Origin of the sequence: Kordia jejudonensis, assembly GCF_001005315.1 — a bacterium.
Classification (GTDB): Bacteria; Bacteroidota; Bacteroidia; order Flavobacteriales; family Flavobacteriaceae; genus Kordia; species Kordia jejudonensis.
This window is the reverse complement of the sequence record NZ_LBMG01000033.1, coordinates 1-57,671: the sequence shown is the minus strand read 5'-3', so window position 1 is coordinate 57,671 and position 57,671 is coordinate 1. Positions and strand designations below refer to the sequence as shown.

56 protein-coding genes and 1 other RNA gene (1 of these 57 running past the window's edge) are annotated in these 57,671 nt (G+C 33.6%); 26 read left to right on the top strand and 31 right to left on the bottom strand.

Going from position 1 to position 57,671, the window contains the following annotated elements; genetic code table 11:
• On the top strand, positions 1 to 1,178 hold the 3' portion of the coding sequence (locus AA089_RS16060; RefSeq protein ID WP_046758004.1) for a TlpA family protein disulfide reductase. It extends 166 nt beyond the left edge of the window; 1,178 of the gene's 1,344 nt are visible here — the last part of the coding sequence; its start codon lies off the left edge, out of view; its stop codon occupies positions 1,176 to 1,178.
• Positions 1,179 to 1,242: 64 nt separating this feature from the next.
• Here the strand turns inward: AA089_RS16060 and AA089_RS16055 are convergent, their stop codons facing one another.
• On the bottom strand, positions 1,243 to 2,778 hold the full coding sequence (locus AA089_RS16055; RefSeq protein WP_046758003.1) for an NAD(P)H-hydrate dehydratase: 1,536 nt from the start codon (positions 2,776 to 2,778) through the stop codon (positions 1,243 to 1,245).
• Between the two features lie 373 nt (positions 2,779 to 3,151).
• Between AA089_RS16055 and thrA the strand changes: the two genes are divergently transcribed.
• From thrA to thrC, 3 genes are all read left to right on the top strand, one after another.
• The gene (gene thrA / locus AA089_RS16050) at positions 3,152 to 5,599 is read left to right on the top strand and encodes a bifunctional aspartate kinase/homoserine dehydrogenase I (protein WP_046758002.1); all 2,448 of its coding nucleotides are present in this window, start codon (positions 3,152 to 3,154) and stop codon (positions 5,597 to 5,599) included.
• A 132-nt stretch (positions 5,600 to 5,731) separates the two neighbouring features.
• Complete coding sequence (locus AA089_RS16045) at positions 5,732 to 6,652, top strand: homoserine kinase (protein ID WP_046758001.1); 921 nt, start codon at positions 5,732 to 5,734, stop codon at positions 6,650 to 6,652.
• 88 nt (positions 6,653 to 6,740) lie between these two features.
• Positions 6,741 to 8,024 (top strand): threonine synthase, encoded by a 1,284-nt coding sequence (gene thrC / locus AA089_RS16040; protein ID WP_046758000.1) that lies wholly within the window; start codon positions 6,741 to 6,743, stop codon positions 8,022 to 8,024.
• A 53-nt stretch (positions 8,025 to 8,077) separates the two neighbouring features.
• Here the strand turns inward: thrC and AA089_RS24880 are convergent, their stop codons facing one another.
• The gene (locus AA089_RS24880; RefSeq protein ID WP_053002490.1) at positions 8,078 to 8,263 is read right to left on the bottom strand and encodes a hypothetical protein; all 186 of its coding nucleotides are present in this window, start codon (positions 8,261 to 8,263) and stop codon (positions 8,078 to 8,080) included.
• The gene (locus AA089_RS16035; RefSeq protein ID WP_053002487.1) at positions 8,245 to 9,627 is read right to left on the bottom strand and encodes a phage tail sheath C-terminal domain-containing protein; all 1,383 of its coding nucleotides are present in this window, start codon (positions 9,625 to 9,627) and stop codon (positions 8,245 to 8,247) included. The genes AA089_RS24880 and AA089_RS16035 overlap by 19 nt, the downstream gene beginning before the upstream one ends.
• Positions 9,628 to 9,829: 202 nt before the next feature.
• Between AA089_RS16035 and gcvT the strand changes: the two genes are divergently transcribed.
• The 9 genes from gcvT (at position 9,830) to AA089_RS15990 (ending at position 19,191) form a co-directional block, all read left to right on the top strand.
• Positions 9,830 to 10,912, top strand: a complete 1,083-nt coding sequence (gene gcvT, locus AA089_RS16030) for a glycine cleavage system aminomethyltransferase GcvT (RefSeq protein ID WP_046757999.1) — start codon at positions 9,830 to 9,832, stop codon at positions 10,910 to 10,912.
• A gap of 5 nt (positions 10,913 to 10,917) precedes the next feature.
• Complete coding sequence (locus AA089_RS16025; RefSeq protein ID WP_046757998.1) at positions 10,918 to 11,739, top strand: sugar nucleotide-binding protein; 822 nt, start codon at positions 10,918 to 10,920, stop codon at positions 11,737 to 11,739.
• A gap of 130 nt (positions 11,740 to 11,869) precedes the next feature.
• The gene (locus AA089_RS16020; protein WP_046757997.1) at positions 11,870 to 13,654 is read left to right on the top strand and encodes a hypothetical protein; all 1,785 of its coding nucleotides are present in this window, start codon (positions 11,870 to 11,872) and stop codon (positions 13,652 to 13,654) included.
• Between the two features lie 3 nt (positions 13,655 to 13,657).
• Positions 13,658 to 14,278 (top strand): hypothetical protein, encoded by a 621-nt coding sequence (locus tag AA089_RS16015; RefSeq protein WP_046757996.1) that lies wholly within the window; start codon positions 13,658 to 13,660, stop codon positions 14,276 to 14,278.
• A gap of 26 nt (positions 14,279 to 14,304) precedes the next feature.
• A complete protein-coding gene (locus AA089_RS16010) occupies positions 14,305 to 14,889 on the top strand; it encodes a hypothetical protein (protein ID WP_046757995.1) in 585 nt (194 codons plus the stop codon).
• Positions 14,890 to 15,056: 167 nt separating this feature from the next.
• Positions 15,057 to 17,078 carry a S41 family peptidase gene (locus AA089_RS16005; RefSeq protein WP_046757994.1) on the top strand — a complete coding sequence of 674 codons (2,022 nt, stop codon included), beginning with the start codon at positions 15,057 to 15,059 and terminating at the stop codon, positions 17,076 to 17,078.
• Between the two features lie 7 nt (positions 17,079 to 17,085).
• Positions 17,086 to 18,129 (top strand): LIC11966 family surface protein, encoded by a 1,044-nt coding sequence (locus AA089_RS16000; protein ID WP_046757993.1) that lies wholly within the window; start codon positions 17,086 to 17,088, stop codon positions 18,127 to 18,129.
• 40 nt (positions 18,130 to 18,169) lie between these two features.
• Entirely contained in the window at positions 18,170 to 18,880 is a 711-nt protein-coding gene (locus AA089_RS15995; RefSeq protein WP_046757992.1) for a YebC/PmpR family DNA-binding transcriptional regulator, read from the top strand.
• A 125-nt stretch (positions 18,881 to 19,005) separates the two neighbouring features.
• Positions 19,006 to 19,191, top strand: a complete 186-nt coding sequence (locus AA089_RS15990; RefSeq protein ID WP_046757991.1) for a hypothetical protein — start codon at positions 19,006 to 19,008, stop codon at positions 19,189 to 19,191.
• A 693-nt stretch (positions 19,192 to 19,884) separates the two neighbouring features.
• Here AA089_RS15990 and rnpB read toward each other — a convergent pair.
• Positions 19,885 to 20,191: RNase P RNA component class A (gene rnpB / locus AA089_RS23815), an RNA gene on the bottom strand.
• Positions 20,192 to 20,289: 98 nt separating this feature from the next.
• Between rnpB and AA089_RS15985 the strand changes: the two genes are divergently transcribed.
• The 4 genes from AA089_RS15985 (at position 20,290) to AA089_RS15970 (ending at position 24,147) form a co-directional block, all read left to right on the top strand.
• Positions 20,290 to 20,688, top strand: a complete 399-nt coding sequence (locus tag AA089_RS15985; RefSeq protein ID WP_046757990.1) for a hypothetical protein — start codon at positions 20,290 to 20,292, stop codon at positions 20,686 to 20,688.
• Positions 20,689 to 20,898: 210 nt separating this feature from the next.
• Positions 20,899 to 22,641, top strand: a complete 1,743-nt coding sequence (locus AA089_RS15980) for a DNA polymerase III subunit gamma/tau (protein WP_046757989.1) — start codon at positions 20,899 to 20,901, stop codon at positions 22,639 to 22,641.
• An 11-nt stretch (positions 22,642 to 22,652) separates the two neighbouring features.
• Positions 22,653 to 23,234, top strand: a complete 582-nt coding sequence (gene miaE / locus AA089_RS15975) for a tRNA-(ms[2]io[6]A)-hydroxylase (RefSeq protein ID WP_046758023.1) — start codon at positions 22,653 to 22,655, stop codon at positions 23,232 to 23,234.
• Between the two features lie 205 nt (positions 23,235 to 23,439).
• Positions 23,440 to 24,147 (top strand): T9SS type A sorting domain-containing protein, encoded by a 708-nt coding sequence (locus tag AA089_RS15970; protein WP_046757988.1) that lies wholly within the window; start codon positions 23,440 to 23,442, stop codon positions 24,145 to 24,147.
• Positions 24,148 to 24,295: 148 nt separating this feature from the next.
• On the opposite strand, the gene AA089_RS15965 is transcribed toward AA089_RS15970, so the two are convergent.
• The 19 genes from AA089_RS15965 to AA089_RS15890 form a co-directional block, all read right to left on the bottom strand.
• Positions 24,296 to 24,895: a porin family protein gene (locus AA089_RS15965; protein WP_046757987.1), complete on the bottom strand. Its 600-nt coding sequence runs from the start codon at positions 24,893 to 24,895 to the stop codon at positions 24,296 to 24,298.
• A gap of 117 nt (positions 24,896 to 25,012) precedes the next feature.
• Positions 25,013 to 25,939 (bottom strand): Ppx/GppA phosphatase family protein, encoded by a 927-nt coding sequence (locus AA089_RS15960; protein ID WP_046757986.1) that lies wholly within the window; start codon positions 25,937 to 25,939, stop codon positions 25,013 to 25,015.
• 16 nt (positions 25,940 to 25,955) lie between these two features.
• Positions 25,956 to 28,064, bottom strand: coding sequence for a polyphosphate kinase 1 (gene ppk1, locus AA089_RS15955; protein WP_046757985.1), 2,109 nt, complete (start codon positions 28,062 to 28,064; stop codon positions 25,956 to 25,958).
• A gap of 2 nt (positions 28,065 to 28,066) precedes the next feature.
• Positions 28,067 to 28,552 (bottom strand): SixA phosphatase family protein, encoded by a 486-nt coding sequence (locus AA089_RS15950; RefSeq protein ID WP_046757984.1) that lies wholly within the window; start codon positions 28,550 to 28,552, stop codon positions 28,067 to 28,069.
• Positions 28,553 to 28,562: 10 nt separating this feature from the next.
• A complete protein-coding gene (gene pdxH, locus AA089_RS15945; RefSeq protein WP_046757983.1) occupies positions 28,563 to 29,210 on the bottom strand; it encodes a pyridoxamine 5'-phosphate oxidase in 648 nt (215 codons plus the stop codon).
• 185 nt (positions 29,211 to 29,395) lie between these two features.
• Entirely contained in the window at positions 29,396 to 29,548 is a 153-nt protein-coding gene (locus AA089_RS24875; protein ID WP_156169058.1) for a hypothetical protein, read from the bottom strand.
• A gap of 355 nt (positions 29,549 to 29,903) precedes the next feature.
• A complete protein-coding gene (locus AA089_RS15940) occupies positions 29,904 to 30,176 on the bottom strand; it encodes a hypothetical protein (protein ID WP_046757982.1) in 273 nt (90 codons plus the stop codon).
• Between the two features lie 254 nt (positions 30,177 to 30,430).
• A complete protein-coding gene (locus AA089_RS24870; protein WP_156169057.1) occupies positions 30,431 to 30,583 on the bottom strand; it encodes a hypothetical protein in 153 nt (50 codons plus the stop codon).
• Between the two features lie 148 nt (positions 30,584 to 30,731).
• Positions 30,732 to 30,890 carry a hypothetical protein gene (locus tag AA089_RS24865; protein ID WP_156169056.1) on the bottom strand — a complete coding sequence of 53 codons (159 nt, stop codon included), beginning with the start codon at positions 30,888 to 30,890 and terminating at the stop codon, positions 30,732 to 30,734.
• A gap of 119 nt (positions 30,891 to 31,009) precedes the next feature.
• The gene (locus tag AA089_RS15935; protein ID WP_046757981.1) at positions 31,010 to 32,728 is read right to left on the bottom strand and encodes a tetratricopeptide repeat protein; all 1,719 of its coding nucleotides are present in this window, start codon (positions 32,726 to 32,728) and stop codon (positions 31,010 to 31,012) included.
• Positions 32,729 to 32,746: 18 nt separating this feature from the next.
• A complete protein-coding gene (locus tag AA089_RS15930) occupies positions 32,747 to 33,655 on the bottom strand; it encodes a ribonuclease Z (protein ID WP_046757980.1) in 909 nt (302 codons plus the stop codon).
• A 153-nt stretch (positions 33,656 to 33,808) separates the two neighbouring features.
• On the bottom strand, positions 33,809 to 34,141 hold the full coding sequence (locus tag AA089_RS15925; protein WP_046757979.1) for a hypothetical protein: 333 nt from the start codon (positions 34,139 to 34,141) through the stop codon (positions 33,809 to 33,811).
• Between the two features lie 228 nt (positions 34,142 to 34,369).
• Complete coding sequence (locus tag AA089_RS15920) at positions 34,370 to 35,299, bottom strand: aspartate carbamoyltransferase catalytic subunit (protein WP_046757978.1); 930 nt, start codon at positions 35,297 to 35,299, stop codon at positions 34,370 to 34,372.
• 2 nt (positions 35,300 to 35,301) lie between these two features.
• Complete coding sequence (gene pyrR / locus AA089_RS15915) at positions 35,302 to 35,853, bottom strand: bifunctional pyr operon transcriptional regulator/uracil phosphoribosyltransferase PyrR (protein ID WP_046757977.1); 552 nt, start codon at positions 35,851 to 35,853, stop codon at positions 35,302 to 35,304.
• A gap of 76 nt (positions 35,854 to 35,929) precedes the next feature.
• Positions 35,930 to 37,006, bottom strand: a complete 1,077-nt coding sequence (gene gwsS, locus AA089_RS15910; RefSeq protein WP_046757976.1) for a grasp-with-spasm system SPASM domain peptide maturase — start codon at positions 37,004 to 37,006, stop codon at positions 35,930 to 35,932.
• A 160-nt stretch (positions 37,007 to 37,166) separates the two neighbouring features.
• Complete coding sequence (locus AA089_RS15905) at positions 37,167 to 38,057, bottom strand: ATP-grasp domain-containing protein (RefSeq protein WP_162200452.1); 891 nt, start codon at positions 38,055 to 38,057, stop codon at positions 37,167 to 37,169.
• 78 nt (positions 38,058 to 38,135) lie between these two features.
• The gene (locus AA089_RS15900; protein WP_156169055.1) at positions 38,136 to 38,699 is read right to left on the bottom strand and encodes a hypothetical protein; all 564 of its coding nucleotides are present in this window, start codon (positions 38,697 to 38,699) and stop codon (positions 38,136 to 38,138) included.
• Positions 38,700 to 38,792: 93 nt separating this feature from the next.
• Positions 38,793 to 39,029: a hypothetical protein gene (locus tag AA089_RS15895; protein WP_046757973.1), complete on the bottom strand. Its 237-nt coding sequence runs from the start codon at positions 39,027 to 39,029 to the stop codon at positions 38,793 to 38,795.
• Between the two features lie 19 nt (positions 39,030 to 39,048).
• The gene (locus tag AA089_RS15890) at positions 39,049 to 39,267 is read right to left on the bottom strand and encodes a hypothetical protein (protein ID WP_046757972.1); all 219 of its coding nucleotides are present in this window, start codon (positions 39,265 to 39,267) and stop codon (positions 39,049 to 39,051) included.
• A 231-nt stretch (positions 39,268 to 39,498) separates the two neighbouring features.
• On the opposite strand from AA089_RS15890, the gene AA089_RS15885 reads away from it, so the two are divergent.
• Entirely contained in the window at positions 39,499 to 39,765 is a 267-nt protein-coding gene (locus tag AA089_RS15885; RefSeq protein ID WP_046757971.1) for a helix-turn-helix domain-containing protein, read from the top strand.
• Positions 39,766 to 39,853: 88 nt separating this feature from the next.
• Here AA089_RS15885 and rpsA read toward each other — a convergent pair whose 3' ends face one another.
• Positions 39,854 to 41,632 carry a 30S ribosomal protein S1 gene (gene rpsA, locus AA089_RS15880; RefSeq protein ID WP_046757970.1) on the bottom strand — a complete coding sequence of 593 codons (1,779 nt, stop codon included), beginning with the start codon at positions 41,630 to 41,632 and terminating at the stop codon, positions 39,854 to 39,856.
• Positions 41,633 to 41,932: 300 nt separating this feature from the next.
• On the opposite strand from rpsA, the gene AA089_RS15875 reads away from it, so the two are divergent.
• On the top strand, positions 41,933 to 42,313 hold the full coding sequence (locus AA089_RS15875; RefSeq protein ID WP_046757969.1) for a LysM peptidoglycan-binding domain-containing protein: 381 nt from the start codon (positions 41,933 to 41,935) through the stop codon (positions 42,311 to 42,313).
• A gap of 52 nt (positions 42,314 to 42,365) precedes the next feature.
• Here AA089_RS15875 and AA089_RS15870 read toward each other — a convergent pair whose 3' ends face one another.
• The 3 genes from AA089_RS15870 to porQ form a co-directional block, all read right to left on the bottom strand.
• Positions 42,366 to 43,358, bottom strand: a complete 993-nt coding sequence (locus AA089_RS15870; RefSeq protein WP_046757968.1) for a hypothetical protein — start codon at positions 43,356 to 43,358, stop codon at positions 42,366 to 42,368.
• Between the two features lie 95 nt (positions 43,359 to 43,453).
• Positions 43,454 to 44,143: a (d)CMP kinase gene (cmk, locus tag AA089_RS15865; RefSeq protein WP_046757967.1), complete on the bottom strand. Its 690-nt coding sequence runs from the start codon at positions 44,141 to 44,143 to the stop codon at positions 43,454 to 43,456.
• A gap of 39 nt (positions 44,144 to 44,182) precedes the next feature.
• Positions 44,183 to 45,202, bottom strand: a complete 1,020-nt coding sequence (gene porQ, locus AA089_RS15860) for a type IX secretion system protein PorQ (RefSeq protein ID WP_046758022.1) — start codon at positions 45,200 to 45,202, stop codon at positions 44,183 to 44,185.
• 313 nt (positions 45,203 to 45,515) lie between these two features.
• Between porQ and AA089_RS15855 the strand changes: the two genes are divergently transcribed.
• Positions 45,516 to 45,791 (top strand): hypothetical protein, encoded by a 276-nt coding sequence (locus AA089_RS15855; protein WP_046757966.1) that lies wholly within the window; start codon positions 45,516 to 45,518, stop codon positions 45,789 to 45,791.
• 120 nt (positions 45,792 to 45,911) lie between these two features.
• Positions 45,912 to 47,123 carry a radical SAM protein gene (locus tag AA089_RS15850; protein ID WP_082113300.1) on the top strand — a complete coding sequence of 404 codons (1,212 nt, stop codon included), beginning with the start codon at positions 45,912 to 45,914 and terminating at the stop codon, positions 47,121 to 47,123.
• Positions 47,124 to 47,183: 60 nt separating this feature from the next.
• Here the strand turns inward: AA089_RS15850 and lon are convergent, their stop codons facing one another.
• On the bottom strand, positions 47,184 to 49,637 hold the full coding sequence (gene lon / locus AA089_RS15845; protein WP_046757964.1) for an endopeptidase La: 2,454 nt from the start codon (positions 49,635 to 49,637) through the stop codon (positions 47,184 to 47,186).
• 248 nt (positions 49,638 to 49,885) lie between these two features.
• Here lon and AA089_RS15840 point away from each other — a divergent pair, with 248 nt between their 5' ends.
• Genes AA089_RS15840 through AA089_RS15825 form a run of 4 tightly spaced genes read left to right on the top strand, consistent with a single transcriptional unit; the run spans position 49,886 to position 52,855 of the window.
• Positions 49,886 to 50,440 (top strand): RNA polymerase sigma factor, encoded by a 555-nt coding sequence (locus AA089_RS15840; RefSeq protein WP_046757963.1) that lies wholly within the window; start codon positions 49,886 to 49,888, stop codon positions 50,438 to 50,440.
• Positions 50,437 to 51,015 (top strand): hypothetical protein, encoded by a 579-nt coding sequence (locus tag AA089_RS15835; protein WP_046757962.1) that lies wholly within the window; start codon positions 50,437 to 50,439, stop codon positions 51,013 to 51,015. The genes AA089_RS15840 and AA089_RS15835 overlap by 4 nt, the downstream gene beginning before the upstream one ends.
• Positions 50,996 to 52,087, top strand: a complete 1,092-nt coding sequence (locus AA089_RS15830; RefSeq protein ID WP_046757961.1) for a DUF4097 family beta strand repeat-containing protein — start codon at positions 50,996 to 50,998, stop codon at positions 52,085 to 52,087. The genes AA089_RS15835 and AA089_RS15830 overlap by 20 nt, the downstream gene beginning before the upstream one ends.
• A 36-nt stretch (positions 52,088 to 52,123) precedes the next feature.
• On the top strand, positions 52,124 to 52,855 hold the full coding sequence (locus AA089_RS15825) for a head GIN domain-containing protein (RefSeq protein ID WP_046757960.1): 732 nt from the start codon (positions 52,124 to 52,126) through the stop codon (positions 52,853 to 52,855).
• An 82-nt stretch (positions 52,856 to 52,937) separates the two neighbouring features.
• On the opposite strand, the gene AA089_RS15820 is transcribed toward AA089_RS15825, so the two are convergent.
• The 3 genes from AA089_RS15820 to AA089_RS15810 form a co-directional block, all read right to left on the bottom strand.
• Complete coding sequence (locus tag AA089_RS15820) at positions 52,938 to 53,912, bottom strand: DUF6252 family protein (protein WP_046757959.1); 975 nt, start codon at positions 53,910 to 53,912, stop codon at positions 52,938 to 52,940.
• Between the two features lie 78 nt (positions 53,913 to 53,990).
• A complete protein-coding gene (locus tag AA089_RS15815) occupies positions 53,991 to 55,325 on the bottom strand; it encodes an MFS transporter (protein ID WP_046757958.1) in 1,335 nt (444 codons plus the stop codon).
• A 443-nt stretch (positions 55,326 to 55,768) separates the two neighbouring features.
• A complete protein-coding gene (locus AA089_RS15810; protein WP_046757957.1) occupies positions 55,769 to 56,590 on the bottom strand; it encodes a M48 family metallopeptidase in 822 nt (273 codons plus the stop codon).
• A 147-nt stretch (positions 56,591 to 56,737) separates the two neighbouring features.
• On the opposite strand from AA089_RS15810, the gene AA089_RS15805 reads away from it, so the two are divergent.
• Positions 56,738 to 57,607 carry an alpha/beta hydrolase gene (locus tag AA089_RS15805; RefSeq protein WP_046757956.1) on the top strand — a complete coding sequence of 290 codons (870 nt, stop codon included), beginning with the start codon at positions 56,738 to 56,740 and terminating at the stop codon, positions 57,605 to 57,607.
• The last annotated feature ends 64 nt before the right edge of the window (positions 57,608 to 57,671 follow it).

Here is a 57,671-nt window from a genome sequence, read left to right as displayed (position 1 = left end):
GTACGTTTGCCGATACACTTCGAATTGAAAATGCTGGGTATTACACGCTTATGCATGGAAGAGAACGCACGTCTTTGTACACAAAAGCTGGAGATGAACTGAAAGTAAGCTTAGATGCTTCAAAATTTGACGAATCGCTCAAATATGAAGGAAAAGGAGCTGAAAACAATAATTATATGGCTGCTAAGTTTTTAGCAAATGAAAAACTAAATTTTCAAGAAATATATAAACAAGAAGAAGCTGATTTCTTAAAAACTATTGGCGATGCAAAAACAAAATCAGAAGAACTCTTAAACAAAACTGAAGGTTTAGACGCTGACTTTGTTGCCAAGGAAAAAGCAAGTATCAATTATGAATACTTAGGCAATCTTGCAAGATATCCTAATTACCATCCGTACTTTGCACAAAAAGAAAATTTTGAACCTTCAAAAGACTTGCTAAAACCACTTGAAGGTATCGATTTTGATAATGAGGAAGATTTTAGATTATACGATTCATACCAAGAAATTGCGATGGGACATTACATGGAAACTATTTACAAAGATTCTCTAATTATAGATAATGTAACTGCGCTTAAAGATTTAAAATCGCAAAGCTTAAAAAACCAAATGGCACAACAATTAGAGTTTTTTATCTCTCCTTCTAATAAAAATGCAGAAAAATTATACAATGATTTATTAGCATTATCAAATAAAGATGAGTTTAAAGAAAGACTTGGAGAAAAATATAATAAAATTAAAAACCTTGTTGCTGGAAAACCATCTCCAAAATTTGATTATGAAAATCATAAAGGTGGAAAAACTACCTTAGCTGACTTATCAGGAAAGTATGTGTATATTGATGTGTGGGCAACTTGGTGTGGACCTTGTATTGCAGAAATTCCTTCTTTAAAAAAGGTAGAAGAACAATACCACGGTAAAAACATCCAGTTTGTTTCTATTTCAATTGACACTGAAAAAGCATACAAAACTTGGAAAGAAATGGTGGTAAATAAAGAATTAGGTGGCGTACAATTAATTGCAGACAACGCATGGAAGTCAAAGTTTGTTACTGATTATGCAATTGATGGTATTCCAAGATTTATTTTAATTGATCCAAATGGAAACATCGTAAATGCTGATGCTCCAAGACCTTCTGATCCAAAATTAGTTGCACTATTTGACGAATTGAAAATATAAATTTCAATACTAAATATAAAACATAAAAAAAGCGCTTTGAAAGTTTTCAAAGCGCTTTTTTTTATTAAGCTTTTTCTTGTGGTGGCTCTTCAGGTTTTTGGAATAAATCTAAATACGCATCGCCAATATGAGCTACAATAGCACTTGCAGTTAAGGCTTGATATCCCAATCCTGATAAAGCAATATCGCCTGCTTTTCCATGCAAATACACCCCAAAAATTGATGCTTTAACGGCATCATAACCTTGCGCCATCAATCCTGTAAGCATTCCTGTCAATACATCGCCACTTCCAGCTGTCGCCATTCCAGGATTTCCAGTGTTATTAATATACAAGTGATCTTGGTATATTGTTATGGTATTTGCACCTTTAATAATCAAAACAACGTCATATTTTTTGGCAAATGCCTTCGCTTTTTCCAACTTATCAAAATCATCAGACCACTCGCCTATCAAACGTTCTAACTCTTTTGGATGTGGCGTCAAAATTGACTTTGCTGGAACTGACTTCAACATCGTTTTATTTGTTGCCAAAATATTTAAAGCATCTGCATCTACAATTAACGGTTTTTTGTTAGTTTTCAAAAAAGCTTTCAACGCTTTTACGGTAGCTGTATCTGTTCCCATACCAACGCCAACGCCAATCACTGTTGGATCTATATCGTATGTTATTTTAGAAATATTCTTTTCGCCTGCATCGCAAATTACCATTGCTTCTGGCAAAGCTGTTTGCAAAATAGTATATCCACATTCAGGAATGTACGCCGTTATCAATCCTGTTCCTACACGCAAACTTGCCGAACTCGCCAAAGTAACCGCGCCCATTTTACCATAACTTCCGCCCATAATCATACTATGTCCGTACGTTCCTTTATGCGCATATTTTTCTCTAGGAATATAGAATGGTAGGACTTCAAACTTATCAACAAGTTGCACTTCTGTTTCTGTAGTTTGCAAATATTCTTGGTCCAATCCAACATCAATTGCTTCCCATTGTTGCATATACACACCTGTTTCTGGCAAAAAGAAACTTAGTTTTGGCGCTTGTCCTGTCAATGTATAATTACTTTCAATAACAGCTTCTTTATCTTCAGGTGCATGATTTGGATACAATCCAGAAGGAACATCTAACGAAACCGTATACGCGTCGGAAGCATTGATATATTTAATCAAACTTTTTACCCAATCAGATGTTTTACGATTCAAGCCAATTCCAAAAATAGCATCTACAATAATATCGTCTTTGTGCATTTCTGGAAATTCTTCTCCTGAACTCAACAATCGCGGCCAAACTTTAAACTCTTTAATACGGTCATAATTAATCAAAAAATCTTTGGTTCGCTTATCGCTAAAATTCACAACATACGTATGTACATTATATCCATGATGCAATAATTGTCGCCCTAAAACCAATCCTAAACCACCATTATTACCAATTCCGCTATAAATATGTATCGGAACTTGCGCACCTTGCATTCGCGTATGAAACCAATTAAAAATTTGAGTTCCGGCAAATTCCATCAAGTCATTAGAGGTTATTTTATTTTTTTCAATAGTGATATTGATTGCTTCGTAGATTTGAGCTGCTGAATATATCTTCATGTATTAATTTTATTAAAGCAAAGATTACACTTTTGATGAAATCTCTTGCATTTTACTATACTTTTTTAATGCATTTTTAATAAAAGTGCATTTTCACTACATATCCGTGAAAAATAGTATTATTATTTGTTTATGCATATAAAAGTAATACATTTGAATAACATCATATGCAAAAAATATGTGCTTAGTAGCAAACATTATCACTTTTTCAAATTGTCTAACAGTTACCAATACAACTGTTACAATTTCTACTACAACCCCTTTTGGGGTTTGATAATTTAATATTAACTAAGTGTTCTTACACATATTTATAAAGACAATCTAAACATAGATTCTGAAAAATTTTACCAAATAACCATATCAATACCAAACCATGAACATACTAAAATTTGGCGGTACTTCTGTCGCCAATGCTCAAAATATTAGCCAAGTTATCGATATTGTATCGAAAGCTTCCGCTGATAAAAAAATCGCCGTTGTCGTCTCCGCTTTCGGAAACACTACAAACATGCTACTTAAAACTGCCGAACTCGCCGCAGTGAAAGACGAACATTACAAATCACTGTTACTCGAAATTGAAAACAGACACATGCAAGTGGTCAAAGATTTAATTCCTGTTACAGATCAAAGTGCCATCATAAGTCATACAAAACGTTTACTAAATTATGTAGAAACGCTCTATGAAGGTTGTTTCTTATTGCGCGAACTAACACCCAAAACCTTAGCAACCATCGCAAGTTTTGGCGAGTTATTGTCTTCGTACATCATTTCAGAAGTAATGAAATTTCGTAAATTAGACAGTATATACAAAGACAGTCGTGAACTGATTATTACTTCGGAAAGTTATGAAAATGCACAGGTAGACATGAAAATTACAGCTAAAAACTGTGCTGATTTTTTCGAGAAAAACACACATCAAGTTGTCATCTTACCAGGATTTATTGCTGCTACAGAAAATGGAGAAACCACAACACTAGGTCGCGGCGGTTCAGATTATACAGCGGCAATTATTGCAGCTTCAGTGCAAGCTTCGGAACTACAAATTTGGACAGATGTAAGCGGAATGTACACATCTAATCCTCGAATTGTAAAACAAGCAACTCCCATTCCACACATATCGTATCAAGAAGCAATGGAATTGTCTCACTTTGGTGCAAAAGTGATTTACCCGCCAACAATTCAACCTGTATTAGAAAAAGAAATTCCAATTTTGGTCAAAAATACCTTCAAACCTGAAGAAGAAGGCACACGAATTACAAAACATACAAACGGAAAACAACAACCAGTAAAAGGAATCAGTTATATAGAAAATATCTCTTTATTAACATTACAAGGAAGCGGTATGATTGGGATTCCAGGGTTTTCCAAGCGATTATTTGAAACTCTACTTGCACAAAAAATAAACATCATTCTCATTACGCAAGCTTCTTCTGAACATTCTATCTGTATAGGAATCAATGACAAAGAAGCATCAAAAGCAAAAATGGCGATTGACAAAACGTTTGCCTACGAAATCTCTTCTGGAAAAGTAAATCCTATCTTGGTAGAGCAACAACTAGCAATTTTGGCACTCGTGGGCGAAAACATGAAAAACCATCAAGGATTAAGTGGTAAAATGTTTAGCACACTTGGAAAAAACAATGTAAATATCAGAGCCATAGCACAAGGTGCTTCCGAAAAAAATATTTCAGCAGTAATCAATAGTGAAGATGCAAAAAAAGCATTAAACGTACTTCATGAAGAATTCTTTGAGGAAAAAATAAAACAACTCAATCTATTTGTAATTGGTGTTGGAAATGTGGGCGAACGCTTCTTGGCACAATTGCACAAACAAAATGAATTCTTACTTGATCAATTAAAACTAAATATCAGAGTTGTCGGTATTTCCAACTCTAGAAAGATGGTTTTTGATGCTGATGGAATCAATTTAGATAGCTGGAAAAATACGCTCTCGAAAGGTAACAATGCTAGTTTAGAAGATTTTCATGAAACAGTAAAATCGTTAAATCTGCGCAATAGTATCTGTATTGATATTACCGCAAGCGAAACAGTTTCAAATACATACAAACACTATTTACGAAATAATATTGCTGTTATAACCTGTAACAAAATTGCCTGTGCTTCGCAATATGAAAACTATCAAAACTTAAAACGTATTTCCAGAAAATACAATGCACCTTTCTTGTTTGAAACTAATGTTGGTGCAGGATTGCCAATCATTGATACTCTAAAAAACCTAATCGCTTCTGGAGACAGAGTGCATAAAATTCAAGCCGTTTTATCAGGAAGTTTAAATTTTGTGTTTAATAATTTTAGCACTGAAAATACATTTCGTGAAATTGTCATAAAAGCACAAGAAGAAGGCTACACAGAACCTGATCCTAAAATAGATTTAAGTGGTGTTGATGTCGCTCGAAAAATTCTAATCCTAGCACGTGAAAGTGGTTATATTATGGAATTAGAAGACATTCAAAACAATTCATTCTTACCAGAAGAAAGTCTAGCAACGGAGAATAATGATGATTTTTATGATTCGTTAAAAACGTATGAAGCACACTTTCAAGAAATTTTAAAAGAAGCAAATGACAAAGATTGTCGCTTAAAATATGTAGCTACATTTGAAGATGGAAAAGCAAAAGTAGGATTGCAGCACATTCCATCCGATCATCCATTTTACAATTTAGAAGGAAGTGATAATATTGTACTATTTTACACCGATCGCTATGTGGCGCAGCCTTTACTCGTAAAAGGAGCTGGCGCTGGTGCAGAAGTTACCGCTTCTGGAATCTTTGCAGATGTTATAAGAATTGGAAAATTCTAGGAAATTATAAATGTAAAATGCTAAATTTTAAATTCAACAGATTTTAATTGTTCTCGACTGCGCTCGAACTGACGTCTGAAGTAAAAATAAAATGCTAAAAGCAAAAGGCTAATAGCTAAAAGCTAGAAAAAAATGAACGAACTCAAAATATTCGCGCCAGCAACCATTGCAAATGTCTCTTGTGGATTTGATGTCCTCGGACTTTGTTTAGATACTGTTGGCGACGAAATGATCATTCGGAAAACTGCTGAAAAAGGTATAAAAATCACGAAACTTGTCGGGCAAGATTTACCAATGGAAACCGACAAAAATGTCGCAGGTGTTGCAGGTTTAGCGATGCTTGAAAAATTAAATTTGGATCACGGTTTCGAAATTGAAATCTATAAAAATATCAAAGCAGGAAGCGGCATTGGAAGTAGCGCGGCAAGTTCGGCAGGAACAGTTTGGGCAATGAATGAATTACTTGGAAAACCATTCACTGAAAAGGAATTAGTTCCGTTTGCCATGGAAGGCGAAAAACTAGCCAGTGGAACGGCGCATGCAGACAACGTAGCTCCTGCCCTTTTGGGAGGTTTTACGTTGGTACGAAGTTACAAACCTTTGGACATCATAAAAATTCCGACACCAACTGAATTGTACGCTACCGTAATTCATCCGCAAATTGAAGTCAAAACATCAGATTCACGTTCGGTGTTAAAACAAACGATTTCACTAAAAAAATCAATTGTACAAATTGGAAATTTAGGCGGATTAATTAGTGGATTATATATTTCCGATTACGATTTAATAAGCAGATCATTGCATGATGAAATTGTGGAACCATTACGTTCTATCCTAATTCCAGGATTCAAAGAAGTAAAAGAAAACGCAATTACTTGTGGAGCTTTGGGCGCAGGAATTTCAGGCTCTGGACCTTCTATATTCGCATTGAGCAAAGGAAAAATAATGGCAGAAAAAGTAGCAGAAACGATGTCTAAAACTTATGAAACATTAAATATCGATTATGATGTGCATGTCTCTAAAATTAACACAGAAGGTTGTCGGATTATCTAATTAATTGGGTCTTAGGTCTTGGGTCTTGGTCAAAAATCAATTATGAATTCTAAATCTTTCAATCTTTCAATCATTCAATTAAACAAAAATGAACTACTACAGTCTACACCATAAATCTCCAAAAGTTTCTTTTAAAGAAGCTGTTATTCGCGGATTAGCGCCTGATAGAGGAATTTATTTTCCAAAAAACATTACACCATTATCGGAAGAGTTTATTCAAAATATACATAACTATTCACACGAAGAAATTGCTTTTGAAGCCATAAAACAGTTTGTTGGAGATGAAATTCCAACCGACGTTCTAAAAGAAATCATTGCAGAAACGCTAAGTTTTGAGTTCCCCGTAGTTCCTGTTGAAGACAATATTGGAACTCTAGAATTGTTCCACGGACCAACCATGGCATTTAAAGATGTTGGCGCACGATTTATGGCGCGTTGCTTAGGTTATTTTAATCGTAATAGTGATGAAAGTGTAACCGTTTTAGTAGCAACATCTGGCGATACTGGTGGCGCAGTTGCCAATGGCTTTTTAGGTGTAAAAGGTGTGGACGTTGTGATTTTATATCCAAGTGGAAAAGTAAGCGAAATCCAAGAAAAACAATTAACTACGCTTGGGCAAAACATAACAGCATTGGAAGTTGATGGTGTTTTTGATGATTGTCAAGAAATGGTCAAAACTGCCTTTTTAGATGCCGAAATTGAGCGTACACTTACCTCAGCAAACTCTATCAACATTGCACGTTGGTTACCGCAAATGTTTTACTTTTTCTTTGCTTACAAAGCATTACATCAACAACATAAAAACATTGTATTTTCTGTTCCTAGTGGTAATTTTGGAAATATTTGCGCAGGAATTATGGCGCAGAAACTAGGATTGCCAATTCAGCACTTTATTGCAGCAACAAATGTCAATGATACAGTTTCAAACTATTTGCAGCATGGAGAATATGTTCCACAAAAATCAATTGCAACCATTTCAAACGCGATGGATGTTGGAAATCCGAGTAATTTTATCCGTATTCAAGAGTTGTATGGAAATGATTTGGAAACGATCAAAAAGCACTTTTCATCCTATAGTTTTACAGACGACGAAACAAAAGCTGCCATGAAATCTATTTACAATCAACACAATTATATTGCAGATCCACATGGCGCTGTTGGGTATTTAGGCTTAAAAAATCATAATTTAAAAGATGCATATGGAGTTTTCTTAGAAACGGCACATCCTGTAAAGTTTTTACCAACGGTAGAATCGACCTTGCGTCTAAAATTAGATATTCCTGAGCAGATTCAAGAAATTATGCACAAAGAGAAAAAAGCAGAATTCATTACTGATTATGATGATTTGAAGCTATTCTTAAAAAAAGAATAACTGTAACAAAAATTAGGAAGGTGTTAAAATAGTTCTATGGTTATCTTTAATAATTACGAATTTTGCATTTGTTGTTGAAATGTGATCACAATAAACTCAGCAGGTTTAGACACCGCTACTTTCATTTTAATGCGCATAATGCCTTCTAAGACATCAGTTGGAGACATCGTAGTTCCTAAACCGACAGAAACTTGAAAAGCTTCATATGGAGTTGCTCCTACTAAGCCTCCTTTTTCCATAAATCGGTAAAAAAACGGCTAATCATACTTTCAACAGCGACCCACGTTTCTTTTACATTTGGTTCAAATATATATGCCTTGATAGAAAATTTTACTGACTGTTCAATCATAATTATTGTTCTACGAACGTTAATATATTTCCAATCCAAGCTGTTTGCATCTAAGGTTCTAGCACCCCAAACCAACGTCCCTAAATCAATAAATGCACGAATTGCACACACCGCTTTTCCTAAATATGGGGCATTTAAATCTTGTTGTTGGTCATGATCAATATGTACAGCTGGTCCTACTGTACTGTTTACAGCAACATTTGCAGGCGCCTTCCAAACTCCTTGTTCATTATCAACGCGTGTAAAGATTCCTGCTATAGCTCCAGAAGTTGGTAATAAGTTTTTCTTTTCTAAAATGGCTAACATGATCGATTTGTACACTGCAAACGTATTGTTCATAATATAATTGAGCGTATTGGCATCACTTGAAATATCACTTCCCTCTTCAATTTCACTAGTTAATGCGTTGATGTATGGCGTCATTACTTCGATTTCTTTTTCTTTTAAATCAGCAATGCTTTCCGTAAGTAATTCTTGTAATACAGTAATTCCTGCTTCAGAAAGATTCTTGAAACTCAATTCAGTAGGTTGTATTACGGTTGTTTGTAACCAGGGATAATATGCAGCACCATAACTTAAGAAATCAGAACTTACAGCATCTCTAAATCGATTGATTGGATTATGTGTCGGGACATCCATACTTTTGTAACCGTTGAGAATATCTAAAATGGCAACTCTACTTTTTTGAATGCCACAATGACTCAACATTTTTCGTTGTAATGAATAACAGTTAGCACCATCATCATCTGTAAATAACATTGCATCTGGAATGACAATCATGGTAGGTTCTACCTCTTTTTCAAGTAAACGCAATCCTTGTAAAAATGGATTAACAGAAAAATCAGGTTTCACAGTTTCTCCGCCATAAGTTCCTATGGCAACCACATAACAAGTACTACCTCCATTTTGGTAAAATAATTTTACCGATTCGTACATGTAAAATAATGTGCCAGGCTTTGGAGTTAAACTCAAATATTTATCTAATATCATAAGATCGGTTGTTGGTGCATCTTCTTGATCTGGATCAAAAGCAGCCAAATCATAAATCGTATGCGCTCCAGTTCCAAAGAAGTTTTCAAATGCTAACAATGAGTCAACTCTAGTAGGTTTGTTTAAAAGAGATGTTCCTTTAAATGTTGCATGTTGTGTGTAACCGATAAATGCTGGAATAGCAGTTGCTACAGATACAACAGCATTAGGAAACGTATTCTTTTCCTCAGTATACCTGCTAGGTGTTTTCATTTCATCATTCATAAAGATTTGGGTTTAAAAGATTTAAAAGCTTAATTTATTACTAATTATCTAAACTTAAAAAAGTTCTAAGAATAATAGTTTACAATCACTCAAATTTATGAGAATTCAAAAAAGTGGTGTTAAATTCCGAAACAAGTAAAAATTCATCATTTTTTTATGGCTATTTTTCATAAATTCGCAATCAATTTAAGAAACACTCAACATGAAGGATACAGCGCTCACAGAAATTCACAAAGCATTAGGTGCAAAAATGGTTCCCTTTGCAGGTTATAACATGCCCGTACAATACGAAGGTGTAAAAGTTGAACACGAAACGGTTCGTAATGGCGTTGGTGTTTTTGACGTAAGTCATATGGGAGAATTTGTTATTTCTGGACCAAATGCACTTGCATTAATTCAAAAAATTGCCACCAATGACGCTTCTAAATTGGTCGATGGAAAAGCGCAATATAGTTGCATGCCAAATAATGATGGCGGAATTGTGGACGATTTAATCATCTACAGAGTGAATGAAGAAAAATATATTTTAGTCGTAAATGCTTCAAACATTGAAAAAGATTGGAATTGGATTTCAAGTCATAACGATGTTGGCGCCGAAATGAGAGATGTCTCTGAAAACTACTCTTTATTGGCGATTCAAGGACCAAAAGCTGTTGAAGCGATGCAATCGTTAACCACAGTTGATTTGTCTACTATAAAATATTATACATTCCAAATTGATACATTTGCAGGTGTTGAAAATGTAATCATCTCTGCAACTGGATATACAGGTTCTGGCGGATTTGAAATTTACTGTAAAAATGAAGTTGTAGAAGAAGTTTGGAACAAGGTTTTTGAAGCTGGAGCCGATTTCGGAATCAAGCCAATTGGTTTAGCAGCAAGAGATACACTTCGTCTGGAAATGGGCTATTGTTTATATGGAAATGATATCGATGATACCACTTCACCAATTGAAGCTGGTTTGGGTTGGATTACAAAATTTACGAAAGATTTTGTAAATCGTGAGCAATTGGAAGCACAAAAAAGAGCTGGTGTTGAACGCAAATTGATTGCTTTTGAAATGCAAGAACGTGGAATTCCAAGACAAGGTTACGATATTGTAGACGGTAACGGAAACAAAATCGGAAATGTTACTTCAGGAACTATGTCGCCTTCTATGGGAATCGGAATTGGTTTAGGCTATGTTCCTACGGTATTTACAGATGTGGGAAGCAATATTTACATTCAAATTCGTAAAAATAGTGTAGCCGCCAAAGTGGTAAAACTTCCTTTTTACAAAAAGTAAAACTATTGAACAAAATATTAATATTAGGAGCAAGCGGATTTATAGGTCAAGCATTATATAAAGAGCTTTGCTCCTATTTTGATGTATATGGAACTTTTTATAGCAACAAATCGTTTGCTAAAAATGCACATTTTATTCGCTACGACTTAGATTATGATGGCATTGATGAAATAGTGTTACAAGTTCAGCCAACGATTATCATTTCATCGTTACGCGGCGATTTTCCAGCACAAATTGAAGTGCATACATTTCTAACCGAATATGTAAAAACAAGACCTTGCAAACTCATCTTCCTTTCATCTGCCAATGTATTTGATGCATACAGCAGTTATCCTTCTTATGAATACGATAAAACACTTTCGGAAAGTATATATGGAAAACTAAAAATTCGCATCGAAAACATGATCATGCGTTTGCCGCTGAAAAAATATGCAATTGTACGTTTGCCAATGGTTTTTGGACACAACTCACCAAGAATTTTAGAAATAAAAGCTTGTCTCCGAGAAAAAGTGCCTGTAGAAGTCTTTCCCAACTTGGTTATGAATACGATTTCGGATAAAAAATTGACACAACAAATTCATTATATGATTAATAGACGTAAAAGTGGAATCTTCCATTTGGGCGCCGAAGATTTGATACATCATGATGAATTTATCACGGAGATTTTAAAAAGTATGCATGTTGAAAAACCTGTATTTAAAAACGTGTATACTTCAAATTTTGATCGTTTCTTAGCCGTATTACCAAAGGACAACAAACTTCCAAAACATTTGGCAACCACCAACCAAGAAACCTTGGAATACATTTCTGGGAAGAAAACTTCGTAACTATCGAAAAAAAACGATGTTGAAAATTTAATTCTTGTAGAAACATTGTTTTTGTAAGAAAATATTTTATATTTATCAAATAAGTTTCCCCTAAATATATTAAGTCATTTTAAATACACCAAAAAAGTACATGAAACGAATTTTTAGAATTTTCCCTATCGCACTAATTTTATTGCTGTTCTGTTGTGAAAAAGATCAAGAAATTGAAATACAAGAACAGGAATATGTAAAAGAAAACGTAATTAAAAGTCATTTTGTAAAAGGAGATTCCATAAGAAATGTGAATAAAGACTTGGATCGCTTTTTACACACACGCTTTGAGCGGAATGCTTCTATTGCAAGTGAAAACGATGCAATTAACAGTTACGGATTTACTATCGATACTGAAAAAATTATACAATTATCTACGGATGCATACACGAATTATATATTTACGACACATCGCGGGATCGCTACAACAGCGTATACGGAAAATTATGTATTAACTATATTTCAAGATGGAAGTTATATGCAGTCATTAATTTCATATCCGTTAATCGATGTTGCAGGCACGCTAACGGCTGACATAGATAATGCGACAGCTATATATATTGATGATACAATCTTACTTACAGGTACAGAATCGTCTCCTTGTGGAAATACCTCAGAAGAAATCATTGGTTGGAGTGACGATGTCAATTGTTATTACTTAGAATGTACCGCTGGCGGTCGCCATAGTTGGGGAGAATATTGTAGTGGATCTCCAAGCCAACAACCTGCAAGGATTTGTATGGGTGGTTGGATTGCTACGGGTTGCATAACCTATGGCGCCTCGTATCCAAGTAATACCTTCCCAACAACAAATACTGGAAATGCTACCAATACAACACAGCCTGATCCTACTGATGAAGTTCCTATTATTCCGTTTGTTCCATATTGGCAACGTGTTGTTTCGTGTGTAAATAATGGTGCGACAGGCACATTGGGAAATTCGGCAGCCTTACCACTTTCCGATAGTGATATTGCTTGGCTTCAAAGCAAGGCTGGTTCGGCACATGCCGCAGCTATATTTGATTTTTTAGTAGAAAATGGATGTAATGAAAATGCCAAGGATTTTGTAAAACAAGCGGTGGAAGCACTGCAAAATGAAGCGGATGTTGATTTTGAAGAAAAAATCATTATGGACAACTCTTTGGAGAACTACCCTTGTCAGAAAAAAATCATCAAAGAAGCATATAGTTTAAGAACTCCTATTTTAGATTTATTTAGAGATATTTTTGAAAGCTCTGTGGTCGTTACGCCAAACGCCGGCACCATTAATGTGACATATAGAGCTGATAATCTAGGAAGCATATTATATTCCGCAAACACATTACCCAATCCATCAGACAATGCTCAAAGTTTTAAAACAACTTATAACACACTTCTTTTAGATAATTGTACAGATTTAAAATTAGCAGGAACTACCGTACACGAAGCAATACATGCAGTATTATTACATTATTTTTACACTGGTGGATTAGTTGTAACATCTTCAAATGCTAATCCTACCTATAAAGAATTGGTAGAAGCATTTGTAGCACATAGAGAACAAATTGGAGATAGTAATACTCCGCAACATAACTACATGGTCAATTTAAAAGATATGATTTCAGATGCTATATATTTATGGGCAACTACAAAATCCAATTATACTGATGCGCAATTTTCAGAATTTGACAGTAACCCAAATGATACCATTCAAGATGGACTCAAAGAATTCTGTAAAATATTAGCATGGTCAGGTCTTATGAATACTACCTCTTTTAATGAATTATATCCTTTATATCCACCAAATCCTGCTAGAGATTATATTGAAAGTATAATAAATCATGAACGCAGTTCGAGTCCTCAGTCAAAAGGAACAAAAATATCAACTATGAATTGTAATAATTAAACTATGAAATTAACATCTATAATTGTAATATTTCTTTTGTTTTTATCTTGTAAATCACAGAAAATCACTAAACCGGATTATAAATTGGTAAACATGGTCGTGGATTCTTTGGTTAATCTTGCATACTATGATTCTATTGGGTTAAAAATAGAAACGTTAAATTCTAGGTTAAGTAAAGAACGTGTTTTGAATTCTGGATTTTTGTATAATAAAGATGGAAAGTATATAAATCAATGTCCTGGTAACGAAATTGGCGATAGTTTGTATAAAAAATTCGATTATGAGGAATTCATTTCAAAACCTCAAACTTGGGACTTAAAGTATATCAAGAATGATTATTTCATCTCCAATTTTTCTCTTAAAACTCAGCGCTATAAAGAAAAACTTGAAAAGTTAGTAAATGATAATCAATCACATCTTAGAAAAGATATGAAAGAAGCTCTGTGGATGAACGAACGCGGTCATATTATTCATCTAATTTCAACGCCTATTTATTCAGATAAAAAAGATATAGCTCTAGTTCTTGTAAGGAAATATTTTAATGGACTACAATCATGGCAATTGCGTAAAAATACTAACGGAGAATGGTACATATTCTGTATCAAACAAATTGAATTTGAATAGTCCTAATGTCTCCAAACTAAATATCAATGAACCACGTAACTAAATATTTGAAATTAATAATAGTAATAAACATTATATTTTTTTTTACCTCATGTAGCATATTAAAGTCACAAGAACAAAAAACACTTGATGATATCAAGCAAATTGCAAAACTCAATTTTGAAATGCAGTTTAGATCTAATAAAAGAGCCAAAGTAAAAAAGAATGAGGCGTATATATACCTTACTATTTCTCAAAATGAACGCTTTATTCATTTCTTACTTAACGAAGAGCGCATGCGAAGTATTATTAAAGACACTACTGTTCTAAATCAGTTATTTAATAACAAAGAAATTGAACACTATAAAAAACAACTTACTAATGCCAATGACATAGAAGTTGTTATAAACTTTGTGGACTGTGATAGTATAAGAAAAAAACCTCAAATAGTTAGAGGTGTTGAGGTTCTTTCTAGTAGTGTATTTACAATGATGTTTCCTGTATTTAGTAGAGATGGTAATTACGCAATCTTTACATCTGGAATGGAAGGCAACTTTTATGGTATAACTATTTATAAAAAATACGATAATGAATGGAAAGGTGAATATTATTTTTTAGCTGGAATAAGCTAACACAAAAAACACATCCACACTAATTACATGCATCCTTTCAGAGTTGATAGGCATCAGAATAAAAAACCAAATCTACTGGCACATTTTTAAATACTTTCCTACGTTAGCTAAAAAAGTTTTGTTAAATTCGTGACTTTCGTACACTACAAATACTTTTATTCGCTTTCATGCACAAAATCATAGGTTTCATATTACTTTGTGTAGTTTCTAATGCTGTCGCGCAAACTGATGCTACATTTTGCCAAAAAGCAAGTTTGGTATTAAAAACCTTAGAAAATAATCATTATCAGCCCAAAACTATTGATGATGATTTTTCCAGCTATGTGTTCAACACATTTTTTAAACGAATTGATCCTAAACGAATCCTTTTTGCTAAAAGCGATATTTCAAATTTTGGAAATCTTGAAACAAAACTGGATGATTTCTTATTGGATAAAAAATGTGATTTCATTGAAGGATTGAGCAAATCTTACGAAAAACAATTGCTAGCAGCTCAAAAAAGTATCAAAACTGTCACGAAAAGTAAACTTGATTTTTCTGGGAAAGATTTTGTTACCTTCGGAAGCATCAAAGAAGAATCGCAATTTTCTAAAAACAGAAAAACACTTCAAAATCGCTGGACAAAAAAGATTCGAATTGAAATTATTCGCGATTACTTGTCACTGTCAAATCCTTCCAACTTCAAAAAAATAAAAGGGCAACTAAAGTCGAAAATCATCGATGAAAACAATTGTTACATTCAAGATAAACTCAATGTTGTCAATGGAATTCAATCATATATTGAAACTACATTTTTAGATATTATCTGTTCCTATTTTGATCCGCATAGCAATTATTTTGATCCCACAGACAATGGAAATTTTCTAAATTCTATCGGAACTGAAACCAGCTCTATTGGTGTTTGGTTTTCAAAAAATAACGACGGGAAAATTGTGGTTGCAGGTTTACAAACAGGAAGTAAAGCTTGGAAAGAAAAAGAAATCAACGCGGGCGATTTGGTACTTTCGGTAAGTACAACAGAAGAAATTCTGAAAACAACTTGTCTTTCACTAGCTAGCTTATACGATTTTATCAATGATGAAGAAAATACTTCCATCTCAATCCGTGTGTTGACGGCAAAAAACATCACGAAAACTGTTACACTTGCCAAGGAAAGCTTAAAAATTGAACAAAACGCCATCAATACATTTATCCTAAAAGGAGAACATAATATTGGATACATTTCATTGCCAAGTTTTTACACAAACATAGATTATGGTTTTGGAAGTGCTAATGATATTGCCAAACAATTATTCAAATTGAATGCTGTACAAATTGACGGTTTAATATTGGATTTGCGCGACAATGGCGGCGGTTCTATGAAACAAGCTATTGATTTAGCAGGAATGTTTATTGACAAAGGTCCGCTAGGAATTTATCGTGATGCAAAAAATAACCGAGAAATTATCAAAGATTTCAATCGTGGTACACTATTTACCAAACCGATGGTCATCTTGGTAAATCAAGGAAGTGCTTCTGCTTCTGAATTTATCACGGCAGCATTGCGCGATCATAATAGAGCCATTGTTGTAGGAAGTAAAACGTATGGAAAAGGAACAATTCAACGCGTCATACCACTAGAAAACGAAATTGGTTTTGTAAAAATTACGATTGACAAAATGTATGGTTTCAAAGGAAATACGCATCAAGCTTCAGGAATTATTCCTGATATTCAATTCCCAAGTGTATATGCAGGTATTGAAGATGGCGAACGCAGTAATGCAAATTTCATCAAAAATGATACGGTTTTAAAAGATGTCTATTTCAAAATACCAAAAGCTGTTAATTATGAAGCCATTCGTACAAAAAGTGAAGCGCGCATGCAGCAAAATGCAGCTGTAAAAACCATAAAAGACATCAATACACGATTGCTTTCTTATTTAAATCAAGATCGAAAAATGGCACTATCTGTTAATGGAATTAAAAAAGATAATGAGTTTTTTGATGCAATTTTTGAAAAAAGTGACGATTTAGAAATGAAGCACGCGACATTTAAAGTGGTCAATTTAGAAGATTACAAAGAAATTTTAGCATACAATAAAAACAAAGCGACACTCAATTCGTACACGCTTAAAAATATTCAAACTGATCACGAAATTGAAGAAACCTATCAAATCATTTCTGATTATATAAAACAACTTGCCAATTAATAGTCCTATGAAATCAAACTACTTTCGATTACTGCTGATCGTACTTTGCGTACTTAGCTTTCAAACTACAACAGCGCAGAAATTTAAAAATGCCAATGCATATTTAAGTTTTATCGGAAAAGAAAACGGTAAAATAAGCAAAAGCATGTGGAACTACACCAAATCGTTGGCACACAGCAAAAGTCCACGAAAAGTTGAAGGCGATCGGAAACGTTTGTTAAAATCTATAGAACGTGCCATGATCAAAATAAAAAAGGCAACTCCGTACGAAGGCGAAGACACGTACAAAACGCGTGTGTTGGAATATATGGATTTGTATTCGAGTTTGTTAAAAAATGATTATGCGAAAATTGTAGACATGAAAGAAGTTGCCGAACAATCGTATGATTTCATGGAAGCGTATATTTTAGCACAAGAATTAGCAGACAAACGTATGCAAGAAGCGCAACAAAGTTATGCGGAAGCACAAAAAGACTATGCGGCGCGCAACAATATCAAACTGATTGATAAGGAAACTGAGTTAGGGAAAAAGATGAAAATTTCTAATGAAGTATTTGATCATAAAAATGATGTCTTCTTAGTATTTTTTAGAAGTAACATTCAAGAAAGTTTTATGTTAGAAGCGCTATCTTCCAATGATATCAGCGCTATTCAGCAAAATGCAAATGCCTTACAAACCTTTGCAAAAGAAGGCATGATTGCCGTTGATACCATTGCATTGTACAAAGAAGATAAAGCGTTGGTAAAAGCTACAAAAGAAGCATTGCAATTCTACATTGATGAAACTGAACATACAATTCCTAAATTGTTGGAATTCTTTCTATTAAATGAAAAATTTCAAACCATCAAGGAAGCAATTGACAAAAAAGCTCCAAAAGACAGAACAAAAAAAGAAATTGACACATATAACAATATGGTTAATGAAATCAACACTGCTGTAAATGATTTCAATACAACCAATGAAAAATTAAACAAAGAGCGAACAAAAATCGTAACACAATGGAATGCGGCTTCGGCAAAATTTTTAAGCCGACATATTCCAAAAGAGTAATACAACATATATATTTGTAAAAAATAAAAAGTACTAGCATATGGGAAGAGCATTTGAATTTAGAAAGGCACGAAAAATGAAACGTTGGTCAGCAATGGCAAAAACCTTTACACGTATTGGTAAAGACATTGTGATGGCGGTAAAAGATGGTGGGCCAAATCCTGAGACAAATTCAAGATTGCGTGCGGTAATTCAGAATGCAAAAGCTGCCAACATGCCAAAAGATAATGTTGAGCGTGCCATCAAAAAGGCTTCTGATAAAAATACCGACAACTATAAAGAAGTTCTCTTTGAAGGATACGGACCGCATGGAATTGCCGTTTTAGTAGAAACTGCCACAGATAACAACAATAGAACGGTTGCCAATGTGCGTAGTTATTTCAATAAATGTGATGGAAATTTAGGTACACAAGGTTCTGTTGAATTTATGTTTGATCATACGTGTAACTTCCGAATTCCATCTGAAGGTCAAGATCCTGAAGAGTTAGAATTAGAATTCATTGATTTTGGTGTAGAAGAAGTATTTGCAGATGATGACGGTATCTTATTATACGGACCATTTGAAAGCTTTGGAACCATTCAAAAAGAATTGGAAAACAGAGAAATTGAAATTTTATCTTCTGGTTTTGAACGCATTCCACAAGTAACAAAATCACTCGATGAAGAACAAACTGCCGATATTGAAAAGCTTTTAGAAAAGCTGGAAGAAGATGATGACGTGCAGAATATTTATCATACCATGGCAGAATAACATAAAACATACAATATATACAAAGTCGTTTATCTTAAAATAAGCGACTTTTTTTATGGCTTAACCGTAATTTATTGACGATTAACTTTTCTATATTTACCTCATAACCAACAAATTATAGAATCATGTTAAAAAACATCTTACAATTAGACGGAACAAAAAAATTAGACAAAAACGTTCAAAAAGAAATCTTAGGCGGTAGAAAAGCAAAAGAATGTGTCTCACAAGCGAACTGTACTATCAATCAAATTTGCCAAAATGGAACTTGTTTTGATTGTTATGATCCGTTTACGGGATATTGGTATTGCTAAGCGAATACGAAAAAAAATTTTCATTACACTACTTTTTACAAACTATAAAATACGGTTTTACCTTACAAATAATACACGTTTTTCACACAATTAAACTGAAAACTGACGTACATTTACAACATCATAATTAGTTTATATAAAAGTTATTTCAGAATAAAATTTGAGTGTTAGTGCATAAATAAAATAAAGGAGAGAATTCGCTAAAAAAATTTGTATCATTTTTTCATATGTGAATTATTAAGTTAATACTAAGTTTTCTTCAAATTTTGATCAAAGCGTATTTCTCTTCTTTTTTATGCCAAACATAAAAGCATTCAAAGTCTTTCCCTTTCTCAAACAAGCATCTTCTATCAACTAGGTTTAAGATAAAAATAGTTTAATTCAACATTTATAATTTAACATCTAACATTTTAACTTTCCTCTTTCTTCTTTACTCTATGTTCTATACTCTCAACTCTATATTCTTTACTCATAACTCTTTGTTCTATATTCTATACTCTCAACTCTTTACTCTTCGCCCACATACAACCCAAACTTATAAACTTTTTTTAACTCCAAACTCATTGAACGCGTCCGCTGGACTTTACAAAACTGAGAGAAAAAATTTTTGAAAAAAGATCCCGTTAGACAACGGGATGAATTCAACTAACAGTGTTGCTAGCGCTTTTCAAGCTTTGCAAAACTGAGTTTTATTAAAAAAGCAGGCCGTAAGCCGGATCCTGTCAAAGCCTTATCATTTATCTAAAATTACCGTTACCAGCAACTTTTATCTGCCTACCCTTGAACATCGAACGTGCCGCTCTCAAACGCTCATTTACATGGCATTGCACCTCGTAGAGTTTACCTGGTTTCACTACAGCATTACCTGTACATACTTTCTGCTGCACTTGTCCTCGCCTTTCGACGGACGGATGTTATCCGCTACAATGCACTATGGTGTCCGGACTTTCCTCCTTGTCCCAAACTTGATTTGGCACACGGCGATAAGGTAGCCTGCTCTGTGCGCAAAAGTACATAAATGTTTGAGTATTGTAAGAAAGTAATAATTAAAAATTAATTACTTTTATTTTTCTTACATTTATATTAAAAATAATCATCATGTTTACAAAAATGAAAACTTCAGTTATACTTCTATTTAGCGCTTCAATTTCTAATTCAGAGGACTTTAATTCTATAGAAACTACTGGTAAAGAAGTTACTATACCAGCTGAACCAAATGATGATACGAAACACTTCTCAGATGACAAGCCATCAGCTAAATTTAACTTAATGAAAACCAAGTATTTTATCATTGTTTTTTTATCAATATGGGTATTTCAGCTATTACTTAGTTTTTTTAATACAGATTATTTAGTTAGCTTTTTTAATTCACCATCCAAACTGGCGTATATAACTTTTGCATTTAGTATTCTTAACAAAATTAAGTCTCTTATGTTACTCATGATTGCTTATAAAATTTTTACGTACCCTAACCGTTCAGACTTTTTAAATTCTTAATGAAAATTGACTATTCAGTTATATTTTGGAAAATGAATGCTATTGATTCGCTATAAAGTCTTCAACATTTTACAGGGAAACTTCCAGAAGATTCTTATGTTATAAATTTCGAATCACTATGTTAATAAAAAAGCAGAACTATCTATAGTTTTGGGATGTATGATTTGAATTGTATTGCTATATTTGTCCTTTGAAGATTACCTAAATTCTATGGAACATTTCATTGTATCAGCTCGTAAATACAGACCGCAAACATTTCAAGATGTTGTCGGTCAACAAGCGATTACAAATACTTTAGAAAATGCCATAGAACGCAGTCATTTAGCGCAAGCACTACTATTTTGCGGTCCAAGAGGTGTTGGAAAAACAACTTGTGCACGTATTTTGGCAAAGAAAATCAATCAAGACGGAACTGAAAATCCTGATGAAGATTTTGCTTTTAATATTTTCGAATTGGATGCCGCTTCAAATAACTCGGTAGATGATATCAGAAGTTTAATTGAGCAAGTGCGGATTCCACCACAAGTGGGAAAATATAAAGTGTATATCATTGATGAAGTTCATATGTTATCACAAGCCGCGTTTAACGCGTTTCTAAAAACCTTAGAAGAACCGCCAAAACACGCTATTTTTATTCTGGCAACGACCGAAAAACACAAAATTATTCCAACGATTTTATCAAGATGTCAAATTTTTGATTTTAAACGTATTGGTGTAAAAGATGCCAAAGAATATTTAAAATATATTGCCGAAAGTCAAGGTGTAGAAGCCGATGATGATGCACTTCATATTATTGCACAAAAAGCAGATGGCGCCATGCGTGATGCCTTGTCTATTTTTGACAGAGTCGTTAGCTTTTCAGGAAAACAATTAACGCGACAAGCCGTTACGGAAAATTTGAATGTGCTTGACTATGAAACGTATTTTACGGCTACGGATTTAATGCTAGAAAACAACATTCCGCAGTTATTGGTAGATTTTAACAATACGTTATCAAAAGGATTTGACGGACATCATTTTGTTGCTGGAATTGCTTCGCATTTTAGAGATTTATTGGTTTGTAAAAATCCTGCTACGATTGCTTTGTTAGAAGTTGGCGATCAAACAAAACAGAAATACTTAGAACAATCGCAAAAAACGTCACAGCAATTTCTAATGAAAGGAATTGAGCTGGCAAATGATTGTGATTTGAAATATAAAACAAGCAGAAATCAACGACTTTTAGTTGAATTGTGCTTAATGCAACTTGCCTCTATCAATTATGATGGAGAAAAAAAAAATAGCAAACGGTTCATAATTCCCGCTACCTTCTTTTTGGTAAATGGTAAAAAAATTGATCCAATTGCTAAAACTCCTGAAACAACTCCAGTAGCCAACAATTCCAATCCAGAAACGGAAACTACTGCAACAGAACAGCCTGTAAAAACGACAGCACAAAAAGTGCAAACGCCACCGCCAGCAAAGCCGAAAATTGATATTTCCATGATGCGAAATAAAGTTTCTGGTTTGTCGCTATCGAGCATTAAAGCAAAGCAAGAACATTTGAAAAAACAGCAAAATAAAGTTGTCGATCAAAAAGATTTGCCAAGTGATCCTTTTACGGAAACACGCATGCTAGAAGTTTGGAATGCTTATGTGGAAAAGATTGATAAAAAAGGAGAAAAAATTATGTCTTCGCTCCTATCTACAGATGTTCCAAAGTTGAAAGATGACACGGTCATTTCCATAGAATTGCCAAATGAAACTATGCGTATTGAGATAGAACGTGCTCAATATCCATTGCTGGAATTTGTTCGAAGAGAACTGAACAATTACGATGTCACGCTTGAAATTAATGTAAACGAATTGACCGTAAAAAAGTATGCGTTTACAACTCGTGATAAGTATGAAAAGTTGAAGGAAATTAATCCGTTAGTTGAACGTTTGCGAAGAGAATTTGATTTAGAAATATAAGTAAAAAGATGATGTTAGGACTAAAATTACCAACCGATCCACGTTGGGTAAATATTGCAGAAAAAAATATTGAGGAAATTTTAACCGATCATGCTTTTTGTGAGCAGAAAGCGACTAGCACAGCCATTTCATTGATTGTAAGTTTCCCTGAATATTCTGAATTGGTAGAAGCGATGATAGCTTTGGTAAAAGAAGAAATTAGTCATTTTAAAATGGTACACGATCGTATTCTTGCCAGAGGTTGGAAACTCGGACGCGATCGTAAAGATGAATATGTTTCTAAATTGCTTCAATTTTTCCCAAAAGGCGGAAGCAGAACAACACAATTGGTACACAGATTATTATATGCCGCTTTGATAGAAGCCAGAAGTTGCGAACGTTTCAAACTACTTTCTGAACATATAAAAGATCAAGAATTAGCAACTTTCTATAAGAATTTAATGGTTAGTGAAGCCAATCATTATACCATGTTTTTAGGTTTTGCTCGTCAATATGGCGACCGAACTGAAGTGGATGATAAATGGCAAGCGTTGTTAGATTATGAAGCTGAAATCATGAAAGGTTTAGGTACTAAAGAAACCATGCACGGGTAATTTGTGCGTATGTTAGAGTGCTACACTTTAGCCAATGAAAACAGTTTTGTGTACAATACACAGGTTTCGAGTACCGTATTTATTATTAAATAAAACCCATAATTTATAAATTGTGAGTGGTAACTGTATAATTATAGCTGTTTTTAATACTCAACATTGATTATATATTTATATTTATATCATGGGAACCAACCAATTATAAGCTATGAAAAAACTTTACACTTCTATTTTACTACTCTTTCTAAGTTATTCTATATATGGGCAAAACGATCCTGAACTGTTAGGACAATGGTATTTGCACTATGTAGAAGTAAATAGCAATAGAACGTATGTTCCTGCATCTACGAACAATCCATCTGTATATTTAACTTTTAACAACGATGGAAGTCCTGGTTTCCCAACATTTGATGGCGACAGTTCTTGTAATGTTGTCTTAGGAGAATATGATGTAAATGCTACAAATGGTACGATCAACTTCCCTTACTATGATTCCACATTACTTTTGTGTCAAGGAGATACTTTTGAAACCATGTACTTAAGTGTTCTATTTGGTGGTAATCCGAACACGTTCAATTATACCATAGACATTCCTAACGAATCTTTAACAATGGTAGATTTATCAGGAAGCATATTGGAGTATGGAAGACAAGCGCTATCAACTGAAGAAAATGCAACTACTGTAAACACCGTAAAATTATATCCAAATCCCGCTAGAGAAACACTTTTTATTGCTGATTTTTCTATTGATTCCACAACTTCATACACAATTTATAATCTTACAGGAAATAGTGTTATCACTGAAAGTAAATTGACTCAAAATGCTATTGATATCAATTCATTGAAAGCAGGAGTTTATTTTTTAAGAGTTACACAACAAGAAAAAACAACGATTAAGAAGTTTATTAAAATATAGTTACTCACGCTTCATTTCGCATATTGAAGTGTTGTAATTATAATAGAAAAACGTCAAACTGAATATATCAATTTGACGTTTTTTATTTTCTATGACTAGAAATTGAACCTTTTTCCATCTATAATTCTTAGAATGAAGCAAGTACAATTTACAATCTGTATGTAACTCCAATTTGAATTATTGAATTTTTCCCTTCTAAATTTGGCGCTCTATCTTCATCAAACATATCTGCTAAACCAAGGCTATAACGAGCTTCTACCGATACATTTTCTATAAATTCTATTCCGAAACCTGCATTTACGGCATAATCAAAGTTTTTAAAATTGTCTTCAAACTCGTGAATTTTCACACCAATTTGTGGTCCAACTTGAAGATTGATTGCATTTGTAATATTGTACTTTAACATTAACGGAATCTGCAAATAGTCTGCTCGCAATGCTTTTTCTTTGGCTCCTTGTGCAGAATATAAAAATTCAGGTTGAAAACGTAAGTCTCCAGCAAGATGCATATCTACAAAGAATCCAAATACAGCGCCAATTCTAGTATCGTTGAAACCATCTTGAATGTCATCAAGATTTGTTGCACTGTAATTCGACAAATTGATTCCTGCTTTGAAACCGTATTTCGTTTCTACGTCGCCATCGTACGTTTCTTCTTCTACCGTTTCTGTCGTATTTTCATTTTCTGTTTCTTGAGCAAATAGTGTAAAGCTACATAGCAAAAATGAAAGTAGTAAGATTTTTTTCATCTGTTTGGTTTTATTGTTATGGTATCGAATTTTTATATTTTTTAGAACGAAAGCAAATTTAATTTCATTAATTTATGAATTGTTTCGTTATCTGAATTAAATGTAAGTATTGCATATTCAAAAACTTAAAATATTCGGTGCATTTTTATCATTTTTCGATGTTTCGAAGAATAATGTCTTTATAATACCATCTGAAAGTCCAATTTTAGGAACATATATCTTACGAGCACCACTCCATTTGCATGCAGAAAGGTAAATTTTGGTTGCCGGAATGATCACATCGGCTCTGTCAGGGTTGAGTCCTAGTTCAGAAATTCGTTCTTCATACGTTAAACTTTGCAAAAACTGATATTGCGCATTGAGATAAATGTATGATAAAGGTTCTCCAATTGGTGTCCCAGACATTTTGTACAATTTGTTGATGTTTCCTCCTGAACCAATGAGTGACAAGCGTTTTAAGTCTTTCGTATTTCGCTTAATCCATCGTTCATAGGCTTTCCAGTCGGCGTCAGTAATCATTTCATTTAGCAAACGAACCGTTCCTAGCTTGAAAGATCGTGATGTTTTCACTTTCCCATTAGAGAAAATAGTCAACTCCGTACTTCCACCTCCAACATCGACATATAGATAGTCTTTTTCTTTGGCAATGACATTGTGAAGATCTGTAGAAGCTATGATTTCCGCTTCGCGTTTTCCGTCAATGATATCGATTTTAATGTTTGCCTTTTTCTTGATACGCTCTACAACAGCAGCACCATTTTTGGCATCACGCATGGCAGAAGTTGCACACGCCATGTACATTTCCACACCATGAACATCCATGAGCAAACGGTAAGATTTCATGGCATCCGTCATACGGTTGATATTCGTTTTAGAAATTTCTCCATTGGTAAATACGTCTTGCCCCAAACGAATAGGCACGCGGACTAACGAACTTTTTTTAAATTTTGGTTCTTTGCCTTCTTCTTCAATTATATTTGCAACTAACAATCGTATAGCATTCGATCCAATATCAATGGCAGCAAATTTTCTAATCTTCAAAATGAAATTCTTTTATGTGTTAATTTGACATTTTCTGTAAATAATAGTCATACGTTGCAAATTGCGAACGTACTTTTGCAAGCTGATTGGTACGATATGCATTGTCTTGCTTTAATGAAAATACACGCGCTTTTACATTATCACTCCAACCAATATTAAAAGTATCCAACAGTTCTTTTTTGATATCTTCATCATATATTGGACACGAAACTTCAACTCTTTTGTCAATATTTCGCGTCATCCAATCGGCAGAAGATATATATACTTTTGGATCTCCGTTATTCCCAAAGATAAACATTCTTGGATGTTCTAAAAATTTGTCTACAATACTTATGGCTTCAATATTTTCACTCATTCCTTTCACGCCAGGAATTAAACAACATATTCCACGAACTATGAGCTGTATTTTTACACCTGCTCTGCTTGCATCGTATAGTTTATCAATAATTTTATAGTCCGATAAACTGTTAACTTTTATTTTTATATATGCTTCTTTACCTTCTTGTGCATTTTTGATTTCGGTATTGATCATTTTGTTAAATGCATTTCTCGTGTAATGAGGCGAAACAATTAAGTGTTTGTATTTGGCAACTTTATAGTTTGTTTCAAAGAAATCGAATACTTTCCCTACTTCTTTTAGAATGTCTTGATCTGCCGTAAATAGTGTGTAATCGGTGTAAATCTTCGCTGTAGATTCGTTTACGTTTCCAGTACTTACAAAACCATAACGTACTATTTTATTGTTTTCAAGACGTTCGATCACACAGGTTTTACTGTGAACTTTTAAACCGGGAACACCAAAGATAAGATTAATACCTTCGCTTTGTAATTGTTCTGCATATTTTATGTTTGCGGCTTCATCAAATCGTGCTTGCAATTCAATCTGAACCGTTACTTTTTTACCATTTTTTACTGCGTTTACTAATGAACTCGCTACATGCGATATTTTTGCCAAACGATATATGGTAATTTTAATGTCTTTTACTTTCGGATCTAGTGCTGCTTCTCGCAAAAAGCGAACTACGTATGAAAAGGTATGATACGGAGCAAATTGCAAGTAATCTTTTTGTGCTATTTTTTCAAAAATACTTCCTTCCATACTGAATCCTTTAATCGGCAATGGCGGATACGGTTTGTAGAGTAAATCTTTTCTTCCGAGACTTGGAAACGACATGTAATCTCTACGATTGTGATAGCGTCCACCAGGAATTAGACTGTCGATATCGTCAATTCCCATTTTTTCAATAAGGTATTCAAATGTGTCTTTTTCGATTGTTTTATCGTATACAAAACGAACTGGCGTACCACTTCGGCGACCTTTTACACTGGAAGATATTTTTTGAATAAAACTTTTTGATAAGTCGTTGTCAATGTCCAATTCTGCATCACGTGTAATTTTAATCATGTGTGCTGATAAACTTTCGTAATCAAAAATGCTAAAGATATTGGCAAGACAGTGACGAATTAAGTCATCTAAAATGATGATATATTTTTTGTCGCCTTCACTTGGAAGCACAATGAAACGATCAATTGTTTTGGGAATTTCAATTAAAGCATAGCGAATTTGTTTTACTTTTGGTTTGAAAAATCGCTTCACTTTACTGGTACTTGTATTCCGAACTTGTTCTTTGAGCACCATTCTGATTGCCAAATATGCCGCTTTGTCTTTTAAACTTGGCATTTCGTCAATGTCGTTTAAAATGATGGTTACCAACGCGGGACTTACTTTTTCTATAAAGTATTTTTCTATGTATTCGCTTTGACTTTTGGATGCTTTATTTTCATTGACGATAAAAATATTTTCCTTTTCAAGCTCATTTTGCACTTCATTTAGAATCCGTAAACTTTCCGTTTGTTGCTTGATGACGATTTCAGTGATTTGTTCTAGTAAATCTTTTGCTTTTGTTCCTCCTAAAACACTTCGTCCGCCTTTTCCTGCTTGTGCAATACGTTTTACCGTGGCATATCGCACTTTGAAAAATTCGTCAAGATTGTTTGAAAATATTCCTATAAAGCGCAATCGTTCAATTAATGGAACTGTTTTGTCTGCTGCTTCTTGCAATACACGACCGTTGAACTGCAACCAACTAATTTCTCGGTTTATGTATTTATTTTTTGATTGTTGCATAGTTATTTTAAGTCTTTTGGAAATACTTTTAGTACTGTTTTTCCGTCTCCAAGTTTTCGCCATGATGTTGTTTCAAATTGAATCATGACAAAACCACTTGTTGGCACATTGTCGAAAAATTTGTCTCCGTAGGTATTCACAACTGCTGTAATTGCGTGATTGTGTCCAAAAACCATTAAACGATCTACGGAATCATCACAAGATTTGATGGTTTCTAATAGGCTTGAACCGCCAAAATCATACATGCCTTCTTTGATCGTAATGTTTTCAAACGGATAGTCGAGCGTTCTACAAAAAATAGCGCAGGTATGCAATGCTCTGTTTGCAATACTTGAATACACTACTTCTGGCATTTCTATCTTGTCCACAATGTGTTTTGCTACTAAATGAGCGTCTTGGATTCCGCGTAATTTTAGTGGACGATCTTTGTCATCTACAGGATATTCCCAAGATGATTTGGCATGTCGGACAATGTATATCGTTTTCATTTTGTTTGTTTTATGGCGATAAACGCTCTAATTTCCATGAATAATCTTCTTGCAATTGGTACCGCATTCGATCGTGTAAACGGTTGGCTCTACCTTGCCAAAATTCTATTTCTTGTGGTTTTATGATGAATCCGCCCCAATGTGAAGGTCGTTCAATTTCTTTTCCTTCGTAAGCGGTTTCTAATGCTTTTAATTTTTCTTCTAAGACAGTTCTGGAAGCTATTACTTCACTTTGTTTGGAAACGATGGCGCCTAGCTGACTTCCGCGTGGACGCGATTCAAAATACCCATCGGAAAGGTTTTCGGCAATTTTTTCCGCTTTCCCTTTGATGATAATTTGGCGTTCCATTGCTGGCCAAAAAAATGAAAGACAGACATTAGGGTTTTCGGCGATAGCCAATCCTTTTTCACTTTCGTAATTGGTGTAGAAAATGAACCCTTCATGTGTGAATTTTTTGAGCAGTACAATTCTACTTTTCGGAAAACCATCAGTTCCCAGCGTACTTATCGTCATTGCATTTACTTCCGCTACTGTTTCGGATTTTTCTACTTCTAGAAACCAGTTTCGAAACATTTCTATTGGATTTTCAACACAATTTTCTTCCAGCAGTTCGCTTTTTTCATAGGATTTTCTGTAATCGCTTAAATCTTGTTTCATTCGTTTTTATTCACGCGTTTTAGCAACTTTTTATAGTGAATGCAATTTACAGTTTTTCATTCGTATTTTGAAGTAAAAACAATCTGATTTACATTAAGTTTTTATGAAGTAATTTTTGCAACATTTAAACATAAAAAAAGAGACAACCGAAGTTATCTCTTTTTAATCCATGATGTATGGTTTTCTTATTTTTCTTTACAATGATCAAAACAAATTGATTCCATAAAATAAATACTTAAACAAGGTAAACCTGAAGTTCCTCCTTTTACGGTTGTGTTTTTGAGGTTAGAAATTGATTTTTTGTTGAGTTCCAAGTTGTTGATTTTCTTTTTTTTCATTCTGGTTAAAATTTAATATTAGTGTTAATTATTTGGTTTTACAATTGTTTGATGTATCACAAGATCCATCCCTAGTTCTTATGTCAGAACCTCCCGTTATGTACCTTTGATTAAAGTTAGAAACTACTTTTTTGTTTAGAGCTAAACTTTTGAAATCTCTTTTTTTCATGATTTTGTTATTTATAATGCCTTTGTTATATAGGTTTTTTGCAATACCTTTCAATTGATTGTTCGATTAAAATTAGGAAGTGTTGCAGAGGAATAAAAATGTATGTAACGTAAATTGGATGATTTAAGGGGATAAAAAAAGGACAACCAAAGTCGTCCTTTTTCATGTATATTGGTGTTTCTGATATTATTGCATATCTAAAAACTCACAAATAACGCCTGTAGTTCCAATTCCACCAGTATTTCCACCAGTTCCAATTCCGCCACAACCTACAGCGGTGTTACACGCATTACAACTCACTCCAATACATGTATTGTCTAAATGGTCGTCCGTGTGATTGCCACCACAAGCGGTTCCAAAAATAGTTCCTCTGTCATCTCCACCTTTAAATTTTGAAGCATGCAAGTCAGAAATAGATGTTTTGTTGAGTCGTAAACTGTTTAAATTCTTTTTTTTCATGATTTTAAAATTTTTAATATGCCTACGTTTGTATAGGTTTTCGGCACTACCTTCCAATCAATTGTGAACCGAATGTAGAAAGGATTTTATGCGAAAAAAAACGTATGTAACGTAAATTGGATGATTTAAGTGATAAAGACAAGAATTGATTTTTGTTATCCTTTTTAGTAACTATGAAGCATGATTTTCCTTTTATTATATACCATAAAAAAAGGAGCGATAAACGCTCCTTTTTCCTTCTTCTCATTTTATTTTTAGTAACAATACTGATTTCCACATCTGGTGTATAAAGCAGTTTGTGTACACGTTGGTGTACATGAGTAATGACCACCTTTTACTGCATTTTCTTCTAATTTAGAAACTTTCTTTTTGTTAAGTGTTAACTTTAAAGTTCTTGATTTTTTCATGGTTATAGATTTTTTAAATATTGCCTACTTTTACTAAAGGATTTCGGCTTTACCTTATCAATTTTTGGTAAAATTAATACTACAACTTACGGAATAAAATAGTACTTTAAAAAAAGTAGTTCCTCAAATTAAGTAATTTAAGTCATAACTATTTTGCCGCCCAACATATATTTTGTTCATCTGGGTGATTGCTCATATTTGGATCCGTTGGTACTGTTCCGCCTTTTACTTTCAACGCCTTTTCAGATGTAAATTGAGCAATTGCAATTTTTGAAAATTGAAACTTTTTTGCTTGTCTTTTTTTCATAATACGTATTGTGTTTAGTTATTAATACATGTTCTCTTCGTGATAAATCTATCAATTAAGTCTGTCTATACAAGAATTATAAACCTTAAATCATCTAATTTAAGGTATGAAAAAATACTTTAAAGCTTATTAGCCGACTGAAGTTTTTCTATTTCTTTTATATAGTATGAAGGATTGATTCCTGTCGTTTTTTTAAAGTGTTTTGTAAACGATTCGGGGCTTTTGTATCCAACTTCTTTCGCAATGTGCTTGATGGCATATTTTCGAAATTGTTTATCCGCTTGCAATCGTTTGATCGTATAATTGATTCGCAGCGTATTGATGTATTCATAAAATGCTTTTCCTTCGTGCTCTTTTAAAATTTTGGTAAGATATGTTCCATTCGTTTTTGCTTTTTTTGCCATTTTAGACAACGAACAGCTTACTTCTAAATAGTATTCTTGCTCTTCAAGCTTTTTTAATCTTTTGATAATTTCATGAACTTTTGCATCGTTGATGATAATTTTATTTGTATTCGTTTTTGGCGTTGATTTTTCTTGCACTTCTGATTCTTTTTGAAGTTTTATTAAGGCTTCAAACTTCATTTTATCGCGCTTTGCTTTCTTCTTGTAATAGAAAAAACAACCTAATACTGCTACTAAAAGTGCAAAAATGATATAGAGTAGTTTTTGTTGAAATTTTTCTTTTTGCTTTAGAATATCAGCCAACTCTTTGTTCTGACTTTTGTATAATGTTGCTTTTACTTTGTTGTTGTTGTCATTGATTTCTATGCTTAGCTTTTTTTGATTGGATTTTACAAGTTCTATAAGCTTCTCATCTTTTTTTAGTTTTTGATAGCATTCGGCTAGTAAGTTATAAGTGTCTACTAATTCTTGCGGTTCAAATTTTGAATTTTTTATTTCATCAGAACCATCAATAATCACAATTACTTGTTCAAATTGTTCACTTGCCAATTCGTATTTTCCCAATCCATAGTAGCATTTTCCTATGTAAAATAAGGATTCCGCAGAACGTTCATCATTTTTTATTGCTTTTGTATAGTTTGTTACTTTATACAGATTTTTGAGCGCTTCTTTGTATTCTTTTTTTTGTGTGTAGGCAATTCCGATATCATGATAAAAGTAGCTTTCTAACATTTTATCGTTGAGTTCTTTTGATATTTTCAGTCCTTTTCTACTGTAGTATAATGCGGAATCTGGCTTGTTGAGTGTTAGCAATGTTCCGCCAATTCCCATAAATATTCGCAGCTTATTTGCTTCAGAAACCTCAAAATCGTTGGCTTGTGCATACATTTCTTTGTAAATATTTAGCGCTTCTTGTTTGTCTCCAATGTTTCGCATCACTTTGGCAGTATTTACTTGTGCAATGCATTTCCAGTTTCCATATCCGTGTGTAGTTGCTATTTTGTTTGCCTTTTGATAAAAATCTAATGCTTCAGAATTTTTCCAAGTGAGTACGTATGCATTTCCAATACCAATGTTGTAGCGGCATTTCATTTCGGTATAGCTATCTTTTTCTAACAGTGGAAGTTGTCTTTTTAGTAAGTCAATAGCTTTATCATAATCGCCCAAATGTGTCATGACAACGCCTTTTTGCAAATATCCTTCTAGTAATTGAAACGTATCTTTTGCTTTTCTGGCTGAAAAAATCAATTCATCACTAAATGCTAAGGCTTTTGGAAGATCGGTTTTTTTGTATTCTTTAATCAGTGCGAGTAATTGCTCCGATGTTTTGTTAGAACTTTGTTGATGTTCGGAAGTGGTTTTTTGGGTACATTGACATAAACTAAAAAGCATTACTATTCCGATAGTAATTCTTAGAATTCTATAGATATTCATATGTAAAGCTGTATTTTTTTAATTAAACTCAAACACTTTTCCATCGTCTGCCAAGACCACATTTTCAAATACGGTTTCAGCTTCTTCTTTAAATTCTTGAATACTGTCATAACGTGTTGAGAAATGTCCTAAAACGAGTTGGCCAACATTGGCGTCTTTGGCAATCATTGCCGCTTGTTTTGCGGTTGTATGCTTGGTTTTTAAGGCTAAATGATCGTGTTTGTCTAAAAATGTAGCTTCGTGATATAAAACATCTACTTCTTTAATTTGATCAATTATTTGGGGAAAATATACAGTATCACTACAAAAAGCGTACCCTTTCGATTTTGGAGGATCGAACGTTAATTTTTCATTTGGAATGACTTCGCCAGAATCTAACGTAATGTCTCTACCATTTTTTATGTTTTGATAGTAACAGCGTTCTATTTCATAATTTAAAACTGCATTGATATTGAGTTTGCGTTCTTTCTCTTTTTCTTTGAATAGAAAACCATTGGCATATACACGATGATTTAGCGGAATGGTTGTGACCGTTACTTTGTCATCTTCAAATAGCACTTCGGGTTGATCACTTTCCAATTCGTGAAAACACAGTGTGTAACTCGTCCAAGATTTGGTTAGTTTTAATTGTAGTAAGGTTAGCTCTTTTAATCCTTTTGGACCGTAAATGTGTAGATCTGCACTTCTACCCAAGAGCATAAACGTGGAGATCAGTCCGATAAGTCCATAGAAATGATCTCCATGTAAGTGTGAAATAAATATGTGTTTGATGCGTGCAAATTTTACTTTGCTACGGCGTAATTGCACTTGTGTTCCTTCGCCACAATCAATGAGAAAGATATGATTGCGAATTTCGAGCACTTGTGCTGTTGGATTTGTATGTTTTGTTGGTGTTGCGGCATAACAGCCAAGTATTGTTAATTTCACACGTTTATATTTTATTTCGTAACAAAAATATAATTATAAAATTAAGAATATGTGTAATTACTTCGATCTCTCAGTAAAAGTTTCAAAAATTTGATCTTCATCATCTATTTTTAACATTTACTATGTAGATTTCGTTAGTGTTTTCTGTAAACTTTAGAAGCCTAAATCGCGTTCTATTTCTTCCATTTCAATGACATCAAAAGCTTCTTTTAATGTTGGTACAGTCATGATGGCATCTGGCAATTCGTCCGTACTTATTTTATTCGTTACAATCACAAATGAATGTTTGGCAGCTCTGTGTGTTTTTGAGATTTGCAAAAATTCTACCAAGTCGCTTTTTTTCAAATTTTCAAACGAGAAAAGATTGACAATAATATTATCATGCTTAATTTCATCGTAACGCGCATTGATTTTTTTTACAAGTTCTATCGTATTTGCAGATTCTTGTGTGATGATCAGAATATTTTCTTGTTTGTCTAAAATCATAGGTTAAAAGTTTAGAGGGTTTTTGCTGTATTTTTAGGTTATACTAACCAATTTACAAAATTTACAGCATACCTTTTACATCAAAAACAGCTTTAACGCTATTTTAGTCAATAATCGAAATTTAAAATGCTCCAAATTTTGCTTCGTGACTTATATGTGAATTCTATAAATTTACTTCACAAACGAGTTGTCAGGCAATTAACGCTACAATTTTAGGAATGCTTTTTTCTAGTTTTTTATTTTTGAAGCTAGTAAGTATATGACAGCCATTCGTACGGCAACTCCATTTTCAACCTGATTTAAGATGATTGATTGTTTGGAATCTGCTACATCACTCGTAATTTCCACACCTCGGTTAATTGGTCCTGGATGCATGATTACAATTTCTTTGTCTAATGAATCAAGTAAGTTTTTTGTGACTCCATATTGCTGTGCATATTCGCGCGTAGACGGAAAATAACTAATGTCCATACGTTCGTTTTGCACACGAAGCATGTTGGCTACATCGCACCATTCTAATGCTTTTCGTAAGTTGGTTTCAACTTGTACGCCTAAACTTTCAATGTATTTTGGCAAGAGTGTTTTGGGACCACAAACTTTTACATTTGCGCCTTGTAGTTTTAGTGCAAATATGTTTGATAAGGCAACTCTACTGTGTAATATATCGCCAACAATCACGACATTTTTTCCAGCTACATCGCCTAGTTTTTCACGAATAGAATACGAATCTAACAATGCTTGTGTAGGATGTTCATGTGCGCCATCTCCAGCATTTACAATACTTGCGCTAACATTTTTAGACAAAAATACGCCCGCACCAGGATTTGGATGTCGCATGACTACCATATCGACTTTCATGGAAAGAATATTGTTTACGGTATCGATGAGTGTTTCTCCTTTTTTCACAGAAGATTGCGAAGCTGAGAAGTTAATGACATCTGCTGACAAACGTTTTTCGGCTAGTTCAAACGACAATTTTGTACGTGTACTGTTTTCAAAAAATAGGTTTGCAATGGTAATATCGCGTAAAGAAGGTACTTTTTTTATAGGACGATTGATCACTTCTTTAAATTGATCCGCCGTTTCAAAAATGAGTTGTATATCTTCTTCTTTGAGATATTTGATTCCAAGCAAGTGGTTTACACTTAATTCACTCATTTCTAATTGTCTTTTTCGTGATTAATAAGATATATCATGTCTTCGCCATCATTTTCCAACCAGTTTACTTTTACTTTTTCTTTGTTGATGGCATCTACTTGTCGACCTCTGTAATTTGGTTGAATTGGCAAGTGACGACTAAAGCGTCTGTCGATTAATACTAATAATTCTATTTCATCTGGACGTCCGAACGATTGAATTGCCGTTAATGCTGCGCGAATACTTCTTCCGGTGTACAATACATCATCGATAAAAACGACTTTTTTATTTTCAACCACAAAGTTGATGTTCGTTTTGTTTGCTTCAAGTATTTTTTCGCTGCGGCGGAAATCGTCTCGGTAAAAAGTGATATCGAGATAGCCTAATTCTATATTTTTTACATCATATTCATCACGTAAAATACGTGCCAAACGTTCTGCTAGATAAATTCCTCTAGGTTGAATTCCGATCAATACAGTATTTGAAAAATCAAGATGATTTTCGATCAGCTGGCATGCCAATCGATGTAGAATAATTCCGATCTCTTTTGAGTTCAATAAGATTTTTTGACTCATAGTTTTACTCCAAATGGTCTTTGGAAGACAAAAGTACAGATTTATTTTGAACAGTAGTTGAAACTTGTACTACTTTTTACAAGTTATACCATTCTATAGCTTTTTGTTTTAATGGATTTTTACTCCAGTCAGACCATTCATTCGTATATGGATCGTATCCACATTTTAAGGGTTTTGAATAATTGTCTTCAGGATTTTCTCTATACGCTCTGCAATCGGTACAGATGTATCTGAATTCACAGTCCTTACAGATTTCTATTTGATCTTTTGTAATATTCCAGTATTTTTTGAAATCTTTTTGGTGCAACGCTTCTTCTAACGTTGTGTTTTCAATGTTTCCATAACTTTCAGACATTGACGGACAGTTTTTAATGTTGCCTTGTGTGTCGATTGAGATTTTTCGGTTTAGGCAGGAATTGTGTTGCAAACTTTCTGTATAAGCTTTTATGTTTGGTACAAAATATTCTTGTGAAATTACTCCGCAGTGTGAAGCCGATTTAATATTCTTGGTTACACATTTAATATATTTTGTATGATTCTCTTTTAATGGAATGATAACATCTTCTTTTGTATGATTATAAATCAAGAAAGAACTAATTCTAGGTTGTTCTCGAAATAATTCTACAAGTTTTATGACGCTAAACTCTTTTGTAAAAGAAACCACAAAATTTATTGAAGATACAATAGATTCTGTTTCGTTTAAATAATCTAATAATTTGATAATTATACTGAACTTTATTACATTAAAAAATCGAATTTGTACATGTTTACAGTTCAAATCATCTAATTGTGAAAGTACTTTTATAACATCATATTCTAAATCTGAATTTATATCAATAATTGCATTAGTTATTTTTGAAGCCTCAAACCATTCTATATTCAGTTTGGGATAAAATTCTGGCGTATTTGTAAAAAAAGCATACTCATGTTCTACTAAGAAGTTGAGATATTCATCAACAACCTCATAATCCGATTCATTGTATTGTGCTTTTATTTCTTCATTTGTTTTCCCTTCATACTGTTCGATAAGGTTTTGTAAATCATTTGGAATAAGTTTCACTTCATTACGTTGCAAGTCACAAATAGTACTTCTATTTGCGCCCTTAACAATAATACAATTACTATGCATGTTAAAAATTGGGGCTGTACTCATAAAAAGTTCTTATAATTTGGAGATTGGTCGATAAAAAATATCGCTTGTATTTTGTGTACTTTGATATTTCTTTATTGAGATTAACTTCGTAGTATGTTTTTGAAGTATTTTTTGTGTAACTGTTGCATTTTGAATGGTTAATGGAACATTTTTAAGCAAATCATTTTTCATAAGCTAATTCTTCAGCAATATATTTTTCAATATAATAATTGCAATATTTTGAAAGCCAATCAATTTGTCCTTGTGGGTTTACTTCTAGGAATACAAATTCATTTTTTTTAGTTAAAATTAGATCGATCGAACCTGTATCTAAGTTAGAAATATTCATAAATTTAAGAAGCTGCTTTTCTACGTTTTCGGGGAACTTAAATGGTGAAACCCTATTTGGTTTTTCAATATTGTAATTTCTGTAATCAATTTTTGTTTGTGTATCATTTTGAGAAAAGATTGCCATTGAAAACATCTTCTTTTTAAAGATAAAAACTCTAATTTCAACTTTTTTAGCTATTAGTTCTTGAACATAACAAGGTGCAAAATAAGTATCAAGATGATCAAGCATTGTTTCTGTTACTTCAAAAGTGCCAATAGACGTATATTTTGTATTTTCATCACTAATGTTCACGGAATATCTTAAGTCTTTAGAAATAATTGGTTTATTTTTTTGATAGAAATTGACTAATTCTTCTTTATAATTCGTGACGATTGTTCGAGGGATTTTTAATCCTACTTTTTTAGCACTTACTAAATGAGCAATTTTGTAATTTTCAACTTCTTTTATATATGAACCTGTATATGAATTACGGCTTTTGAAATGGAATTCTACTGATTTAACAAGACTATCTTCTTCACGCTTTAAGTAATTGTAAAAAGGTGTTTTCAATAGTTCTTCTTTTGGTAGTGTATTTATTTTTCCGCGCCTATTCCAAATTTTCTCATTTGCAGAAATTTTTTGTTTGTTGATGCATACTGAATCATCTTCATCGCTTATTTCAAAAGATAATCGAGCGCATAGATTACTATTGATTCTACGAACATCTGTATTGTTTTTCAAACACCAATCTATCACTTTATTAGTTGTAGTATCTCTGTTTTCAGAAATTATAATTGCCATATTCCTAAAATAAAAAGATTAATAATTTACCGATCCATCTTCGTTTACGGACGGCATCATTCCATTTCTTCCATCTAAATGCCAAAAAATATAGGCTTTTTCATATTCTGAAATTCGTTTTGCTTTATACTCTTTATCAATTAGCGTACGTATTTCGTCAAAGTACTCACGTGCAGAATGAACAAAAATAAAGTAAGCTTTCGCTTTATAAACACCTAAACGTTCTTTACTTGGAAAACCGTATTGTTTCGTTAATGTTATTAACTTATTAGTATTTACTTCATCAATTGGCGGCATTGCGTTCCATATACTATCGCTTTTAGACTTATACGATACATATTCTTCTTTTAGTAATTCCTTCTTACCTCTTGTTGACAAAAACGAACCATATGTTTTTTGATCTACTCCATAAGAAATGTCTAATTCCAATAGTTTTTTTCTAATACCTTGATCTCTTTCATACATTTCATCCACTTCTTTTATAATATATTCTATATCAGACGCACTTAAATCGTATTTACTTTTACAAGAAAATATAAATACCATAATCAGCGATAATATAGTAAGTTTACTAATCTTCATTATTAATTGATTTGATGTTAAGTATCATTAGTAGCTAATTATAATCCATTTTACATTATAAATTAATAATGTAAAATGGATTTATTAAAAATTTTAAGTATCTGGACAAGATTCGATACATTGTGTATCATGACAAATAGTTCCACTTTCCCCTGGATTTCTATGCCCATCTCCATTTAGATCATTAAAGGTATCGTGAACATGTGTAACACAAGTAGCAGTTTCATTTTCTCTCCAATAAGAAGTTTCTATTCCTCCACCATATACTTTAGCTAAATTTACTCGACTTAACTCTTTATTTTCTTTTGAAAATTTATTTATACTTTTCATAATTCTATAATTTTGATATTTAACATTCTATTTCTTCACAACTAGTCCCTTGTTCAGTTCCTTGGTTCCAAATACCATCGCCATTACAGTCTTCAAACTCATCAGTGTAGGTATGCATGCACCCATCAGTTCCTTTATATTTTCTACTTGAAAGAGTAGTTTCTCCTCCCATGATCTGAGATAATATATTATCGTCTAGTTGATGATTTTCCTTTTCAAATTCATGTATTCTTTTCATATTTCTAAATTAATAAAATTATACCTACTCTTATTTATAAGCTTTTCGGCTTCCGCTTCATTGATTGCAATCAATTGAAATGTATACATCGCATTTACTAAAACGTAAATACCTTACCAAATAAAAGAAAAAGATTACACATTTACAAATTTACCTACATTAAAATACACCTTATTAGATACATTTTTAAAGGTGTTGTTAAAAAATAGTATCTATCTGTTATTTGTAAGTATGACAGACTTAGAAAATTATATAGAAAAAAATCTTGAAAATCTGGGAAATCGTTTGAAAGATTTACGAAAGCAAAAAGGGTATAGAAATTATGAACAATTTGCTTTTGAAAATAATATTTCAAGAGCGCAATACGGTAGATATGAAAACGGACAGGATTTACGTTTTAGTTCGCTTTTAAAAGTATTGAAAGCTTTGGATGTAAGTTTAGAAGACTTTTTCAAAGAAGGCTTTGAGGCAGCAGATACAGCTAATGATATAGATTAGTTTTCTATTCGGACTATTCCTAAAAAAACATAAAAAAAGCCGTTTCAAAATTGAAACGGCTTCTTCATATGTGATAAAATGTCAGGAATTATTTTCCGTTTTCCATTTTTTCTTTTAATGCTTGTAATGCATTTAAATCTCCAAGCGTAGTTTTGTCAGCGCTAGCTGATTTCTTAGCTGCTGCTTGAACATTCTTTTGCTCTTCTTCTCTGAAAATTGCAGTATGAGAAGCGACAACTCTTTTGAATTCTTTGTTGAACTCAATGACTCTGAACTCAGCTGTATCACCTTTCTTCAATTTCTTTCCGTCTTCTTTTTCTAAGTGACGAGAAGGAATGAAAGCTACTACATCTTCGTTTAAAGCTACTGTTGCACCTTTATCATTTGTATCTGTAATTTCAGCAGTATGCGTAGTACCTACACCGTATGTACCTTCATACTTATCCCAAGGATTTTCAGTAGTTTGTTTGTGACCTAAACTTAATTTACGTCCATCTACGTCTAATTCTAAAACAAGTACTTCTAATTTGTCACCAACAGTAACAAACTCAGATGGATGCTTCACTTTCTTAGTCCAAGATAAATCAGAGATGTAAATTAATCCATCAATACCTTCTTCTAATTCTACGAATACACCAAAGTTAGTGAAGTTACGTACAGTTCCTGTGTGTTTAGAACCTACAGGATATTTTGTAGTAATATCAGTCCATGGATCTGGCGTCATTTGCTTGATACCAAGAGACATTTTACGATCTTCTCTGTCTAATGTTAAGATTTTCGCTTCTACTTCATCTCCAACTTTTACGAAATCTTGAGCCGAACGTAAGTGTGTAGACCAAGACATTTCAGATACGTGAATTAATCCTTCAACACCTTCTGCTACTTCAATAAATGCACCGTAATCAGCAATAACAACTACTTTTCCTTTTACTTGATCTCCGATTTTTAATTCCGAATCTAAAGCTTCCCAAGGATGCGCGCTTAATTGCTTTAATCCTAATTGGATTCTTGATTTGTTATCATCAAAGTCAAGGATTACAACATTTAATTTCTGGTCTAATTCAACAACCTCATTTGGATGGTTGATACGTGACCAAGAAAGATCTGTAATGTGAATTAATCCGTCAACTCCACCAAGATCAATAAATACACCGTAAGAAGTAATGTTTTTCACAACTCCTTCTAGTACTTGACCTTTTTCTAATTGACCAATGATTTCTTTCTTCTGCTCTTCGATATCTGCTTCGATAAGCGCTTTATGAGAAACAACCACATTTTTGAATTCATGGTTAATTTTAACCACTTTGAATTCCATTGTTTTGTTAACATACTGATCGTAATCTCTAATTGGCTTCACGTCAATTTGAGATCCTGGTAAGAACGCTTCAATTCCGAATACGTCTACAATCATACCACCTTTAGTTCTACATTTTACAAAACCATTAACGATTTCACCATTGTCATGCGCAGAGTTTACTCTTTCCCATGCTTTGATTGTTCTCGCTTTTCTGTGAGATAATACCAATTGTCCTGTTCTGTCTTCACGAACGTCAATTAATACTTCTACTTTGTCTCCTACTTTTAATTCTGGGTTGTAACGAAATTCGTTTAAAGAAATTACACCTTCAGATTTTGCATTGATATCAATGATCGCTTCTCTGTCAGTCATTCTTACAACAGTTCCATCTACTACAGCATCATCATCTGTATCAACGAAATTGTCCGCTACTAATTTTTCAAATTCTTCTAGCTTTTCGTCTTCAACTTGATCAATTCCTTCTTCGTAATTGTGCCAGTTAAAATTTGCTAAAAATTCTTCAGGGTTTTTAACGTCCTGAACGTCTGTGTTTGTGTTTTCTTCAGCCATTGCTGATGTAAAATTTGTATACTACTTATTTAGAGAATGATTGCATGTAAAAGCAGTAGATTGTTATATTTTTATAAAAAATGTTTTTCCCTTTTCAATTCTCTGTCATGCTAAAAAGGAGTGCAAAATTACTATTATTATTTTGATTTACAAACTAATACTGTATAAATAGCGTTGCTTTTGCCCGATTTGACTGTGAAATACGGTTTTTATCGAAAATGTATATTATAGGAGACACAACACTTTAAATTTATTTTTTTAAACTATCTTTATAATGTTTAATTATTAAAATAAAGAATAATGAGTGTAAAAATGAAATATCAAGGAGTTCTTGACCTTGGTGAGACTTTAGGAATCCAAAATGGAAATGTTGAAGAAGTTAATGGAGTATTAAAAGTTTCTGGTGTTGCAGGTACGCCACACGAAAAGAATTTAATTTGGGACAAAATCAAAGAAGTTGGTGGAGAGTTACCTTCTGATATTGAAGCAGATATTACTATTGCAGATGAGTCAGTTTACCATCGTCATACTGTAGAAAGTGGAGACACGTTAGGCAAGATCGCAAAGCAATATTATGGAAAAGCAGGAAAGTATACTGCTATTTTTGAAGCGAACACGGATATTTTAAAGAATCCAGATGTTATTCATCCAGGACAAGAGTTGGTTATTCCAAACTTATAAAATACACATTGCTAGATATAAAAAAGCTTCCTATTGGGAAGCTTTTTGTGTTTTATAATTTATCGAAGGTAACTTTTGTTTCAAATGACCAAGATTTTCCTGCGTCCAAATTAATATATTGAAGGTGTCTGTAATACTTTCCATAGTATTTATCGTCCCATATTTGTTGGGTAGCATAATCATTGTATAATTCAAACATGCTTTCAATATGCACAGATAGTTTATTTTGATCATTCCACATGAATAATTTATCGCAAAAACCTTCCAGTTTTCTATTGCCATCTCTATTAAAGTCAATCGCATTTTCATAATTAGCGACTTGTCCTTTTCCTGCTACATCAATACTCACTGAAACTATAGAACCAAAACAAACTTCTAACGGCAGGTTTTCGATAGCCGTGATTGTATTTTTCGTAAAGTATCCACTATCCAAGATTTCTGTTATTTTATTATGTACAGCATCTTTTGTACGTATATCATCATTGCGGTACATGATACTATTTTGTCGATATGCAAATCTTTCACAAGCTCTCATTTTAAATCCGGTCGTGATATCATTTATTAAAACATCGTCTATAAAAAAGCTTACGTCTGTAAATTTTTCGCGTCCATGATATCCGCCTGTAAAATCTGAAGCTCCCGATCTTTTGTATGCAAACTCAGATTCTCCGAGATATAACAGTTTGGCGCCAGTTGACGACATTTTTTTACCGTTATAGATAAATTCTTTGCTCTGTATAATTCTATATTGATCTGAATATATATGATTTGATAAATTCCGTTCGCGAGCAATGGTAAAACCCCAATAATAGTTGGGTTGTGTACGACTTTGAGTATAGACTGTAAAACGATGATTCCTTTTGTGACCTTTAGGATCAAATGTTACATAACATTTTTTAAATTCTTCAGCACGATTTGCTTGAAAACTATTCGTTTCATTGGCATTAGTGTTGCCGTCTTTGTTATTTTCTTTTAGAGATAAAAATACAAGGAATGTGATAAAAATTGAGATTACTAGTAGGAATATCCATTTGGAAGTTTTCATATGTATGAGCGCACTAACATGATTTCTTTTTCCTTGTCAAGATATAAAAAGAATGACGAAAAGAAGTTGTTTCTAGTATTTTTGTGGTAGAAAATTTATGCTTCGATGGTTCGTTTTGCCAAATTCATAATTCGGTCAAATTGCTCTTTCAGTCCCATGTCACTATTATCAAATGCAATGGCATCTTCAGCTTGTCGCAATGGAGAATCTTCTCGGTGTGAATCTATATAATCTCTGTTTTGCACATTTCGCAATACATCTTCATATTTTACATCATCACCTTTGTCAATAAGTTCTTTATACCGACGAATGGCTCTTTTTTCTGGAGATGCTGTCATAAATAGTTTTAATTCTGCATCTGGAAACACTACGGTTCCAATATCTCTTCCATCCATTACAATACCTTTATCAGCGCCCATTTTTTGCTGTTGCTTTACCAATTGGTATCGAACTTCTGGCACAGCAGCAACTTTGCTGACATAGTTGGAAACGTTTAAGGTGCGTATTTCTTTTTCAACATTTTCTCCGTTTAAGTACATTTCGGCAAAACCGACCTGTTCGTTATATTTGAATTGCAATGTTATTTGATCAAGATTTGCTATCAAATCATTAATAGAAAAGTTTTCCTCGTCAATATATCCTTTACGAAGTGCAAATAAAGTTACTGCCCGATACATAGCGCCTGTATCCACATAAATGTATTCTAAAGCATTGGCAAGTTGTTTTGCAATGGTACTTTTTCCTGTAGATGAAAAGCCGTCAATGGCTATGGTAATTTTTTTCATGATGCGTGCGCTTTGTAAATGCTTTACAGCCTCATTGTATTATTGAAGATTTACGGTAACACCAAACATACTTGTGTTGGCAGCAACCGAATATCTTGCGTAGGTATAATCAAATTTTAGCTTATTGATTTTTAGTCCGAAACCTGCGGTAATTCCTGAAAAATTACGTTGATCAACAATTTTTAATTCTTCGCCTCTTCTAAAGTTGTATCCCAAACGAATATTAAATCCTTTGTCTGGAAATAATTCCATTCCGACAATTGTATGACGAATTAAGTTTTTCAGAAAGGTAACTTTTTCTTCAGTTACGCCACCTTCTATAGATTGCTCTGCTCGGTTTGGATTGGCAAAGGCAATATTCCATTGTTGTAAATTTTCGAATGTAAGATGCCAACGAATTGGAACATGCTCTAATTTTTGAGAAATTCCTAAGATTAATTCAAAAGGCAATTGCTCTTGTACACCTGCATAGGTGGTAAACTGAACACCTAAGTTTCGTGCGGCCAATGCGATATTTAGTTCAAGTTCTTCATTAATATACATAATTCCCAAATCTAAAGCGCCGCCAAACGAGTTATATTGCTCTAACTTTGAGTTGATAAATTTTGCATTGGCTCCAATATGAATGTCTGTCCAAGGAATGTTGTATGCATAGCCCATTGATAAGGCAATTTCATTTCCTGTAAACGAACCTGTTTCGTTCCCTTGTTCGTCATATCCATCAAATTGTCCGTAACTTACATAGGTAACTCCAGCATGAAACGTTTGTACTCTTCTATCCCAAGTATATGCATATGAAGCTGATCCATAATTTACATCGCCTAAATAGTTGACATAATTTAAAGAGAGATGGTTGTCCATTCTGTAATTAATACTTGCAGGATTGAATAATGCTTGTGTAACGTCTTTATCGTAATTGGTAATTACTTTTCCTCCAAGTGCTGCTTGCCGAGGAGATGAAATTAAGTTTAAAAACTGGTACGTGTACCTTCCACCTATCTGGGCAGAGGCTAATGTAGTTATAAACAAAAAAAAATAAAATAGGGTCTTTTTCTGCATGGGTGCAAAGTAACTAAAATCTTTATTCAAAACGTTTAGATATGATAAATATTTTACGGTTTTGTATAAAAATAATAGATATTTCATTTTTATCTTTTTTTCAACCAAATGAATCCTGTTTTCTTCTCTTACACTACAAAAACGCTGACTTTTCTCACATGAATACTAGATGATATTTTATAAAACCTCACATAGTTTCCTTGTTTTAACCTGCAATTTGGTCTTACATTGAATAAGAGTTAACTCAATAATGGAGGATTCAGAAAAGCCATTTAAAACATTAGAGTATGTATAAACCAAAATTAAACCTATTATGAAAAAAAAGTTTTTTTTACACAAAACTGTTGATGCTTTGACTGAAAAGCAAATTAACGATTTAAACAGTGTTTTCGGAGGCTTATCACAAGGAGCAAGCGATACTGCTGTAGGACTTCCTTACGACGATGATATTCACATCCCAACTGGTGGTGGCGGACCAAGATGTCCTTACGGATATTACTGGAATCACTACTACGGACGTTGTTTTAAAGAAGGAGATTATCCACATGATGTAGCTGTAGCTTCTCCACATGAGCCAATGCACGTATAATTTAATGCTTTACATTTTATAATTGCAGTTGTTCAACAATTTTCAATAGGCAACTATTGTTTAGTTAACACGTTGGACAGCTGCTCTTCATCACATGTTTCAATTTTAAAAATTTTTCCTATGAATTTCAATCGATTAGTATTAAAAGTTGCCAGCAGATGCAATCTCAATTGTTCATACTGCTTCATGTACAATTTGGGCGATTCTTCCTTTAGGAATCAGCCAAAGTTTATGAAAGAGCACATGATTCCTGAAATTATTACACGTGTTGCCAATTATTTAGCCGAATATCCACAGGAAATTTTCACATTTACGTTTCACGGTGGCGAACCGCTATTAATCGATAAATCGTTTTTTGGAAAGTTTATCACACAAGCAGAAGTTTTAAAAGAACAATTTCCCGATATTACTTTTGAATACAACATTCAAACTAACGGTGTTTTGATCGATGTTGAATGGGCAGAAGTATTGCGGAAATGGAAAATTTTTCCAGGTGTAAGTTTAGATGGTACAAAAAAAGCACACGATATGTATCGCAAAGATCATAAAGAAAATGGAAGCTATGATGATGTGATTAAAGGATTGAAATTACTGAAATATCGACTGGGTTTTGTATCCGTAATTAGTGTGATGAATATTGATGAAACTGCCAAAACTACTTACGATCATTTGACAAGTTTATCTTCCGATTATGTAAATTTTCTGTTGCCAGATTACACACACGATAGTTTTCCATACGAACCAAAAGCCATGGGAAATTGGCTGATTGAGTTATACGATTTATGGATTGCTGATGCAAATAGACCTATTATTCCATTTTTCAATGGATTAACGAATGCCGTATTGGGTTCAGCTAAAAAAGGACGACATGAAGCGCATGCACTTGTGATAGAAACCAATGGAGATATTGAAGCTATAGATTCGTTAAAAGGTTGTGGAGAAAGCTTTACTAAAACCAATATGAATGTCAACACTCACGATTTTAAAGATATTATAAAGCTTCCGCTAGGGAAATTATATTTTGAAGACAGCACAGAAAAACTTTGTGCACAATGTGTAGAATGTCCTGTCGTTGCTATTTGTAAAGGTGGACGATTGGTACATCGATATAAAAAAGAAAACGGATTCAACAATCCGTCAATATATTGTGAAGATATGATTCTAATTATTTCGCACATTCAAAATAAAATGATGGAATTGGTTCCAAGTATGTACGATGACAGCATTTCTAAGATGGATGCTACCGAAATTATTGAGTATATAAATACGCTTGATCTAGGTGCGATGAAAGAAACTTACAAAGAAGATTTAGAGTTTTTTAGTGTCGTGTAATAAAAAAACTTGAAGCTGAAATTGAATTCGAAATCAACCTCAACTTCAAGTTATATAGTATTAAAGTACTTTGTGATTCTTTACGTTTTCTTTGGTAATCGCGTGTTTAATTACTTCACTCATTTCAGTGACATAATGAAACGTTAAGCCTTTTAAGTACGATTGTTTTATTTCTAAAATATCGCGTTCATTTTGCTTACACATGATGATTTCTTTAATTCCTGCACGTTTTGCGGCTAAGATTTTCTCTTTAATTCCACCAACAGGCAACACTTTTCCACGCAACGTGATTTCTCCCGTCATGGCAATATCTTTCTTTACTTTTTTCTGCATAAATAAAGAAACCAACGATGTTAGCATGGTAATTCCTGCACTTGGTCCATCTTTTGGAGTGGCACCTTCTGGAACGTGAATATGTACATTGTACTTTTGAAATACTTCAGCATCAACTCCTAAAATTTCTGCATTCGATTTGATATATTCCATAGCAATAGTAGCCGATTCTTTCATCACTTTTCCTAAATTTCCAGTGATGGATAAGTTTCCTTTTCCTTTGGAAAGTGTCGATTCAATAAATAAAATATCGCCTCCAACACTTGTCCAAGCCAATCCTGTAACTACACCCGCGACATCATTATTTTCGTACTTACTGCGCTCCATTCGTGCTGGCCCTAATACGTCTACAATGATATCATTGGTAATTTTCTTCTCATATTTATCATCCATGGCAATGGATTTTGCAGCATAACGTACCATTTTGGCAATTTGCTTTTCCAATCCACGCACACCACTTTCACGCGTGTAGCCTTCAACTATTTTTTCAAGTTGCTTCTTCCCTATTTTTAAATCTTTATCGGTAAGTCCATGTTCTTTCAATTGCTTTCCAAGCAGATGTTTTCCACCAATTTCAACTTTTTCTTCCGTCGTATATCCTGTTACGTTGATGATTTCCATACGATCACGCAATGCTGGCTGAATGGTACTCAAACTATTTGCCGTTGCAATAAACATCACTTTCGATAAATCGTATCCCATTTCTAGGAAATTATCATAGAATTCTGTGTTTTGCTCAGGATCTAACACTTCTAACATTGCTGAGGAAGGATCACCATTGTGACTGCTTGATAGTTTATCAATTTCATCCAACACAAATACAGGATTTGAAGTTCCAGCCTTTTTCAAGCTTTGAATTATTCGTCCTGGCATGGCTCCGATATAGGTTTTACGGTGTCCGCGAATTTCTGCTTCATCACGCAATCCACCTAATGAAATACGCACATATTCTCTTCCTAAAGCTTCTGCAATCGATTTCCCCAACGATGTTTTTCCAACACCTGGAGGACCGTATAAACATAAAATTGGCGATTTCATATCGTTACGCAGCTTCAACACCGCTAAGTATTCTATGATCCGTTTTTTTACATCTTCCAAACCAGAATGATCTCTATCGAGAATGGTTTGTGCCTTTTTTAAGTCAAACTTATCTGTGCTAAATTCATTCCAAGGTAAATCTAAAAACAGCTCTAAATAATTACGTTGAATAGAATATTCTGCCACTTGCGGATTCATTCGCTTCATTTTTGCGAGTTCCTTTTCAAAGTGTTTTTTGACTTTTACGTCCCACTTTTTCTTTTTTCCGCGCATGCGCATTTCTTCTACTTCTTGCTCATACGAAACGCCGCCACCCAATTCTTCTTGAATGGTTTTCATTTGCTGATGCAAGAAATATTCACGCTGTTGCTGATCTAAATCGTTGCGAACTTTTGACTGAATGTCGTTTTTCAGTTCCAATTGTTGCATTTCCAAATTCATAAATTTCAACGTCGCTAATGCACGTGTTTTCAAGTCTGGAATGGCTAACAATTCTTGTTTGTCTTTCACACTCAAATTCATATTTGAAGAGATGAAGTTGATTAGGAACGACGAACTTTCAATATTTTTTATGGCAAATGAAGCTTCCGAAGGAATATTTGGGCTTTCTTTTATAATTTGCAATGCCAAATCTTTGATGGAATCTAAAATAGCTCGAAACTCTTCATCTGTAGCTTCAGGTCGTGTTTCAGGCACTTCTTTTACGGTTGCTTCCATGTATGGATCTTCTTGCAACATGCTATCAATTTCAAAGCGTTTCTTACCTTGAATGATAATCGTAGTATTTCCATCTGGCATTTGAAGCACACGCAAAATTCGGGCAACCGTACCTAAAGTATTGATATCTTCAAGCGTAGGATTTTCAACAGCTTCATCCTTTTGAGAAACGACACCAATAACTTTTCCTCCATTATTAGCATTTTTTATCAACTGAATCGATTTGTCTCTTCCAGCCGTAATAGGAATCACAACACCAGGAAACAATACTGTATTTCGCAATGGAAGTATTGGCAACGTTGCTGGCAATACTTCTCTATTTATTTCTTCTTCATCTTCAGGAGTCATCAACGGAATTAACTCCGCATCTTCGTCAATTGATTGAAATGACAAACTGTCCATATTTAAAAACTTTGTTTTACTCATATTTCGTTTCTAGGTCATTCTGTCATAGTCAACAGAATAAATATCTATATTTCTTTTTCTCTACGTTGTACAAAACACTATAAATCAACAGTAAGTCACTGTTTAGCACGTGTTCTGTACTTGTTAAAGTCAATTGTTGTGCCAAGCTTTTACTTTAAAAACAATAAAATTTAAGAAATATTAAATTATTTTAGTCAAAAGTGTAACAAACACAATTTTCTATCATCTTTACCATAAACTAAAACTTTTTGAGCCACCAAAAGTTACATACTGAACAACTCATTACGTTGTGCAAAGAAGGAAATCAAACTGCGCAAATGGAGATTTACAATCGTTATTACAAAGCGATGTACAATACTGCATTTCGGATCTTAAAAGATAGCGCAGAAGCCGAAGATGCCATGCAAGAATCATTTTTAAATGCTTTTTTGAAGTTGGACACCTTTAGCGAAGAAGTTTCGTTTGGCGCATGGTTAAAGAAAATTGTAGTGAACAAAAGTATTTACTTGTATAAAAAACGACAACGAAAAGAAGAAGTTCCATTTGACAATGTATTACATAAGGTCGAAGATAATGACGGAATTGCTTCGGATGAAGAGTTTACAAGCTTACAGGCTCAAAAAGTATTGCAGACTTTGAAAACACTGAAGGATAATTACAGAGTTTCTTTGACCTTACATTTGATTGAAGGGTTTGATTATGATGAAATTTGTAGCATTTTAAATATTAGCTACGCCAATTGTAGAACCATGATTTCGAGAGCAAAAGAAAGTTTGCGAAAAAAATTAGAATTATGCGCATGAAAGAGGAAGACAACATTTCAAAATTGTTTGAACGATTAGAAGGAACGTTTGATGTAGAAACACCAAACACCAACCATGAAAATCGTTTTTTGGCAAAACTGAAACAGCAAAATGAACAGCAGGAAGATGCCACATTAGAAAACGATACAGCAAAACCTGTCATCTTATTTACGTGGTGGAAAACCATTGCAGCGGCTTGTGTATTATTACTAGGTTTAGGATTTTTTATTGGAACAAATTTTAACACTTCCGGAGATGATACGCAGTTGACGTTTTCGCCAGAAGTAGAAAATTCACAAATGTATTTTACATCGCTCATAGAAAAAGAACTTGAAAAAGTAAAAGCTGCCGAAGATGAAGATACCAAAGAACTTATACAAGATGCATTGACGCAATTGAATCGGTTAGAAACAGATTACAAAGCATTGAAAAATCAGCTGATTGAACACGGAGAAGACAAACGTATTTTATACGCAATGGTTGCTAATTTTCAACTTCGTATCGAATTGCTGGAAAATGTACTATCACAAATTGAAGAAATAAAATTATTCAAAAATGAGAACACTATTATATAAACTTTTATTCCTAACACTTCTGATACCTATTGCTGGTTTTAGCAATAATGGTAAGAAGTTCAAAGGAAAGCATACCAAAGAAAAAACGATTACACAAGAGTTTTCAGTAGCATCAGATGCACTTTTGAAAGTTTCTAATAGTTACGGAACGGTTCATATGACTTCATGGGATAAAAATACAGTTGCTATAGAAGTTTTGATACAAACGAATGGAGATTCGGAAGAAAAAGTGATTGAACGTTTGAAGCAAGTTGATGTCGATTTCAATAACTCATCAACAATGGTTAGCGCACGAACACGTTTCGGTTCCAATACCTCAAAATCATGGTTCAAATGGACAAAACGTAATAAAGTAAGTGTAACCGTAAACTACACCATTAAATTCCCAAAAGGAAACGCGTTGAATATTTCCAACGATCATGGATCTATTTTTATCAATCGTGCAGAAAATAAGGTAAGTCTCAACTGTGATTACGGACGTATGGAAATTGGAGAATTACTCGGCGATGACAATATGCTCAATTTTGATTATACCAATAATGTGACGATTGCTTTTATGAAAAGTGGACGTATCAATGCAGATTATTCATCATTTACGATTAACAATGCAGAAGATATTGAGTTGAATACAGAACATACAAAATCGCGTTTTGGAACAATAAATACGATAGTATACAATTGCGATTACAATTTACTCGAAATAGGACAAGCCAACAACGTGAAAGGAAGTGGCGAGTATTTATCGCTTCGATTGGGTGTCATTACTGGAAATTTAGACATTAAAGCTGATTATGGTTCTATCAAAGTAGCCGAAATGACCGATGATGCAGGCGATATCCGAATTAGATCGGAATTGGCAGGAATCAAAATTGGCTATCAACCACAATATCATTTTAATTTTGAAATTAGTGTAGAATACACAAGCGTAAAAGGCGACGAAGGTTTTACCATGAATAAAAAACGCATTGAAGCAGAAGATCGCTATTACCAAGGTTTTTACGGCAACTCCTCTAGCAGAAACAACATCAATATAAATTCTGAATATGGAAGTATTCGATTTATAAAACTATAACAATCATCAATTAATCAACGAACAAACACAAACATTATGAAAAAAGTAACAGTATTTATCATCGCATTATTTTTATCAACAACCGTAACACATGCATTTGGTTGGGGAAAGAAAATTAAAGGAAATGGAAACATGACTACCATTACACGTACAACATCTGATTATGATGTCGTTGCAGTAGCAGGTTCACTAGATGTAGAATTGGTTTCTGGAAAAGAAGGAAATATTACGCTAGAAGGCGAATCGAATTTATTAGAATATGTAATGACTGAAGTGAGTAGCGGAAAACTAAAAATTAAAATTAAAAAAGGATACAATTTACGTGTAAGTAGTGGCAAAAAACTCATCATTAGAGTTCCTTTTGAAGATTTAGAAAAAGTAGCTTTATCAGGTTCTGGAGATGTATACACTAAAAATGCAACGATAAAAGGAAACAATTTCAAAATGGCATTAGCAGGTTCTGGAGATGTAATTTTAGATGTCGATGTAGACAATTTAGCAATGGCTGTTTCGGGTTCTGGAGATATGACTGCAACAGGAAATGCGAACAATGCTGAAGTAAAATTAGCAGGTTCTGGAGACATTCACGCATACAAATTGAAAGCTAAAAACACAGTAGTAAGTTTGGCAGGTTCTGGAGATATTAGAGTCTATGCCGAAGATAGCATTAAAGCTCGTGTTGCTGGCTCTGGAGATATTACGTACAAAGGAAGACCTTCTAAAGAAGATACCAAAGTTTCAGGTTCGGGAAGTATTTCTATGAACTAGGAGATTCGAAATAATTAATTATTGGACAAAAAAACCACTTCAGTTGAAGTGGTTTTTTAGGTTTTATAAATTTCAACCTTTTTTATTGATATGTAACTTTAAAATCTCCTTCTGTAATTTCACGAGCATTCGACGGATCTAACAGTAAAGTTCCTGTAAAATTGAATGTTCCTTCTATCCTATTTGTAGCGGTATCATGAACTGTAATGGTTAATGTGCCTGTATCGGCTAAAAAAGATTCTGTATCACTTTCGTTGAACAATCCAACAGGATCTGTTCCGCTTGGAAAGCCAAATGTATAATCTCCAGGAACAATATCATTGGGTACAGTAACACTAATACTCTGTCCATTATTTTTAACTGCAACAATAGCAACTGTATTTGAAAAACTAAGTATTTCAATAGCATTGATGGCATCTTCTACAAATTCTGCTCCTTCTACTTTGGCAAAAAATGTACTATCTGGATCACTTATATCTGACAAATCTCCCGAATAGGTGATGTTAGAAAAGCTTCCGTTTGTAAATTCTAATATTTCTAGATTTCCGGCAGTTTCCTCTCGATATGCGGTAAAATTAAACGTTCCTGAGATGGTTTGATTGGTTTCATCAATAGTCATCAAGTTTATTTCTCCTTGCGATTCCATATTTCCAGGAAGTGAAGAAACAAAACCGTTAGCACCAGCTTCCATAACATAAGCTGCTCCGTTTACGAAAAAAGCGCCAGGATTTGAAATTCCCAGTTGGTACGTTCCTGTTGAAGAAGCCAAAAATGTAATGGTAACAATTTCTGTGTTATTATTTCGAAATGCTGTAATATTTACAACGCCATCTATATATGATGCAGTTGCCGTTTCTGCTACAAATGTTTGTCCATCAATATCTACTTGAAACGCGCCTGTTGTCGGATTTCCTGGTGTCGGATTTCCCGTAGTTGGATTTTGTGCTGCATTGGTTTCATTCACTAATTGCTGTAATTCTAAATCTAACGCTTCATCTTCACAGGAAGTAAACAAAATTAGAGAGAAAATAGTAAGAACAGAGAGAAGTCTTTTCATAATAAATTGGTTTTAATTCTCGCAAATCTACTAAAAATACGGACTTTACCTATTTTTAACGATATATATTACAATTCACTATTGAACATATTTTGTTTTTTTGATAAAACTCAATACAATAAATGAGATTAAGAAGAAAATTGCCAAAAACAATACAGACCATTGCATAGAACCTGTAATTCCGTTTAAAAGTCCAAAACCAAACATTCCCAAAACGATGGCTACTTTTTCAGTAACATCATAAAAACTGAAATAGGTTGCTGTATCTTCGGTTTCTGGTAACAATTTAGAATAGGTTGATCGTGACAACGATTGAATCGCGCCAAGCACTAAACCGATCAATCCACCTAACGAGTAGAAGTAAATATCTATGTTTTCCTGAGATTTATCTAGTGAAAACGCAACAAAACAAACAAGTCCCCAAGTAATAATAGTGATCTTTAATGCTGTTAAATTTCCATACTTTTTTGAAATTTTAGAGAAAATATACGCACCAAAAATTGCCACAAATTGAACTAGTAAAATGGCTCCAATCAAATTTGTCGTTGGAAGATTCAATTCGTCACTTCCAAAAATTCCAGCCATATAAATAATGGTTTGTACACCTACACTAAAGAAAAAGAATGCAATTAAAAACGTACGGAGTTCTGCATAGTTTTTAAGTTCGTTCCACACTTTTCCTAACTCTTTAAATCCACTAGTTAAGTATCCTTTTTCTGGTGTTTTTGAATTTTCATTTTTTGGTAATTTGGCATAAGTAACTTGCGCAAAACCCAACCACCAAATTCCTACGATAATGAATGAAATTCGTGTAGCCTGTCCTTCACTTTCAAATCCGAATGTTTCATATCCCATAATCATTGCCAAACACACAATAAGCAATAATATAGAACCAATATAACCCATAATAAAACCTTTGGCACTTACGGCATCTTGTTGTTCAGGATGTGCAACTTCGGGCAAATAGGCATTATAAAATACGATACTTCCCCAAAAACCAATTCCTGAAGTGATTGTTAACGTGAGTCCTATCCACAAACTGGCTTCATCTTTAAAGAAAAATAAGCCGATAATTGATAACGAACCTAAAAGGCAAAAGAATTTTAAAAATTTGAGTTTATTTCCTGTATAATCTGCCACTCCTGAAAGTATGGGAGACATGATAGCTACGATTGCCATAAAAAAAGCAACTGTATAATTGTATAAAGAAGTCGGATTGATTGCCATTCCTAAAAACTCAATCGTTTTATCAATTTCTACATAACTTTCAAATCCTTTCGTCACGCCAGCATAGTAAATTGGAAAAACTGCCGTACTAATTACAAGTGAATACACAGAATTTGCCCAGTCGTAAAACGCCCATGCATTGATTAGTTTTTTATCTCCTTTTTGCAATCCAGTAGTTTTTCCCATATTATATATGCTGTAATTTTTTTCCCTTTTTTACTTTTAGCTTCTCAAAAATAATTGCACTTCAGTAAGCTTAGTTCAACTAACAATTTTGAGTGCGTCTTGCAGACTTCTCTAAGTTAAAAATCAAACAATCAGATCCCGTTATGCAACGGGATTAGTTCAACTAACAACTTTGAATACGTCTTGCAGACTTCTCTAAGTTAAAAATCAAACAATCAGATCCCGTTATGCAACGGGATTAGTTCAACTAACAACTTTGAGTACGTCTTGCAGACTTCTCTAAGTTAAAAATCAAACAATCAGATCCCGTTATGCAACGGGATTAGTTCAACTAACAACTTTGAGTGCGTCTTAAAGACTTCTCAAAGTTGAGTTTCACTAAAAAAAGCTGCCCAAAATGGACAGCTCCTAAAATACATATTTATTTTTGAATGTGTGTTAATTTAAAATTTTCCTAACGGACGAAATGAAGTTACACCAAATTTTACAGCTTCTCTTTTAGCGGCAGCTGCTTCTGCTTGCAAATTTTGTACACGCGTTTCACTTGCTGGATGCGTACTCAAAAATTCTGGTGGAGCTTGTCCACTGCTCTTTGCGCCCATACGTTTCCATAATTCGGAAGCTTCATCTGGGTTGTATTTTGCGATTGCCATTAAGTAGATTCCAATTTTATCTGCTTCATTTTCATGTTTTCTACTAAAAGGTAACATTCCCAACACATTAGATCCAACTCCATAATATTGATTAAACGCTTGACGTGATTGCTCATCTTTGATAGCAATATTTCCAGCCAATGCAACTCCTTGTTGTAAATAAGCGGCACTCATACGTTGCTGTCCGTGATTTGCCAAAGCATGTGCAACTTCGTGCCCCATAATAGCTGCAATGGCAGTTTCGTTTTGTGCTACATCTAAAATCCCTGTGTAGAATACAATTTTTCCTCCTGGCATACACCATGCATTCACAGCAGGATCATCAACCAAATTATATTCCCATTGATAATCTTTTAAATATCCTTGCTTTCCGTTTGCATCTAACCAACGTTCGGCTGCAACTGCGATACGCTCACCTACTCTTTGAATCATTTCTGATTTTGCAGTTCCTGTAACTACTTTATTTTCATTTAAAAATTGATCATATTGCGCAAAAGCTGTTGGAAATAATTGATCATTGGATACAAATGCTAATGTTTTTTTTCCTGTAAAAGGATTTGTTGCACAGGACAAAATCAACAAAAATATAGAGAGAATTACTATTTTTTTCATGTTCTTATGTTTAAGTTATTATTACATCTTTAATTATTACGGAACAAACTTACGTAATAATCAAATATATTATTAAACCAATAGATGTGTTTCTTTAACTCAAAAAAAAAGCGCATTTTTGAAAAATCTTAGATATTTTACCAAAAAATGAGTCAAACTACACAACATATAAAGCCCGAACCTACTATTGAAGTTCCAAAGGTAATTCTATACACAGGGCGTTTTTTACAATTTATTTCGACTTCGCTTGCCGCGAAATTTGCACAACGATTGTTTATTACACCTTTGAAACACAAAATACCAAAGCGCGAGTTTCATATGAATGAACAAACCGTGCAAACCCGATTGGAGATTCCTGAAATTTTTAAAACAGTAGTGGTATATCGGTATGGTAAAAGTGATAAGAAAATTTTATTAGCACATGGCTGGTGTGGACGCGGAACACAATTGGTAAAAATTGCTGATCATTTTTTAAACTTGGGGTATGAAATTATCAGTTTTGATGCGCCTGCACATGGAAAAGCACCTGGCAGCAAGACTTCCATGCCTGAATTTATTGAATCGATTCATGAAATCAATAAACAATTTGGTCCGTTTGAATTTGCTGTTGGACATAGTTTGGGCGGAATGGCGTTGCTAAATGCCGTTCGTGAAGGTTTTAAGGTAAAACGACTTGTAACTATTGGTGCGGCTGATGTGATTACGGATATTATTCAACATTTTACCCGTACACTTACTTTAAAAGATGAAGTTGGAGTACAAATGAAAGCCAATTTTGATCAATTATTTGGGCGTGATATCAATTATGGTTCTGCACATAATGCCGCTAAAAGTGTATACATTCCAACATTAATAGTGCATGACGAAAACGATGCGGATGTCCCTGTGAGTTGCGCGCATGCCATTTACAATGAACTTTCTGACGGAAGTATTTACATTACACAAAACTTAGGACATCGAAGAATTTTAGGGAATAAAGAAGTGATTGAAAAGATTGAAAAGTTTTTGTTGAAGTAAAAAAAAGACCGCTATCGCTGTTGGATATTAGACCGCTCCTATGTTTGTAAAAGTATAAATTTTA

Excerpts from the sequence above, each read along its gene's own strand:
- AA089_RS16055 (WP_046758003.1), bottom strand. The coding sequence starts at position 2,778 with ATGAAGATATATTCAGCAGCTCAAATCTACGAAGCAATCAATATCACT.
- thrA (WP_046758002.1), top strand. The coding sequence starts at position 3,152 with ATGAACATACTAAAATTTGGCGGTACTTCTGTCGCCAATGCTCAAAAT.
- AA089_RS16045 (WP_046758001.1), top strand. The coding sequence starts at position 5,732 with ATGAACGAACTCAAAATATTCGCGCCAGCAACCATTGCAAATGTCTCT.
- thrC (WP_046758000.1), top strand. The coding sequence starts at position 6,741 with ATGAACTACTACAGTCTACACCATAAATCTCCAAAAGTTTCTTTTAAA.
- AA089_RS24880 (WP_053002490.1), bottom strand. The coding sequence starts at position 8,263 with ATGGAAAAAGGAGGCTTAGTAGGAGCAACTCCATATGAAGCTTTTCAA.
- AA089_RS16035 (WP_053002487.1), bottom strand. The coding sequence starts at position 9,627 with ATGAATGATGAAATGAAAACACCTAGCAGGTATACTGAGGAAAAGAAT.
- gcvT (WP_046757999.1), top strand. The coding sequence starts at position 9,830 with ATGAAGGATACAGCGCTCACAGAAATTCACAAAGCATTAGGTGCAAAA.
- AA089_RS16020 (WP_046757997.1), top strand. The coding sequence starts at position 11,870 with ATGAAACGAATTTTTAGAATTTTCCCTATCGCACTAATTTTATTGCTG.
- AA089_RS16015 (WP_046757996.1), top strand. The coding sequence starts at position 13,658 with ATGAAATTAACATCTATAATTGTAATATTTCTTTTGTTTTTATCTTGT.
- AA089_RS16010 (WP_046757995.1), top strand. The coding sequence starts at position 14,305 with ATGAACCACGTAACTAAATATTTGAAATTAATAATAGTAATAAACATT.
- AA089_RS16005 (WP_046757994.1), top strand. The coding sequence starts at position 15,057 with ATGCACAAAATCATAGGTTTCATATTACTTTGTGTAGTTTCTAATGCT.
- AA089_RS16000 (WP_046757993.1), top strand. The coding sequence starts at position 17,086 with ATGAAATCAAACTACTTTCGATTACTGCTGATCGTACTTTGCGTACTT.
- AA089_RS15995 (WP_046757992.1), top strand. The coding sequence starts at position 18,170 with ATGGGAAGAGCATTTGAATTTAGAAAGGCACGAAAAATGAAACGTTGG.
- AA089_RS15990 (WP_046757991.1), top strand. The coding sequence starts at position 19,006 with ATGTTAAAAAACATCTTACAATTAGACGGAACAAAAAAATTAGACAAA.
- AA089_RS15985 (WP_046757990.1), top strand. The coding sequence starts at position 20,290 with ATGTTTACAAAAATGAAAACTTCAGTTATACTTCTATTTAGCGCTTCA.
- AA089_RS15980 (WP_046757989.1), top strand. The coding sequence starts at position 20,899 with ATGGAACATTTCATTGTATCAGCTCGTAAATACAGACCGCAAACATTT.
- miaE (WP_046758023.1), top strand. The coding sequence starts at position 22,653 with ATGTTAGGACTAAAATTACCAACCGATCCACGTTGGGTAAATATTGCA.
- AA089_RS15970 (WP_046757988.1), top strand. The coding sequence starts at position 23,440 with ATGAAAAAACTTTACACTTCTATTTTACTACTCTTTCTAAGTTATTCT.
- AA089_RS15965 (WP_046757987.1), bottom strand. The coding sequence starts at position 24,895 with ATGAAAAAAATCTTACTACTTTCATTTTTGCTATGTAGCTTTACACTA.
- ppk1 (WP_046757985.1), bottom strand. The coding sequence starts at position 28,064 with ATGCAACAATCAAAAAATAAATACATAAACCGAGAAATTAGTTGGTTG.
- AA089_RS15950 (WP_046757984.1), bottom strand. The coding sequence starts at position 28,552 with ATGAAAACGATATACATTGTCCGACATGCCAAATCATCTTGGGAATAT.
- pdxH (WP_046757983.1), bottom strand. The coding sequence starts at position 29,210 with ATGAAACAAGATTTAAGCGATTACAGAAAATCCTATGAAAAAAGCGAA.
- AA089_RS24875 (WP_156169058.1), bottom strand. The coding sequence starts at position 29,548 with ATGAAAAAAAAGAAAATCAACAACTTGGAACTCAACAAAAAATCAATT.
- AA089_RS15940 (WP_046757982.1), bottom strand. The coding sequence starts at position 30,176 with ATGAAAAAAAAGAATTTAAACAGTTTACGACTCAACAAAACATCTATT.
- AA089_RS24870 (WP_156169057.1), bottom strand. The coding sequence starts at position 30,583 with ATGAAAAAATCAAGAACTTTAAAGTTAACACTTAACAAAAAGAAAGTT.
- AA089_RS24865 (WP_156169056.1), bottom strand. The coding sequence starts at position 30,890 with ATGAAAAAAAGACAAGCAAAAAAGTTTCAATTTTCAAAAATTGCAATT.
- AA089_RS15935 (WP_046757981.1), bottom strand. The coding sequence starts at position 32,728 with ATGAATATCTATAGAATTCTAAGAATTACTATCGGAATAGTAATGCTT.
- AA089_RS15925 (WP_046757979.1), bottom strand. The coding sequence starts at position 34,141 with ATGATTTTAGACAAACAAGAAAATATTCTGATCATCACACAAGAATCT.
- AA089_RS15920 (WP_046757978.1), bottom strand. The coding sequence starts at position 35,299 with ATGAGTGAATTAAGTGTAAACCACTTGCTTGGAATCAAATATCTCAAA.
- pyrR (WP_046757977.1), bottom strand. The coding sequence starts at position 35,853 with ATGAGTCAAAAAATCTTATTGAACTCAAAAGAGATCGGAATTATTCTA.
- gwsS (WP_046757976.1), bottom strand. The coding sequence starts at position 37,006 with ATGAGTACAGCCCCAATTTTTAACATGCATAGTAATTGTATTATTGTT.
- AA089_RS15900 (WP_156169055.1), bottom strand. The coding sequence starts at position 38,699 with ATGAAGATTAGTAAACTTACTATATTATCGCTGATTATGGTATTTATA.
- AA089_RS15895 (WP_046757973.1), bottom strand. The coding sequence starts at position 39,029 with ATGAAAAGTATAAATAAATTTTCAAAAGAAAATAAAGAGTTAAGTCGA.
- AA089_RS15890 (WP_046757972.1), bottom strand. The coding sequence starts at position 39,267 with ATGAAAAGAATACATGAATTTGAAAAGGAAAATCATCAACTAGACGAT.
- AA089_RS15885 (WP_046757971.1), top strand. The coding sequence starts at position 39,499 with ATGACAGACTTAGAAAATTATATAGAAAAAAATCTTGAAAATCTGGGA.
- rpsA (WP_046757970.1), bottom strand. The coding sequence starts at position 41,632 with ATGGCTGAAGAAAACACAAACACAGACGTTCAGGACGTTAAAAACCCT.
- AA089_RS15875 (WP_046757969.1), top strand. The coding sequence starts at position 41,933 with ATGAGTGTAAAAATGAAATATCAAGGAGTTCTTGACCTTGGTGAGACT.
- AA089_RS15870 (WP_046757968.1), bottom strand. The coding sequence starts at position 43,358 with ATGAAAACTTCCAAATGGATATTCCTACTAGTAATCTCAATTTTTATC.
- cmk (WP_046757967.1), bottom strand. The coding sequence starts at position 44,143 with ATGAAAAAAATTACCATAGCCATTGACGGCTTTTCATCTACAGGAAAA.
- porQ (WP_046758022.1), bottom strand. The coding sequence starts at position 45,202 with ATGCAGAAAAAGACCCTATTTTATTTTTTTTTGTTTATAACTACATTA.
- AA089_RS15855 (WP_046757966.1), top strand. The coding sequence starts at position 45,516 with ATGAAAAAAAAGTTTTTTTTACACAAAACTGTTGATGCTTTGACTGAA.
- AA089_RS15850 (WP_082113300.1), top strand. The coding sequence starts at position 45,912 with ATGAATTTCAATCGATTAGTATTAAAAGTTGCCAGCAGATGCAATCTC.
- lon (WP_046757964.1), bottom strand. The coding sequence starts at position 49,637 with ATGAGTAAAACAAAGTTTTTAAATATGGACAGTTTGTCATTTCAATCA.
- AA089_RS15835 (WP_046757962.1), top strand. The coding sequence starts at position 50,437 with ATGAAAGAGGAAGACAACATTTCAAAATTGTTTGAACGATTAGAAGGA.
- AA089_RS15830 (WP_046757961.1), top strand. The coding sequence starts at position 50,996 with ATGAGAACACTATTATATAAACTTTTATTCCTAACACTTCTGATACCT.
- AA089_RS15825 (WP_046757960.1), top strand. The coding sequence starts at position 52,124 with ATGAAAAAAGTAACAGTATTTATCATCGCATTATTTTTATCAACAACC.
- AA089_RS15820 (WP_046757959.1), bottom strand. The coding sequence starts at position 53,912 with ATGAAAAGACTTCTCTCTGTTCTTACTATTTTCTCTCTAATTTTGTTT.
- AA089_RS15815 (WP_046757958.1), bottom strand. The coding sequence starts at position 55,325 with ATGGGAAAAACTACTGGATTGCAAAAAGGAGATAAAAAACTAATCAAT.
- AA089_RS15810 (WP_046757957.1), bottom strand. The coding sequence starts at position 56,590 with ATGAAAAAAATAGTAATTCTCTCTATATTTTTGTTGATTTTGTCCTGT.
- AA089_RS15805 (WP_046757956.1), top strand. The coding sequence starts at position 56,738 with ATGAGTCAAACTACACAACATATAAAGCCCGAACCTACTATTGAAGTT.